Annotated in this window: 40 protein-coding genes; 18 read left to right on the top strand and 22 right to left on the bottom strand. The window is 74.2% G+C overall.

Going from position 1 to position 41906, the window contains the following annotated elements; all coding sequences use genetic code 11:
* The 9 genes from infB to MNZ39_RS12590 all read left to right on the top strand — a co-directional run.
* On the top strand, positions 1-2226 hold a 2226-nt coding region (gene infB, locus MNZ39_RS12630; protein WP_242338959.1), incomplete at its 5' end, for a translation initiation factor IF-2.
* 187 nt (positions 2227-2413) lie between these two features.
* The gene (locus MNZ39_RS12625) at positions 2414-2845 is read left to right on the top strand and encodes a DUF503 domain-containing protein (protein WP_242338957.1); all 432 of its coding nucleotides are present in this window, start codon (positions 2414-2416) and stop codon (positions 2843-2845) included.
* Complete coding sequence (gene rbfA, locus MNZ39_RS12620) at positions 2842-3210, top strand: 30S ribosome-binding factor RbfA (protein ID WP_242338955.1); 369 nt, start codon at positions 2842-2844, stop codon at positions 3208-3210. The genes MNZ39_RS12625 and rbfA overlap by 4 nt, the downstream gene beginning before the upstream one ends.
* On the top strand, positions 3207-4175 hold the full coding sequence (gene truB / locus MNZ39_RS12615; protein WP_242338953.1) for a tRNA pseudouridine(55) synthase TruB: 969 nt from the start codon (positions 3207-3209) through the stop codon (positions 4173-4175). Before rbfA ends, truB begins: the two co-directional genes overlap by 4 nt.
* A 112-nt stretch (positions 4176-4287) precedes the next feature.
* Complete coding sequence (rpsO, locus tag MNZ39_RS12610; protein WP_242338951.1) at positions 4288-4557, top strand: 30S ribosomal protein S15; 270 nt, start codon at positions 4288-4290, stop codon at positions 4555-4557.
* 264 nt (positions 4558-4821) lie between these two features.
* Entirely contained in the window at positions 4822-6990 is a 2169-nt protein-coding gene (gene pnp / locus MNZ39_RS12605; RefSeq protein WP_242338949.1) for a polyribonucleotide nucleotidyltransferase, read from the top strand.
* Between the two features lie 58 nt (positions 6991-7048).
* Positions 7049-7492, top strand: coding sequence for a dUTP diphosphatase (gene dut / locus MNZ39_RS12600; RefSeq protein ID WP_242338947.1), 444 nt, complete (start codon positions 7049-7051; stop codon positions 7490-7492).
* Between the two features lie 15 nt (positions 7493-7507).
* Positions 7508-8827 (top strand): adenylosuccinate lyase, encoded by a 1320-nt coding sequence (gene purB / locus MNZ39_RS12595; RefSeq protein WP_242338945.1) that lies wholly within the window; start codon positions 7508-7510, stop codon positions 8825-8827.
* 9 nt (positions 8828-8836) lie between these two features.
* The gene (locus tag MNZ39_RS12590; RefSeq protein WP_242338942.1) at positions 8837-9361 is read left to right on the top strand and encodes a hypothetical protein; all 525 of its coding nucleotides are present in this window, start codon (positions 8837-8839) and stop codon (positions 9359-9361) included.
* Between the two features lie 335 nt (positions 9362-9696).
* Here MNZ39_RS12590 and MNZ39_RS12585 read toward each other — a convergent pair whose 3' ends face one another.
* From MNZ39_RS12585 to MNZ39_RS12575, 3 genes are all read right to left on the bottom strand, one after another.
* The gene (locus MNZ39_RS12585) at positions 9697-10902 is read right to left on the bottom strand and encodes an HNH endonuclease (protein ID WP_242338939.1); all 1206 of its coding nucleotides are present in this window, start codon (positions 10900-10902) and stop codon (positions 9697-9699) included.
* 649 nt (positions 10903-11551) lie between these two features.
* Positions 11552-12310 carry an alpha/beta fold hydrolase gene (locus MNZ39_RS12580; protein ID WP_242338938.1) on the bottom strand — a complete coding sequence of 253 codons (759 nt, stop codon included), beginning with the start codon at positions 12308-12310 and terminating at the stop codon, positions 11552-11554.
* 34 nt (positions 12311-12344) lie between these two features.
* On the bottom strand, positions 12345-13307 hold the full coding sequence (locus MNZ39_RS12575) for a phosphoribosylaminoimidazolesuccinocarboxamide synthase (protein WP_242338936.1): 963 nt from the start codon (positions 13305-13307) through the stop codon (positions 12345-12347).
* A 53-nt stretch (positions 13308-13360) separates the two neighbouring features.
* On the opposite strand from MNZ39_RS12575, the gene MNZ39_RS12570 reads away from it, so the two are divergent.
* A complete protein-coding gene (locus MNZ39_RS12570; protein WP_242338934.1) occupies positions 13361-14104 on the top strand; it encodes an RNA methyltransferase in 744 nt (247 codons plus the stop codon).
* A 13-nt stretch (positions 14105-14117) separates the two neighbouring features.
* On the opposite strand, the gene MNZ39_RS12565 is transcribed toward MNZ39_RS12570, so the two are convergent.
* The 12 genes from MNZ39_RS12565 to MNZ39_RS12505 all read right to left on the bottom strand — a co-directional run bounded on the left by MNZ39_RS12565 (position 14118) and on the right by MNZ39_RS12505 (position 23804).
* The gene (locus MNZ39_RS12565) at positions 14118-14405 is read right to left on the bottom strand and encodes a hypothetical protein (RefSeq protein ID WP_242338932.1); all 288 of its coding nucleotides are present in this window, start codon (positions 14403-14405) and stop codon (positions 14118-14120) included.
* Between the two features lie 39 nt (positions 14406-14444).
* Positions 14445-15560, bottom strand: coding sequence for a S1C family serine protease (locus tag MNZ39_RS12560; RefSeq protein ID WP_242338930.1), 1116 nt, complete (start codon positions 15558-15560; stop codon positions 14445-14447).
* 121 nt (positions 15561-15681) lie between these two features.
* On the bottom strand, positions 15682-15999 hold the full coding sequence (locus tag MNZ39_RS12555; RefSeq protein ID WP_242338928.1) for a hypothetical protein: 318 nt from the start codon (positions 15997-15999) through the stop codon (positions 15682-15684).
* Positions 16000-16168: 169 nt separating this feature from the next.
* On the bottom strand, positions 16169-16798 hold the full coding sequence (locus tag MNZ39_RS12550) for an HAD family hydrolase (protein ID WP_242338926.1): 630 nt from the start codon (positions 16796-16798) through the stop codon (positions 16169-16171).
* Entirely contained in the window at positions 16795-18315 is a 1521-nt protein-coding gene (locus MNZ39_RS24700) for an OmpA family protein (protein WP_277957019.1), read from the bottom strand. Before MNZ39_RS24700 ends, MNZ39_RS12550 begins: the two co-directional genes overlap by 4 nt.
* A 115-nt stretch (positions 18316-18430) precedes the next feature.
* Positions 18431-19375, bottom strand: a complete 945-nt coding sequence (locus tag MNZ39_RS12535; RefSeq protein WP_242338923.1) for an HD-GYP domain-containing protein — start codon at positions 19373-19375, stop codon at positions 18431-18433.
* A complete protein-coding gene (locus MNZ39_RS12530; protein WP_242338921.1) occupies positions 19372-19731 on the bottom strand; it encodes a response regulator transcription factor in 360 nt (119 codons plus the stop codon). Before MNZ39_RS12530 ends, MNZ39_RS12535 begins: the two co-directional genes overlap by 4 nt.
* 28 nt (positions 19732-19759) lie before the next feature.
* Positions 19760-20413, bottom strand: a complete 654-nt coding sequence (gene moaD / locus MNZ39_RS12525) for a molybdopterin converting factor subunit 1 (RefSeq protein WP_242338919.1) — start codon at positions 20411-20413, stop codon at positions 19760-19762.
* A gap of 121 nt (positions 20414-20534) precedes the next feature.
* Entirely contained in the window at positions 20535-21578 is a 1044-nt protein-coding gene (locus tag MNZ39_RS12520) for an RIP metalloprotease (protein WP_242338917.1), read from the bottom strand.
* On the bottom strand, positions 21575-22129 hold the full coding sequence (gene amrA, locus MNZ39_RS12515) for an AmmeMemoRadiSam system protein A (RefSeq protein WP_242338915.1): 555 nt from the start codon (positions 22127-22129) through the stop codon (positions 21575-21577). The genes MNZ39_RS12520 and amrA overlap by 4 nt, the downstream gene beginning before the upstream one ends.
* Entirely contained in the window at positions 22126-22548 is a 423-nt protein-coding gene (locus MNZ39_RS12510; protein ID WP_242338914.1) for an NUDIX hydrolase, read from the bottom strand. The genes amrA and MNZ39_RS12510 overlap by 4 nt, the downstream gene beginning before the upstream one ends.
* A gap of 59 nt (positions 22549-22607) precedes the next feature.
* Entirely contained in the window at positions 22608-23804 is a 1197-nt protein-coding gene (locus tag MNZ39_RS12505; RefSeq protein ID WP_242338912.1) for a hypothetical protein, read from the bottom strand.
* Between the two features lie 186 nt (positions 23805-23990).
* On the opposite strand from MNZ39_RS12505, the gene MNZ39_RS12500 reads away from it, so the two are divergent.
* Positions 23991-24260 carry a hypothetical protein gene (locus MNZ39_RS12500; RefSeq protein WP_242338910.1) on the top strand — a complete coding sequence of 90 codons (270 nt, stop codon included), beginning with the start codon at positions 23991-23993 and terminating at the stop codon, positions 24258-24260.
* A gap of 108 nt (positions 24261-24368) precedes the next feature.
* Here MNZ39_RS12500 and MNZ39_RS12495 read toward each other — a convergent pair whose 3' ends face one another.
* Positions 24369-26429: an AsmA family protein gene (locus MNZ39_RS12495; protein ID WP_242338908.1), complete on the bottom strand. Its 2061-nt coding sequence runs from the start codon at positions 26427-26429 to the stop codon at positions 24369-24371.
* Positions 26430-26531: 102 nt separating this feature from the next.
* Between MNZ39_RS12495 and MNZ39_RS12490 the strand changes: the two genes are divergently transcribed.
* A complete protein-coding gene (locus tag MNZ39_RS12490) occupies positions 26532-28142 on the top strand; it encodes a phospholipase D-like domain-containing protein (protein WP_242338906.1) in 1611 nt (536 codons plus the stop codon).
* A gap of 5 nt (positions 28143-28147) precedes the next feature.
* Here MNZ39_RS12490 and MNZ39_RS12485 read toward each other — a convergent pair whose 3' ends face one another.
* The 5 genes from MNZ39_RS12485 to uvrA all read right to left on the bottom strand — a co-directional run bounded on the left by MNZ39_RS12485 (position 28148) and on the right by uvrA (position 35940).
* Positions 28148-28558 carry a VOC family protein gene (locus tag MNZ39_RS12485; protein ID WP_242338904.1) on the bottom strand — a complete coding sequence of 137 codons (411 nt, stop codon included), beginning with the start codon at positions 28556-28558 and terminating at the stop codon, positions 28148-28150.
* Between the two features lie 37 nt (positions 28559-28595).
* On the bottom strand, positions 28596-30533 hold the full coding sequence (pepF, locus tag MNZ39_RS12480; protein ID WP_242338902.1) for an oligoendopeptidase F: 1938 nt from the start codon (positions 30531-30533) through the stop codon (positions 28596-28598).
* 163 nt (positions 30534-30696) lie between these two features.
* Positions 30697-32301 (bottom strand): hypothetical protein, encoded by a 1605-nt coding sequence (locus MNZ39_RS12475; protein ID WP_242338900.1) that lies wholly within the window; start codon positions 32299-32301, stop codon positions 30697-30699.
* Between the two features lie 11 nt (positions 32302-32312).
* Positions 32313-32708 carry a hypothetical protein gene (locus MNZ39_RS12470; RefSeq protein WP_242338898.1) on the bottom strand — a complete coding sequence of 132 codons (396 nt, stop codon included), beginning with the start codon at positions 32706-32708 and terminating at the stop codon, positions 32313-32315.
* Positions 32709-33024: 316 nt separating this feature from the next.
* Positions 33025-35940, bottom strand: coding sequence for an excinuclease ABC subunit UvrA (gene uvrA, locus MNZ39_RS12465; protein ID WP_242338896.1), 2916 nt, complete (start codon positions 35938-35940; stop codon positions 33025-33027).
* A gap of 275 nt (positions 35941-36215) precedes the next feature.
* On the opposite strand from uvrA, the gene MNZ39_RS12460 reads away from it, so the two are divergent.
* From MNZ39_RS12460 to cutA, 5 genes are all read left to right on the top strand, one after another.
* Positions 36216-37112: a DMT family transporter gene (locus MNZ39_RS12460; RefSeq protein ID WP_242338895.1), complete on the top strand. Its 897-nt coding sequence runs from the start codon at positions 36216-36218 to the stop codon at positions 37110-37112.
* Entirely contained in the window at positions 37109-38059 is a 951-nt protein-coding gene (locus MNZ39_RS12455; RefSeq protein ID WP_242338892.1) for a DMT family transporter, read from the top strand. Before MNZ39_RS12460 ends, MNZ39_RS12455 begins: the two co-directional genes overlap by 4 nt.
* Positions 38060-38209: 150 nt before the next feature.
* The gene (locus tag MNZ39_RS12450) at positions 38210-38764 is read left to right on the top strand and encodes a chalcone isomerase family protein (RefSeq protein WP_242338889.1); all 555 of its coding nucleotides are present in this window, start codon (positions 38210-38212) and stop codon (positions 38762-38764) included.
* 65 nt (positions 38765-38829) lie between these two features.
* A complete protein-coding gene (locus tag MNZ39_RS12445) occupies positions 38830-39975 on the top strand; it encodes an acyl-CoA dehydrogenase family protein (protein WP_242338887.1) in 1146 nt (381 codons plus the stop codon).
* Positions 39976-39995: 20 nt separating this feature from the next.
* Positions 39996-40328: a divalent-cation tolerance protein CutA gene (gene cutA / locus MNZ39_RS12440; RefSeq protein ID WP_242338885.1), complete on the top strand. Its 333-nt coding sequence runs from the start codon at positions 39996-39998 to the stop codon at positions 40326-40328.
* A gap of 28 nt (positions 40329-40356) precedes the next feature.
* Here cutA and MNZ39_RS12435 read toward each other — a convergent pair whose 3' ends face one another.
* Positions 40357-40701, bottom strand: a complete 345-nt coding sequence (locus tag MNZ39_RS12435) for a hypothetical protein (protein ID WP_242338883.1) — start codon at positions 40699-40701, stop codon at positions 40357-40359.
* A 38-nt stretch (positions 40702-40739) separates the two neighbouring features.
* On the opposite strand from MNZ39_RS12435, the gene MNZ39_RS12430 reads away from it, so the two are divergent.
* The coding region (locus tag MNZ39_RS12430; RefSeq protein WP_242338881.1) for a serine/threonine-protein kinase at positions 40740-41906 on the top strand (1167 nt) is incomplete at its 3' end.

The following is a 41906-nucleotide window of genomic DNA, read 5'->3' as shown; positions in this document are numbered from 1 at the left end:
GCCGGCGCGCCGGGACAGCCCGGCGCCCCCATGGCGGCCGCGCCTCGCGGCGCTCCCGGCCAGCCCTCCCAGCCGGCGAGGCCGCCGGTCGATCCGCGCACGCTGCGCCCCACCTCCACGCAGGCGGTCGTCATCTCGCGGCCGCTCGTGCCGGTGCGGCGCGTGACGCCGCCGACGGGCGCGCGCCAGCAGTTCCCCGCGGCGCCGGGCCCGCGCGCGCTCGGCGAGGTCCGCGAGCTCAAGGTCGTCCCCGGCTCGCTCGGGCGCGAGCGCGAGTTCATCGACGTCTCCCGCGACAAGCGCCGCGGCCGGACCCCGGGACGCCCGGTGTCCGAGGAGCAGGCGAAGAGCCTCTCCGGCAAGGAGCTGCTCCAGGCCGCCATCACCGACCGCGCGTACATCCCGATCCGCGGCAAGAAGAAGAAGCCTACGAAGAAGGGGGCGAAGACGCAGATCACCGAGCGCGCCGAGCACAAGAAGGTCATCCGGGTCGAGGAGTCCATCTCGGTCTCGGAGCTGTCCCAGGCCATGGGCGTGAAGGCGTCCGACCTCATCCGCAAGCTGATGCAGGGCGGCACCATGGCGACCATCAACCAGCAGATCGACGCGGACACCGCGGCGTTCCTCGCCTCGGAGTTCGGGTTCACCCTCGAGAAGAAGGGCTTCGAGGTCGAGGAGTACATCCCCGAGATCGAGGTGGACGAGTCGAAGCTCGTCATCCGCCCGCCGATCGTGACCGTCATGGGCCACGTCGACCACGGCAAGACCTCGCTCCTCGACGCCATCCGCCAGGCGGACGTCGCCGCGGGCGAGGCGGGCGGGATCACCCAGCACATCGGCGCCTACTCGGTGCAGACGCCGCAGGGGCCGATCACCTTCCTCGACACCCCCGGTCACGAGGCGTTCACGGCGATGCGCCAGCGCGGCGCGCAGGTCACCGACCTCGTCGTCCTCGTCGTGGCCGCGGACGACGGCGTGATGCCGCAGACCATCGAGTCGATCAAGGCCGCCAAGGCCGCCGGGGTGACGATCCTCGTCGCCATCAACAAGATCGACAAGCCGGGCGCGTCGCCCGAGCGCGTCATGCAGCAGCTCACCGAGTACGAGCTCGTGGCCGAGCAGTGGGGCGGCACGACCATCATGCTGCCCGTCTCCGCCCGCACGAAGCAGGGCATCCCGGAGCTGCTCGAGTACATCGCGCTGCAGTCCGAGGTGCTCGAGCTCAAGGCCAACCCGGAGAAGCTCGCCTCGGGCCGCGTCATCGAGGCGAAGCTCGAGAAGGGCCGCGGCCCGGTCGCGACCGTGCTCGTCGAGGAGGGCACCCTCCGCGTCGGCGACGCGCTCGTCACCGGCATCCACTACGGCCGCGTCCGCGCGATGATGAACGAGCGCGGCGAGCAGGTGAAGGAGGTCCCGCCGGGCTATCCGGTCGAGGTCCTCGGCCTCTCCGGCGTGCCGATCGCGGGCGACGAGTTCGACGTCGTCGAGGACGAGAAGGCGGCGAAGGAGGTCGCGACTCACCGCGCCGAGAAGCAGCGCCAGAAGGAGCTCGGCACGACCCGCAAGGCGACGCTCGAGGATCTCTTCGCCAAGGCGAAGACGAGCGGCGCGAAGGTCCTGAACGTCGTCATCAAGGCGGACGTGCAGGGCTCCTCCGAGGCCGTGTCGCAGGCGCTCCAGAAGGCCGCCACGAAGAAGGTCGGGGTGAAGGTCCTCGACGCCGGCGTGGGCGCGATCACCGAGTCCGACGTCCTCACGGCGGCGGCCGGCACCGGCATCATCGTCGGGTTCAACACCAAGCCCGAGACGAAGGTCGAGCAGATCGCCAGCCAGCAGGGCGTGAAGATCCTCCTCTTCGACATCATCTACGAGGCGGTGGACAAGATCCGCGAGGAGATGGCCAACCTCCTCGAGCCCATCATCCGCGAGAAGCCGCTCGGCAAGGCGGAGGTGCGGGCGGTCTTCAACATCCCGAAGATCGGCGCCATCGCCGGCTCGGCGGTGACGGAGGGCGTCATCAAGCGGGCGGCGCACGTGCGGGTGCTCCGCGATCGGAAGGTCGTCCACACCGGCAAGATCGGGTCCCTGAAGCGCCTCAAGGACGACGTGCGCGAGGTGCAGTCCGGCTTCGAGTGCGGCATCGGGGTCGAGGGCTTCGGAGACGTGAAGCCGGGCGACATCATCGAGGCGTACGAGCTGGAGGAGATCCGCCCGTCGCTGGATTAGCCCGGGACCTCGGCGCTCGCGGCGGACTGGCCCTCCGTGGCCGGTCCGCCGGCCGTGCCCGACGCAGAGGCCCGAGCCGAGGTCGGGCGCGCGAGGAGCGAGCAGCGCAGCCGTACTGCTTCCGTACGGCGAGCAGCACAGCGACGAGCCCGCCCGAGATCGGCCGGGATCCTGCGTCGGAGCTCACATGTTCGTCGGAGTGTTGAGGCTCACCCTGCACCTCCCCGCGCCGGGGTCGCTCAAGTCGAAGCGGCACCTGGTGCGGTCCGCCATCGACCGGGTGAAGGCGAAGTTCAACGTCTCGATCGCCGAGGTGGGCGAGAACGACCTCTGGCAGCGCAGCGTCATCGGCGTGACCGCCGTGGGGAACGACCACGGGTTCGTCAACGAGACGCTCGACAAGGTCGCCAACTTCGTCGCGTCGATGCACGGCGGCCAGATCCAGCTCACCGCGCGCGACCTCGAGATCGTCGCGTACGGCGATCACCTCGGCCAGGACGGCGGCCGGACGCTGGCCGACGTCGAGGCGGAGCGCGAGGCGGAGGACGAGCAGGACGAGGGCTGGGTCGGCGACGACGCCGAGGGCGGGGAAGAGGACGAGGACGAGGAGACCCGATGAGCACGCACAGCCGGCCCGCACGCGTCGCCGAGGAGTTCCGTCACGGGCTCGCGGACGTGATCGCGCGCGGCCTCAAGGACCCGCGCGTCACGGGGTTCATCACCGTGACCGGCGCGAAGATGTCGCCCGACCTCAGGGAGGTCACGGCCTACGTGTCGATCCACGCCGAGGAGACGGAGCGGGCCCGCACGCTGGAGGGGCTCCAGGCGGCCGCGCCGTACCTGCAGCGCGAGGTCTCGCGCGGCCTCCGGCTCCGGCACACGCCGCACCTCCGGTTCGTCTACGACGAGTCGGTCGCGCGCGGCGATCGCATCGAGCGGCTCCTCAAGGAAGCGCGGGACAAGGACTCGCAGCGCGAGCCGTGAGCCGCTCCGGCGTCCTCGTCGTCGACAAGCCGGCTGGGCCGACCAGCTTCGACGTCGTGCAGCGCGTGCGGCGGCTCCTGGGGGCGGCGCGGGCCGGGCACGCCGGCACGCTCGATCCGGCCGCCACCGGCGTCCTCGCGGTGTGCGTCGGGGACGCGGTGAAGCTCCAGCAGTACCTCGCCGACGCCGACAAGGCCTACGAGGCGACGGTCGCGTTCGGCGCCGCGACGGAGACGGAGGACGCGGAGGGGCGGGTGATCGAGACGGGCGATCCGTCCGGGCTCGACGCGGACCGGATCCGCGCGGCGCTCGCGCGCTTCGTCGGCGAGATCGAGCAGGTCCCGCCCATGTACTCCGCCGTCCGCGTCCGCGGCCGCCGGCTCCACGAGGCCGCCCGCGCGGGCGAGTCGGTCGAGCGGGTGCCGCGGCGGGTCCGGGTGGACGCGCTCGAGCTCCTCGCGCTCGACGCGCCGGGCGAGCCGGGCGAGCCGGAGACCCCGCCGGCCGAGGGCGGGCCCGGGCCGCGGGTCCGCCTCGCCCGCCTCGCCGTGCGCTGCGGGAAGGGCACCTACGTGCGGACGCTCGCGGCGGATCTGGGGAGGGCGCTCGGCGTGCCCGCCCACCTCGCCGCGCTCCGCCGCACCGAGGCGAGCGCCTTTCGCGTCGAGGAGGGGATCGCCCTCGCGGAGGCGGAGGCCCTCGGGCGCGACGCGCTCGCCTCGAGGATCATCCCCATGGGGGACGCGCTGCGGGTGGTCCCGCCGGTCGCCGTCGACTGGCACGAGGCGCGTGACCTCGTCCACGGCCGCGCCCTGGAGCGCGACGCGCCCGCCCCGCTCGTCCGCGCCCTGGCGCCGGACGGGCGGCTCGTCGCCATCTGCTCGCTCGGGGAGCGGGGGCTCAGGCCTCAGCGCGTCTTCCTCGGCCCCGGGGACCTCGGCGCGGCCCGCGCCGAGGAACGTTGACTCGTCCGGGCGGATGGCTTAAGACCCCGCTTTCACACGAACGCCCACTGTGGCCCGAGGCGCGCGCCTTCGCCCTCGCTGCGGTGGAGCGAACCCACGAAAGGAAGTCCCTATGGCGCTGGTGCAGGAGCGGAAGCAGGAGCTGGTGACGAAGTACAAGCGGCACGAGAAGGACACCGGCTCGCCCGAGGTTCAGGTGGCCCTCCTCACGGAGCGGATCGCCTACCTCACCGAGCACTTCAAGACGCACAAGAAGGATCACCACAGCCGCCGCGGCCTGCTGAAGCTCGTCGGGCAGCGCCGGCGCCTGCTCGACTACCTCCGCACGATCGACCAGGGTCGCTACAAGACGCTGATCGAGCAGCTCGGCATTCGCAAGTAGGCAGTGGAACCGAAGCGCCTCGGCAATCTCGCCGGGGCGCTCGCGCTTTCCGGCGACGGAGGCGCGGAGCAGGGCAACGCGCCCGCACGGGCCGGGGCCGCGACGAGACCGCGAGGTCGCTTCCGTTTCCGACTGGGCCGCCTCTCCACGGAGGGGCGGCGGAGTGAGGAACAGAGGCACCTCCCGATCCCGGCGGCGGCAGCGGCGCGCGCGGGACAACGCGGCGACGGACGCCAGGCGTCCTCGCGCGCAAGGAAGGTGCACATGAATCCGATCCAGAAGACCGCCCGCGTGGGCGACCGCGAGATCCTGCTCGAGACGGGCAAGGTCGCGAAGCAGGCGCACGGCGCCGTGTGGGTCCGCATGGGCGACTCGATCGTGCTCGTCACGGTCGTCTCCGCCGCGGAGAAGAAGGAGGGCATCGACTTCTTCCCCCTCACCGTCGACTACCAGGAGAAGCTCTTCGCCGCGGGGCGCATCCCCGGCAGCTTCTTCCGCCGCGAAGGGCGCCTGACGGAGAAGGAGACCCTCACCTCCCGCGTCGTCGACCGCTCCTGCCGGCCCCTGTTCCCCGAGGGCTACGGCAACGAGACGCAGATCATCGCGACGGTCATCTCGTTCGACCAGGAGAACGACACCGACGTCCTCGCGCTCACCGGCGCGTCCGCGGCGCTGCAGGTCTCCGACGTCCCGTTCAACGGCCCCATCGCCGGCGTCCGCGTCGGCCGCGTCGCCGGCCAGCTCGTCGCGAACCCCACGCTCGCCCAGCGCGCCGAGGCGGACCTCGACATCCTCATGGCCGCCTCGCGCGACGCGATCGTGATGGTGGAGGGCGGTGCGAAGGAGGTCTCGGAGCAGGTGATGGTGGACGCGCTCCTCTTCGGCCAGGCGGCCGTGAAGGAGCTGCTCGAGGCGCAGGAGGCCCTCGCGAAGGCGGCCGGCGACAAGCCGAAGCGCGCGTTCGAGCCGCCGAAGAGCGACGCCGCGCTGAAGGAGAAGGTCAAGGCGCTCACCTGGGAGAAGGTGAAGGAGGCCTACGCGCGCGACGAGAAGCACGACCGCTACGGCCGGCTCTCCGAGATCAAGAAGGAGCTCCTCCAGGCCCTCAAGGACGAGGCGGCCGGCGACGCGCAGAAGCTCGCCGCCGTCACGACCCGCGAGAAGGAGATCAAGGGCTACTACGAGGACGTGAAGTACGAGTACATGCGGAAGATGATCACCGACGAGCGCCGTCGCATCGGCGGCCGCGGTGAGGCGGACATCCGCAAGATCTGGTCCGAGGTGGGGCTCCTCCCCCGCGTGCACGGCTCGGCGCTCTTCACGCGAGGTGAGACGCAGGCGCTCGTCGCGACCACCCTCGGCACCGCCGAGGACGAGCAGCGCGTGGAGATGCTCACCGGGATGCACTTCCGGAAGTTCATGCTGCACTACAACTTCCCGCCGTTCTCGGTCGGCGAGGCGAAGTTCCTGCGCGGCCCGGGCCGGCGCGAGATCGGTCACGGCGCCCTCGCCGAGCGCGCGCTGCGCCAGGTGATGCCGGCCGAGGACAAGTTCCCGTACACGGTCCGCATCGTCTCCGACATCATGGAGTCGAACGGCTCGTCCTCGATGGCCTCGGTCTGCGGCGGCTGCCTGTCGCTCATGGACGCGGGCGTGCCCATCAAGGCGCCGGTCGCCGGCATCGCGATGGGGCTCATCAAGGAGGGCGAGAAGATCGCCATCCTCTCGGACATCCTCGGCGACGAGGATCACCTCGGCGACATGGACTTCAAGGTCTGCGGCACCGCCGAGGGCATCACGTCGATCCAGATGGACATCAAGATCGGCGGCGTGACCCGCGAGATCCTCGAGCGCGCGCTGGCGCAGGCGGCCGACGGGCGCAAGCACATCCTCGGCGAGATGGCGAAGGCGCTCTCCAAGCCGCGCGAGTCGATCAGCGCCTACGCGCCGCGCATCACGACCATCAAGATCCGGCCGGAGCGCATCAAGGACATCATCGGCCCCGGCGGCAAGACCATCAAGGACATCACCGCCCGCACCGGCACCTCGATCAACATCGAGGACGACGGCTCGGTGTCGATCGCGAGCCCGAGCCAGGACAAGGTCGAGGCGGCGATCAAGATGATCCGCTCGCTCACGCAGGAGGCGGAGGTCGGCAAGACCTACCTCGGCACGGTCCGCAAGATCGCCGAGTTCGGCGCCTTCGTGGAGCTGTTCCCGGGCACCGACGGCCTCATCCACATCTCCGAGCTCTCGGACAAGCGGGTGAAGAGCGTCTCCGACGTCCTCTCCGAGGGCGAGGAGGTGCTCGTGAAGGTCATCTCCGTCGACCGGGCGGGGAAGATCCGGCTCTCGCGCAAGGAGGCGCTCGCGGAGGCCGCCGGCAAGAAGCCCGAGGGCGCCGCCGAGACCAAGGGCGAGCCCGCCAAGTAGGGCGTGACGTACCGCGCGCCGGGGCCCCTCGGGCCCCGCGCCCGCGGGGGAGAGGCCGATGCCGGTGACGGTGAAGGTGCGGCGCGTGGGCCAGCGCGGTCCGCCGCTCGAGCTGCCCCGCTACGAGACCGACGGCGCCGCGGGGCTCGACCTGCGCGCCGACGAGCCGGTCGCGCTCGCCCCCGGCGAGCGGCGGCTCGTCCCCACCGGCCTCGCCCTCGAGATCCCGCCCGGCCACGAGGGCCAGGTGCGCCCGCGCTCCGGGCTCGCCGTGCGCCACGGCGTGGGGATGGTGAACGCGCCGGGCACCATCGACTCCGACTATCGCGGCGAGGTGTGCGTCGTGCTCGTGAACCACGGGCAGGCGCCCGTCGCGTTCGCGCGCGGCGATCGCATCGCCCAGCTCGTCATCGCGCCCGTCGTCCGGGCCGAGCTCGTGGTGGCCGGGGAGCTCTCCGGCAGCGGGCGCGGCGACGGCGGCTTCGGCTCGACCGGCCAGTGATCCCGAGGTGACCCCATGATCCCGCGCTACACCCGGCCCGAGATGGGCCGCATCTGGACCTCCGAGCGGCGCTACCGCATCTGGCTCGACGTCGAGCTCGCCGCCTGCGAGGCGATGGTCCGCCTCGGCCAGGTCCCGCCCGAGGACTACGAGGCGCTGCGCCGCGCGTTCGAGGGCTTCGAGTTCACCGCGGCGGACGTGGCCCGCATCGAGGAGATCGAGCGGACCGTCAAGCACGACGTCATCGCCTTCCTCACCTTCGTCGAGGAGCGGGGCGGCCCCGCCGCGCGCCACCTGCACAAGGGGATGACCTCCTCCGACGTGCTCGACACGACGCTCGCGGTCCAGCTCCAGGAGGCGACCGGGCTCCTCCTCGCCGGCGTGGACCGGGTGATGGCGGCGGTGAAGCGGCGCGCCCACGAGCACGCGCGCACGCCGATGATGGGCCGCAGCCACGGCATCCACGCCGAGCCCGTCACCTTCGGCCTGAAGCTCGCCGGCTGGTACGACGCCTGGAGCCGCCGCCGCGAGGCGATCGCGCGCGCCGGCAGGACCGTGGCGGTGGGCAAGATCTCCGGCGCCGTCGGTACGTTCGCGAACGTCGATCCGCGCGTCGAGGCGTTCGTGATGGAGCGGCTCGGCCTCGCCGGCGGCGAGGGCGCGGCCACGCAGGTCGTGAACCGCGACCGCCACGCCGAGCTCTTCACCGCCCTCGCGGTGGCGGGCGGGACCCTCGAGCAGCACGCGACGGAGGTCCGCCACCTGCAGCGCACGGAGGTGCGCGAGGCGGAGGAGCCGTTCACGGCGGGCCAGAAGGGCTCGTCGGCGATGCCGCACAAGCGCAACCCCATCCTCTCCGAGAACCTCACCGGCATCGCGCGCCTGCTCCGCTCCTACGCGCTCGCCGCCCTCGAGGACGTCGCGCTCTGGCACGAGCGCGACATCAGCCACTCGTCCGTCGAGCGGGTGATCGCTCCCGACGCCACCATCGCCCTCGACTTCGCGCTGCACCGCTTCGCCGGGATGATCGAGAACCTGCGCGTGTACCCCGAGCGGATGAAGGAGAACCTGGAGCTCACGGGCGGCCTCTACGAGGCGCAGCGCGTGCTCCTCGCGCTCGTCGGCAAGGGCGTGGCGCGGCAGGAGGGCTACGTCTACGTCCAGCGCAACGCCATGAAGGTCTGGGAGGAGAAGGTCGACTTCCGGACCGCGCTGAAGCGGGATCCGGACGTGAAGCGGGTGCTCTCCGACGAGGAGATCGACGCGTGCTTCGCGCTCGAGTACCACCTGAAGCACGTGGACACGATCTTCCAGCGCGTGTTCGGCGCGCCGTAGCCCGCGGCGATGGTGCGGATCGAGCGGAGCGCCGGCGGGCTGGTCCTCGCGTCTCGCCTCGCGCGGCCGCGCGTGCTCGCCGTCCTCGCCGCCGCGTTCATCCTCGGCGCCGCCGGCCTGCGGGGCGCCGCCCCGCGGGCTGCCCTCGGGCTCGCGGCGGTCGCCGCGCTGGTGGTCCTGCTGGGCGGCCGCTCGGTGCGGGCGACCTTCGCGCGCGGGCGGGTGCGGGTGAGCGGCGCCCCGCCGCTGCGCCGGCAGGACCGCGGGCTCGCCGAGTTCACGGGCGTGCAGATCGAGACGGTCGGCGAGGCGCGCGCGCGCCGCGCGGAGCGGCTCGCGCACGGCTACCGGGAGCGCAGCGGCTCGGCCGCGCCCTCCTGGCTTGTGCCCGCGCCGGCTCCCGGCACGAACGACCACCTCCGCCGCCTCGTCCTCCTGGCGCGCGAGGGCGAGCCGCTGCCGGTGACGACCTGGCTCGCGCCCGAGGATGACCTCGAGCCCGCGCGCGCCGAGGTCGCCGCGCTGTTCATCTAGCGGGGGCTGCGCCCCCGCCCCGACGAGCAGAGCGCGTCGTGTGCAGCCGGCCACACGGGTGACACTCTAGCCCGGCGACATGGGTGACACTGTTCACCGGTCGGCCGAGCGGCGCACCGCGCGCTCCGGGTGGGCATCGACGGGTCGGCGCGCGCGCGCCGGGAACGCTCCGGGCGGAGCACTGCGGGTGGCAGAGCGGTGAGCGTCACCGGGGGGGGCGCAGGGGTTCGGAAGCCCGGAAGTGCCGAGCTGCGAGTCGACGGTCAGCCGCGTGCCCATGCGAACCGGCTCTCCGTTCTGCCCGGAGGTCCGGCCAGCTCCGTGGCGGCCGCGAATCACGACGCCCACATTCCGAGCTGCATGACGGGGCGCAGAGGCGCAACGTCAGCGCGCGCGGGCGGCGTCGGCCCGTCGCTCGCCTCGCGGCGGAAGCGATCCATGTGCTCGCGCCCGAAGGTGCTCTCTGCGTGAAGCAGGTTGTGAGCTCGGCAGGCGAGCCGAAGATTCTCGACCGTGGGCGGTCCCCCGAGGGCGGCGGGCTGGATGTGGTCGAGCTCGAGCTTCCAGCGGCTGTTGCAGCGGCAGCCGTCCGGGCCGACCCAGGCGCAGCGCCCCCCGTCGCGCTTCCACACGGCGCGGCGCACTATCGCCGGGATCGTGGACCTCGCCGCCGACGGCTTGACCGCGGCCATATTCGCCGCTGCCTCATTCGAGGCGGCCTGCTTCGCGCCCTTCGTCTTCCGCTCCGGCGCGACCGCGCCCTTCCGCTTGCCGTGCTTCTCGATGGCGCAGCGGATCGCCTCGCGGAGCACCGCCGCGAGGTCGCCGTCCGGGACCTTGTGCGACAGGAGCGACCGGAGCGTCTCGAGGTCCTCCTTGCAGGCACGGTCGAGGGTGACCCGGAGCGACCAGTGGGTCTCCGAGACGGCGAGGGTCTCGGCCCTTCGCTTCGGCTGCGCGAGGATCGGTGGGGTCGCTGGGAGCGGACCGGTGGTGGGTCCCGGATCGAGAGCCGGCTCCGCGGGGCCGTGCGCCGTCGCCATTTCGGCCCGCTCCGATCCCGAGAGGGGCAGCGCTGCGCTCGCCGCGGCGGGGGCGCGCTCGGCCAGCTTGCGGAGGCCTGCGCACGGAGCGGTGCGCGCCTGGATGGAGGCGACGAGGTGCTCGACCTCGGCCCGGGTCCTGAAGGCTGCGCGAGCGAGGAGGTCGTCCACGTTCTCCTCGGTGAGCACCTGGCCGAGGAGCGCCACGGTGGAAAGGCAAAGGCGCCCATCGCGCAGCGGAGCCTCGAGGACCGGGAAGCGGCGCAGCACGCGCATGGCCTGGATGCGCCGGCCTGCGGCGCCCTCCCGCAGGTGGAGCGCCTCCAGGCAGTAGCTCCAGAGAGACGCATGGCCGGCCTCGACGAAGGCGCGGCGCTGATCGAACTCGTCGAGGTGCAGGAGGAAGTCGACCTGGACGTTCCGTTCCTCTCCGGCGAGCTCGCGCAGGCGGATCGCGAGCGCGTTCGATTCGAGAGAAGCGGGGGCGAGCGCAGACATGGGGGTGCACCTCCAGTACATCCTTCGTAGCACGCGATTTCCGGAGCTCCGGAGACGCTCCAGGTCCGCGTCTGGCCGCCGTTCTCCGGCGCTCCCTCGTCAATGCCCCAAGGCGACCGGCGCGTGCTTCACGCGCGAGAATCGTGCGCGAGAGCGGCCTTTCCGCGCCGCCCGTATGCCCGAGGGCGATCGAGGCGAGAAGGCGTCAATGGGAAATGTTCACCCGCCGCATCTGGGACGTCTTGCCTCGTCGCGAGAAGAGCCGCGGCACCGGGCGGCACTACCGCTGGCGATAGTTGTCGCCCAAGGTGAATACGGTCGACCTCGAGCCGCGGAAACGCCTTCGAGAAGTCCGCGCGCACCCCGCGCGAAGTCACGCCGTCGCTGCGCCCGGTTCGACCACGACGAGACGCTCGCCTGCTCCGCCGCCTTCCCGCGTTCATCGGGGTCGAGCACGAGCGCGTGCGCCGACCCCGTCGATGCCCCGAATCCGTCATGCGCACGGAAGCCGTGGTCGAAACACCCGCCGCTCGTCCGGCGAGTACCCGCACTTGTGACGAATGATGAGGGCTTCGCCCCTCCCGCGCTTCGCGCGGGGCCCCTCCCGCGAAGGCCCGTTCGACTGTGCGACCACCCTCCCGTGCTGCGGCTAGGCTCTGCGACCCCGCCCCGGCGCGCGCGGGCGTGCCACGACGCGGGCGGCGAGCTCCTCGAGGTGCGCGAGGCAGGCGTGCGGGGCGCGCTGAAGGATCATGTGCGGCGCGTCGACCTCGACCACCTCCGCGTCCGGGCGCAGCGCGAGGAGCTCCTCGCCGACGTCGGTGCGGATGAGCCGGTCGCGCCTCGGCGAGAGCACGAGGATGGGCGCGTCGACCTGCAGGAGCGCGTCGCGCACGTCGACGCGGAGCGCCTCCATCGCGCGGAGCGCCATCACCTCGGGCGCCGTGCTCCCCACCGCCGCCTGCACCTCGCGGACGAGCGCGTCGGGCGCGTCCCAGCCGGTCATGAAGTGGCGGACGAGGAGGGCAGGCATCGGCAGGCCGAAGAGCCGGGCGCCGACGAGCCCGCGGATCGGGTGGAGGAGCGGGTGGAGCGGCCGGTGCAGGAACGTCGCGGCGAGCACGAGGCCGGCGAGGCCGCGCGGCCGCTCGGCCGCGAGCCGGATCGCGATGGGACCGGAGAACGACTCCGCCACCAGCAGGAACCGGCCGGGCGGAAGGGTCGCGCGGACGCGATCGACGAGCGCGTCGTAGCCGAGCGGCGCGCCGGGAGGGAAGGAGACCACCACCGGCGCGATGCGCCGCGGCGCGGCGGCGAGGAGGGGCGCGAAGAGCCGGCCGCTCCCGTCGATGCCCGGGAGGAGGAGGGCGGGCAGGACGGCGCGGGGGCGCCGCGCCTCGCTCGCCACGCGCGTCGTCCGGCCCCGGCTCAAGCGCGGCCGGCTAGCCGAGGTAGCCCTTCGCGCGGAGGTTGCGCTGGATCCGCTCCTCGACCGAGCCCACGTCCGACGCGAACGTCTCGCCGGTGAGCCGCTCGAAGACCTCGATGTACTTGCGCGCCAGCATCACCCGCACGTCGTCGGAGAGCGCCGGGGGCGTGCCGTGGCCGGAGAACCCGTGCTCCTTGATGAGCCACTGCCGGATGTTCTCCTTGTCGAGCATCTCCTGCTCGGCGCCCTTGGCGAAGCGATCCTCGTAGCCGTCGGCGACCCAGTAGCGCGAGCTGTCGGGCGTGTGGATCTCGTCGATGACGACGAGCTTCCCGTCGATGGTGCCCATCTCGTACTTGGTGTCCACGAGGATGAGGCCGCGGCTCCGCGCCCACTCCTGCCCGCGCTGGAAGAGCCGCTCCGCGACGGCGGTCGCCTCGCGCCAGAGGTCCTTCGAGACGAGGCCCTGCGCGAGGATCTCCTGCTCGCTGATGGGCTCGTCGTGCTTGCCGTACTCCGCCTTGGTGGAGGGCGTGATGATGGGCCGATCGAAGCGCTGGTCCTTGCGGAGCCCCTTCGGCCACTCGATCCCGTAGGCGCCCGCCTTGCCCGCCTGGTAGTCGCGCCAGAGCGAGCCCGTGATGTACCCGCGGATCACGATCTCGATGGGCAGCGGCTTCGCCCGCTTCACGACCATGACGCTCGGGTCGGGCAGGTCGACGACGTGCGTCGGCGCGAGGTCCTTCACCTTCTCGAACCAGAAGGCGGTGAGGCGGGAGAGCACCTCGCCCTTGAACGGGATCGTGCCGAGCACGTGGTCGAACGCGGAGATGCGATCGGTCGTGACCATCACGATCTCGTCGCCGCGGGCGTAGTTGTCGCGCACCTTGCCGCGGTACAGCTCGCCGAGCGCGGGCAGGTCGATCTGGCGGAGGGTGTGGGGGAGCTGAGCGCGGAGCTTGTCGTCCGGGATCATGGGCGGGATGTTATACGTCGCGCCCTCACATGGAACCGGGAAAAGTACGGATCGTGCTTCACCGCCCGCAGAGCGCCGACAACATCGGCGCCGTCGCCCGGGCGATGAAGAACTTCGGCCTGTCGCGCCTCGCGATCGTGGCGCCGCCGTCCTGGGCGGGGCGTCCCCGCAGCGGGGGACCGGGCACCGCCCGGGAGGACGTCCTCGCGCGCGCCCGGCGCCTCGCGCGGCATGCGTCCGACGTCCTCGAGGCCGCCGAGGTCCACGCGGACCTGCGTGGCGCGCTCGGCCCCGCCTCCTGGACCTGCGGCACCACCTCGCGCGCGGTGGAGGGGCGCCCCTTCCTCGATCCCGCGGCCCTCGCCGCGGAGGTCGCCCGGCGGAGCGTCCAGGGTGAGGTCGCGGTCGTGTTCGGGCAGGAGCGGCGCGGGCTCTCCGACGCGGAGCTCGAGCTCTGCCAGGCGGTCTGCTCGATCCCGACCTCGCCGGCGTACGACTCGATGAACCTCGCGCAGTCCGTGGCGGTGCTCGCCTACGAGATCGGCCGGCCGCGGCAGGTCCCCACGCCGCAACCGGCCGCGGCGGAGCCCGCGCGGCACGCCACGGTGGAGGCGCTGTGGGACCGGCTGAAGGCGCTCCTCGGCGCCGCGGGCTACCTGAACCCGCAGAACCCGGAGCACATCCTCGCGGACCTTCGCCGCCTGCTCGCGCGCGCGGAGCCCACGCAGCGCGAGGTGGAGCTTCTCGTCGCGGCGGTGCGCGCGCTCGAGCGGACGTTGCGCGAGCGCGCGCGGTGAAGGAGCCGCCGGGCTAGGCCGGGGCGGCCGCGGCCTGGTTCTTCTTGCGGCTCTTCTTCCAGGCCTCGAAGTGATCCTGGCAGAGCCCGTGCTCGACGACCTTCTTCTTGCAGTCGGGCTTCGAGCAGGTGTCGTAGCGTCCGGGCCGGCCCTCGAGCTCGCCGCGGCGGAACTGCTTGTAGTGGAAGAAGCAGAGGCCCTTCGCGCGGTAGGCGCGCTTGCAGCCCGCCACCGTGCAGGTCTTGGTGCCGCCGCCCTTCGCGCGAGGCGCGGCCTTCTTCGTCTTGGTCGTCTCGGCCATAGAGGGGCGCTAGATACCCGACCCGAGGTCGGATGGCAACTAGCGACCCTCGCCCGCGACGGCGGCCCGGGCCTGGGCGGCCTTCGCGCGCTCCTGCGCGGGGACCTCGGCGAGCGAGATCCGCAGCGAGCGCTCGGGCCCCTGGCCGCGGCGCGTCCTGACCTCGACCTCCCGGCCCACACCGGCCGTCGACACGTACCAGCGGAGCCTCGAGGGGGTGCGGACGTCGTGCCCCTGGAATCCGGTGATCACGTCGCCGACCTTCACGCCGGCGGCGGCGGCGGGCCCGCCGTTCGCGACCTCGGTCACCACCACGCCGCGGGTCTCGTCTCCGCGCGGGACCTCGCGGACCGCCACGCCGAGCCAGCTCCGCACCACGCGGCCGTGATCGCGCAGCTGGCCGATGATCTCCTTCGCCATGTTGATGGGCACGGCGAAGCCGATCCCCTGGCCGGTCGCGTTCACCGCCGTGGCGATGCCGATCACCTCGCCGCGCAGGTTCAGCACCGGGCCGCCCGAGTTGCCCGGGTTGATCGACGCGTCGGTCTGGATGAAGTCGTACGTGCCGGGACGGCCGAGCGGCGCGATGTCGGTCCGGCCGGTGTGGCTCACGATCCCGAGCGTCACGGTGTGGTCGAGCCCGAAGGGGCTGCCGATCACGAGCACCCACTCGGCCACGGCGACGTGGTCGGAGTCGCCGAGCGGGACGAACGCCAGCGGCCGCTTCACCTCGATCTTGAGGAGCGCGACGTCGGACTCCGCGTCGACGCCGACCACGCGGGCGGGCACGCGGGGCGTGTCCGAGCCGAAGTCGACCTCGACCCCCTCGGCGCCCTCGACCACATGGGCGTTCGTGACGACCCAGCCGTCGCGGTGGATGACGAAGCCGGAGCCGATCCCCTTGCGCGGGCCCTCGTTCAGCTTCTCGAACAGGTCGCGGAGCTCCTCGTCGTTCGCACCCGGCGGCGGCGCCTGCGTGGTCACCACCCCGACCACCGCGGGGATCGCCGCCTCGGCCAGCCTGGAGAGATCCGGGAGCCCCTGCGCGGCCTGCGGCACCACCTGCGGAGCCTTCGCCTCGGTGTACAGGGGGCGTGCGGCGTCGCCCGGTCCCGCCGCCACCCACGCCGCCGCCACGAGCGCCGCCCAGGACATGACCACCTCACACCCGCGAAGCGCGGGCTCCCGAACAAGGTGGGGACCGCGCCGGAGGCGGCGCAAGGAGGCGAAGCTGGGGGTCGTCCGCGCGTCCGGCGCGCGCGCCGCGGCGCGGCCGCTAGGGGTGGGCCCGGAGCTCGTCCTGGAGGACGCGATCCAGCGCGCGCCGGTCGGCCTCGGTGTGAGCCTCGCTGGGCCGCGTGCGGGACGGTCCCTGCGCGACGCGAGCCTGCGAGCGGGCGGTCGGCCGGCGGTCGGCCGGCGGCTTGGAGCCGAAGTGGCCGGCGAGCTCGTCCCAGCCGCGCTCCACGAAGACCGGGAAGCTCCCGGCGCGGTCCCAGCGTGCCGCGAGCGTGCGGCCGCCGACGGGCACCCAGAGCCACAGCGCCGCGAGCACGGCGCCTGCGAGGACCAGCTTCGCGAGGAGGCGGAGCATGCGAACCGGGTAGCACGGGGGCCAGCGGCGAGCGAGTTTTGGGCGAGCACCCGTGGGGGCGGCTCGCGCGGAGCCCGGTCGATGGGGTCGCGTCACGACGCGCGCGCTGGCGCCAGCGCAGGCCGCCCGCGTGCGCCGCGGCGGCGACGGGATCGAGAGGTCCTTCGCCTCAGCGCAGGTAGGGGGCGAGCTCGGCGGCGTCGTCCACGAGCACGGTCGCGCCCGCCAAGGCGAGCTCCGCGCGCGACCCGAGCCCCCAGGTCACCGCGACGACGGCCACGCCCGCGGCGAGCGCGGTCGCGACGTCCACGCGGCTGTCGCCGACGAACACGGTGTCGGCGGGCGCGGCCCCGACCTCGGCCATGATCTCGAGGGTCCCGGTGGGATCCGGCTTCCGGGGCGCCTCGTCGCCCCCGACGATGGCGACGAAGCGATCGGCGACGCCGAGCCCGGCGAGGATCTTGCGAGCCATCGCGCCCGGCTTGTTCGTGTGGACCGCGAGCGCGCGCCCGGCCGCGGACAGCGCGGCGTCGAGCCCGGGATAGAGCCGCGTCCGGTCGAGGCAGTGCGCCTCGTAGTGCTCGCGCCAGAGGACGAGCGCCGGCTCGAGGAGCTCGTCGTGCGGGGCGATCGCGCGGGCGAGGAGCAGGCGCGCCCCCTCGCCCACGAACCCGCGGATCTCGTCGCTCCTGCGGGCCGGCAGGCCGAGCGCGGCGAGCGCGTGGTTCACCGAGGCCGCGAGGTCGTCGATCGAGTCGACGAGCGTGCCGTCGAGATCCAGGATCGCGAGGCGGGTCAACGCGTCCCCGCACCGCCGTCGAGGATCGTGAACTCCACGCGCCGGTTCTTCGCACGCCCGAGCGCGGTCTTGTTGGAGGCGACCGGGTGGTCCTCGCCGTAGCCCGTCGGCTCGAGCCGCTCGCGCGCGACGCCCTTGCCGGCGAGGTAGCGCGCCACGGTGCGGGCGCGCCGTTCGGAGAGGTCCTTGTTGTACGCGTTCGAGCCCACGTCGTCGGTGTGGCCCTCGACGCGGACGCGGCGCAGCTCCGGGTGCGCCGCGAGGATCCCGCCGATCGCGTCGAGCACGGGGAACGACTGCGACCGCAGGGTGTCGCGCCCGGTGTCGAACTGGATCGCGTCCTTGAGCGAGAGCCGCTCGGTCTCGATCTCGACGAGCGGCTCCTGCTCGCCCACGGGGCAGCCGTCACGCGTCGCCGGGCCGGGCACGGTGGGGCAGCGGTCCTCGCGGTCCGGGATCTCGTCGCCGTCGCGATCGGGGCAGCCGTCGAGCTCGGCCGGGCCCGGCTCCGCGGGGCAGGCGTCGCGCGCGTCGGGGACGCCGTCGCGATCGCGATCCGGCTCGCCGGCGTCGCCCGTCCGCGCCGTGTCGAGGGCGAAGCGGATCCCGCCGAAGACGCGCCACGACTCGCGCCCGTAGCCGGCTGCGCCGAGGCCGGTGCCCCCGCCGAGCTCCACGGCGACGCGATCGGAGAGGAAGGCGCGGAGCCCCGTGCGCGCGGAGAGCGGGGCGCGGTGGCGATCCGTCGAGAGGTCGTTGCCGCGCGGCCAGCCGCCGCCCACCTCGGCGATCGCGCGCCACTGCCGCGCGGCGCCGGGAGCGGTGAGGTCGTAGGACCCGCCGAGGGACCAGGTCGGCCCGTCGTTCACCACGAGCTGCGCCCACTGGCCGCGCTCGCGGAGGACGTAGCCGACCTGGGCGTCGAGCCGCGCGCGGCCGAAGGCGCGGGTGAGCACCACGCCGGGCACGGCCATCGGCCCCTCGCCCGTGAAGGCGGTGCGGTCGCCTGTGGGCGCGCGCAGGTCGAGGAGCGCGGCGACGCCGATCCCGAGCGGCGCGCTCGCCGCCTCGAGCAGGGCGAGCTTCGCGACGAGCCGGACGTCGCCGAGCGCGCTCCGCGCGATGGGGGCGACGAGCGGCCCGGTCACCCCGCGGTCCTGGAGCAGCGAGAGATCCGATCGCTGGTAGAGCGCGACGGGCAGATCGAGGCCGAGCTCGAGCCGACCGAGCGACGCGGCGGCGAGCAGGTGCGCGGAGAGGCGCGAGGCGAGGGCGTCCTCGCGCGCGTCGCCGAGCTGGAGCGCGAGCAGCCCGTCGGTCCAGTCGAGGAGGAGAGCGGCGCCGATCCGCCCGCGCGGCGCGGTCGCCGCGGTCTCGAGCGTGAAGCCGCCGTCGAGCGACAGCGCCGGGCGCGTGGGGTCCGGGTCGAACCCGCGGGCAGTGGGGTCGTCGGCCGGGGCCGCCGGGACGGCAGCGAGGAGCGCTGCGAGCGCCAGGACAGGTCGGACGGTGCGCATCCGGCGAGCTTAGGCGAACCGTGCGAGGAGGCAAGCCGACGTCCGCCCACATGCGCGCCCGCAGAGCGCACAGCGCCCCCGGACCTCGCTCGCTCCGGCGCGCGGCGTCGTCGCCTCAGGCGGCGGACGGCGCGCGCGCGGCGGCGGCCCGGCGGCGCAGGACCGCGACGAGCGCGTCGTGCACGGCGGGGTCGATCTGCGTCCCGCGAAGCTCGGCGAGGAGCGGGAGCGCGTCTCCCTCCGCGAGCCCGGACTGGTACGGACGGGTCGTCGTGCAGGCGTCCCAGGTGTCGGCGGCGTTCACGATGCGGGCGACGAGCGGGATCTCCTCGCCGCGCAGGCGGTCCGGGTAGCCGTCGCCGTCCCAGCGCTCGTGGTGTCCGCGGATGGCGGGCACGGCGCTGCGCAGGAACTCGACGCCGGCCACGATCTCGGCGCCGGTCACGGGGTGGACCTCCACGAGCGCGCGCTCCTCGGGCGTGAGCGGCGAGCGCTTCGCGAGGATCGCGTCGGGCACGCCGATCTTGCCGATGTCGTGCAGGATCCCGCCGTACACGAGGGCGGCGACCGTCTCCCGCGGCAGGCCCAGCTCGCGGCCGATCTCGGCGGCGAGCTCGGCCACGCGCTCGGAGTGACCGCGCGTGTAGGGGTCCTTCGCGTCGATGGCGGAGGCGAGGCTCCGCAGGGTGTCGAGGTAGCCCGCCTCGAGGTCGTGGATGAGCCGGCGGTTCTCGGCGTCGTAGCGCGCGAGCTCCCGCGACATGTGGTTGAAGCCGAGGGCGAGGTCGCCGATCTCGTTGTGCGCGCGGACCGCGACCTCGCGCCCGAAGCGGCCGCGCGCGATCTCGAGCGCGCCGCGGACGCACTCGGCGATGGGCCGGGTGACGCTCCGCGCGACGAGGGCCGAGAGCACGGCCGCGACCACGAGGGCGCCGGCGGACGTGGCGACGCTCGCGGCGTCGAGCTGTGCGTGACCGCGGGCGAGGAGCCCCACGACGAGGGAGGCGGGCGCGGCGGCCGCGCACGCGACGAGGAGCAGGAGGGTGCGCTGGAGCCTCATGCGGTGGCCGTGGCGCGGGCGAGCGCCCGCGCCAGGCTCCGGCGGGAGACGGGCTTCTCGAGCACCACGGCCACCAGGTCGGCCCCCTCGAGCCCGCGCGCGCTGCCGTCCGTCACGGCGGTGAGGAGCACGGCCGGCGCCGCCACGCCCGCGGCCCGCATGGCGCGGAGCGCGTCGAGGCCGGAGAGGCGCGGCATGAGGAGGTCGAGCACGAGCACGTCCGGGCGCTCGCGCGCGGAGAGCGCCACCGCCTCCACGCCGTCCGTCGCGGCGACCACCGCGTGGCCGAGCTCGGCGAGGAGATCGGAGACGAGCGCGCGGATGAGCCCGTCGTCGTCGGCGATGAGGACCTTCACGGGCGGGGGAGGATAGCACGGGCGGGCATCACGGCCCGAGGCCCACCCACACCGACCCGTCGTCGTACACCTCGCGCTTCCAGATCGGCACGTCCTGCTTCAGCCGCTCGATGCAGGCCTCGCAGGCGCGGAACGCCGGCGTGCGGTGCGCGGCGGCGCAGGCGATGACCACCGCCGCCTCTCCCGGCGCGAGGGCCCCCACGCGGTGCACGATGGCGACCTCGACGCCGTGCGCGCGCGCCACCTCGGCGCCGATCTCCGCGAGCTTCCGCTCCGCCATGGGCGCGTACGCCTCGTACTCGAGCCGGACCACCCGCTTGCCGTGCGACTCGCCGCGCACCGCGCCGGTGAACGTGACGACGCCGCCGCGGCCCGGGCCCGAGACGGCGTCCACCACCTCGGCGAGCGTGAGCGGCCGGTCCACCACCTGGAAGCGCGGCGCGCCGCCCGAGACGGGGGGCACGATGGCGACCTCCGCCCCGTCGCGCAGCGGCGCGTCGTCCGGGGCGAACTCCTGGTCCACCGCGATCCGGCAGCGCGGCAGGATGCGGGCGAGGGCCGGGTGGGCGGCCTCGAGCGCCCGGCGCAGCTCCGCGACGGAGGCGGGCGCACGCTCGAGCGTCTCGCGGGAGGCGCCGGCCGCCTCGCGGGCGCCGGCGAAGTAGAGGATCTGGATCGCCATCGGGTCTAACCTAAAGCACGGTTCGCGGTCCGCGATCACCTTCGAGGCCGCGCGCCGCGCCGCCGGTCGGGGCCGCGCGCCGGCCGGCCGTCCCGGGCAAGAGCCCGGTCTAGGGCCGCCTTCACCGGCCGAGGAGCCGCGCCAGGTCGCCGAAGACGGTCACGGCGATGATGAGGACGAGGAGCGCCACGAAGCCGGCGAGGTGGACGTAGCTCTCGACCTTCTCGTTCACGCGCCGCCGCGTGATCATCTCCCACGCCAGGAACACCAGCCGGCCGCCGTCGAGCGCGGGGAGGGGCAGGAGGTTCAGGATCGCGAGGACGATCGAGATGGTCCAGACGAGGGCGAGGAAGGGCTCGGCGCCCTGCCGCGCGCCGCGGACGAGCTCCTGCGCGATGCCGACCGGCCCGGAGAGCTCCGCGCGCTGCTTGCCGGAGAACATGCTCCCGAACGCGGCGAGCTGCGCGCCCGCGGCGGCGTTCGTCCGGCGGAGGCCCTCCACGAGCGCGCCCGCGGGGCCGCGCCGCACCGCGACCTGCGCCTGCGCGAACCCGACGCGGCCCACGCCCCCGTCGTCGCGCGGCGTGATGGGCAGCGAGCGCCGCTCGCCGCCGCGCTCGAGCTCGAGCACGATCGGCTCGCCGGGGTGGCGCTGCAGCTCGGCCACGAGCGCGCGGAACGAGTCGACCGGGGCGCCCGCGACGGAGAGGATACGGTCGCCGGGCTCGAGGCCCGCCACGGCCGCCGGCATGCCCGGCATGAGCGCGCCGACGCGCGGCGCCGGGTCGGGGGCGCGGAGGCCGATGGTCGCGAGGAGCGCCGCCGCGACGACCACCGCCGTGACGTAGTTCGCCGCGGGGCCGGCGACGATGACGAGGAAGCGCCGCCAGGCGGCCTGGTTCGCGTAGGCGGTGGGGTCGTCCGGCGCGACGTCGTCGCCGGGTGACATCCCGGCGATGCGCACGTACCCGCCGAGCGGCAGGGCGGAGATGGCGAACTCCGTCTCGCCACGCCGGAACGACGCCACGACCGGCCCGAAGCCGACGCTGAAGCGCTCGACGCGCATGCCCGATCGGCGCGCGGCGAAGAAGTGCCCGGCCTCGTGCAGGATGATGAGGAGCGACACCGCCAGGACCGCGGCGGCGATGGCGAGGACGGTGCTCACGATTCCGCTCCCTCGCCGAACTCGTCGGCCTCGAACACCTCGACCTCCGTCTCGGGCTCCTGCCACGCGCGCGCGGGGAGCCCGGCCTTGAGACAGCAGCGGGAGAGGAACGTCTCCGCGTCCCAGCCCTGCTCGAGCGCCACCTTGGGCAGGAGCGCGCCGCGATGCCAGCCTCGCCGGACGAGGACCCCGTGCGTGCCCACCTTCACGGCCCGCCGGTCGTCGAGCCGGTGGGGCGGGGTGAGGACGGACACCGCCACGCGCAGCTCGGCGATCTCGTCGGGGCGCAGGGGCGGGAAGCGCGGGTCCTCCTTCGCGGCGGAGACCGCCATGCGCGCGACCGTCGCGGCGAGCGAGCCCTCCGGGCGGAACGTGCCGACGCACCCGCGCAGCGCGTCGCCGACGTGGAGGGTGACGAACGCGCCGCGCGCCTCGGCGAGCGATCCCGAGTCGGGGAGCGCGGGGGCCGGGGCGACGCCGAGGTGGCCGAGGATCGAGCCGCGGGCGATGCCGAGGAGCGCCGCGCGCTCCGTGGGGGAGAGCTCGCTCATGGACGCCGCCGCGCGCCGGTGAGCAGGTAGGTGCGCGCGTCGCGCAGGATCTCCGCGTGGTCGAAGGCGAGCGGAGCGGGGAGCGCGTCCCAGGGGAAGGCGCGCGCCTCCTCCGCGTCGTCGGCGCCGGCGGGGTCGCCCGAGGCGCGCCCGAGGAACACCGCGCTCACCGTGTGGCGGCGCGGATCGCGGCGCGGGTCGGAGTAGACGTAGAGGAGCTCCTCGAGCCGGACCTCGAGCCCGGTCTCCTCGCGAGCCTCGCGGATCGCCGCCGCCTCGAGCGTCTCGCCCACGTCCACGAAGCCGCCGGGCAGCGCCCAGCCGGGCGGCGGGAACTTGCGGCGGACGAGGACGACACGATCGCCGGGGAGGAGGACGACCACGTCCACCGTCGGCGAGGGGCTCTGGTGCTCCGGCATGGGCGAGACCTAGCGCGAGGGCGGGCGGGGGGTCAAATCGTGAAGGGCCAGGGCGGCGCTCACCGGGGCGTGACGATGAGGGGCGGCGCGCCGGGAGAGGGCGGGGCGCCTGCCGGCTCGCCGGGCCCCGGCGCGAGCGGGAACGCCTTCTCCACGAGGAGCCGCGCGAACGGCACCGCGTGCGGTGGCGCCCCCGCGACGAGCGCCCGGGCGGTCGCCGCGGCGGAGCGGGCGTGGGCGACGTCCCCCCGCGCCTCGAGGTGCTCGGCGACGGCGAGCAGGCGGCTCGCGTGCCGGCGGCGCCGCCCCTCGTCGAAGTAGGCGTCCACGGCGTCCGCCACCACGCGCGCCATCTGCTCGGCGCGCTGCCGGTCGTCGATGTACAGCGGCGACACGCCGACCTCGTCGAGCTTCGCGGCGACCTCGCGCAGGTAGCCCTCGTCGGCGAGCCAGCCGCGGAGGAGCGGCAGGTCGTGGAGCTTCGCCGAGGCGGCCACCGCCTCGCGCTCCTCCTCGTCGGCGAGGGGTGGGAACCGCGCCGCGGGGTCGGCGAGCGGCGCGGCCGGGCCGAGCTGCGCGAGCCACAGGTCCGCGCCCTCCGGCACGCGCTGCCCGCTCGCGTCGTTCAGCGCCCGCGCCGCGGCGACGAGAGAGCGGGCCCGCGCGCGGTCGATCTCGCCGACGCCCATGGCCGCGCCGCGCTCCACGAGCCCCTTCGCGAACGCCCGCCACTCCTTGCGTCCGAGGAGCCCGACCTGGAGCTCGACGAGCCCGCGCACGTCGGACACGACCGCCTGCGCGACCTCGATGCCCTTGCCCGGCACGTTCCGGGGGAGCCACACCGCGCGCTCTCCCTGCCCGTCGATCGCCGAGGCGTAGACGGGCAGCGGCGGCTCGGCGGGCGCGGCGGGGGCCACCGCGGGGGCGCGCGGCGGCTCGGGCACCGCGACGCCTCGCGAGCGCAGGACGTGCAGGCTGCGCTTCGCCTCCTTCGCGACCTCCTTCCCCGAGTGACCGGCGAGCGCCGCGAGCACGTCGGCGCGCCCGGCGACGAGCGACGCGCGGCAGAGCGCCGCGGCGAGCGGAGGCGGCAGGGTCGCGATCTCCTCCGGCTTCGCGCGGGAGAGGCCGAGGAGGAGCCGCGAGGCGCGGCCGGCCTCCTCGCGCGGCACGCCGGCGAGCGTGGCGATCTCCTGGCTCTCCACGTTGGGATCCCGGAGGAGCGCGAGCAGCCGGTCGACGTCGAGGGTCGTCATCGAGGGCAATGTAGCGGCGGGTCCGGGGGCGATCCACCTCGTGTCCTGCCCCGGGCGAGTGCGCCGCGGGCGGCCGCGCCCTCCTGCCGCGATCGGCCTTCCGCGTTGACACCGCTCGGGAGGCCTCTCTACGCTGCATCCGGTTCGCGGCCGCCTGCGCGGTACGTCACCCACGGAGGTTCACACATGATGAAGACCCTGCTCGCGGCGATGGCCGCGCTCGCCCTCCTCGCGGCGCGACCTGCGTCGGCGTGCGACGGCGACTGCAAGAACTGCCCGCAGCATGCCCAGGCCGCCGCTGCCGGCGAGGGGAAGAAGGGCGCGGAGGCCGCGCCTGCCGCCCAGTGTCCCTGCGCCAAGGAGGGCAAGGCGTGCAAGTGCGGCGAGAAGTGCCAGTGCCCGCACTGTGCCGCCCACAAGGGCCCCCCGAAGAAGGCGGAAGAGAAGAAGAGCTAGCCCGGACGTCGCCGGATCCGAGGCCGACGGCCGCTCCGGAGACGGGGCGGCCGTCGCACGTCTCGAGCGCGGGTACGACGCCGTGTATCGCCGAGGGCGCGCGGGCCGTCACCGCTTCCCGCCGAATCCCTTCAAGAGCCCCTCGACCGCGTCGCGCCCGCGCTCCACCTGCTTGCGGGCGCCCTTCACCGCCTCGTGCGCCTCCCCTCGCGCGAGGTTCGCGACCGCTGTGTCCGCTCGCACCGAGACGCTGGGCGACTCGAGCGTGCCGCCGAGCGCGAGCGGGACCTCGAGCATCTGCGGCAGCGGCAGGCCGCCCGGGACGACGCGGGCGAGCGCCGCCTTCGGGACGGAGGACGTGCCCTCGAGCGCGAGCCGGCCGTCGAGGCCCACGCGACCGCCGAGCGCGAGCTTCCCGAACGGCGTGTCGACGGTCACGGGCGCCCTCGCCACGAGGAACCCGTCCTTCACGTCGAACTCGCCGGCGAGGTTCTTGAACTCGGTGCGCCCCTTCGCGCCGCTCACCTCGCGGGCCGCGCGGCCGCGGCCGAGCTGCTCGAGCCCCCGCGCCACGCCGCCGAGCACCGCGTCGCCGAGGTCGGTCGTGACGAGCGCGCCGTCCTTCACGGCGAGCGCGGCGAGGCCGGTGAGCGCCTGGCGCAGCTTCGCCCAGTCCGTCCCCTTGCCGACGACGTCGAGCGTGCCGTCCAGCTTGCCCGTCAGCGGCTGCGCGCCGGCGAACGCCTGCAGCGCGCCGCCCAGATCGAGCGCCGAGAGCTTCGCGGCGAGCCTCCAGGTCGGGACCTTCTCCCCGAGCGCGATGTGCGTGCCGGCCCCCGAGACCCGGCCGCCGAACACGGCCGCGTCGAGCTCCTCCACGGTGAGCACGCCCTTCACGAGGCTCACGCGGGCCTTCACGTTCTTCGCCTGGAGCCGGCCGCTCCTCACCTCGGCGAGGGCGACCGTTCCGCGGACGCTCGCGGCGCGGAGCCGCTCGCGCATCGCGGCGGGCACCAGGTCGCCGCCGCGCGGCGGCGCCGCCTCCGCCTTCTCCGGCAGGAGGCCCATCACCGCGTCGAGATCGAGCAGCGAGCCCGTCACGACGAACCAGGCCGCGAGCGGCGGCGTCGCGACGGAGGCGTGGCCGCCGAGGTCCACGCCGGGGCCGCGGAGCGTGAGCTCGGTGAGATCCACGCGCGAGGCGGCGGGCCGCGCCGGCGACCAGGTCGCGAGCGCGCGGAAGTGGCCCGACGCCGGCTGGCCACGGAGCCTCACGTCCTTCAGCGCGCCGGAGCCGTCCACCTTGTAGGCCCGCCCCTCGCCGGTGGTGACCTTCGCCTCGAGGGTCGCCGTGCCGCCGCGGACGAGCGCCCCGAGCTCTGCGGGGAGCAGCGCGCGGAACCGATCGAGCGGGAGCGCGCCGATCTGGAGCCCACCCGTGATGAGCGGCCAGTCCTCCGGCCGCCGGGGCACCCCGTCCGGCAGGTGGTCCACCGAGAGCTGCGCGTGGAGGTTCTGCTGCGCGCTCGCGAACGCCGCCGCGACGCGCACCTCGAACGGGAGGCCGGGGCCGACGCCCGTCGCCTCGAGATCGAGCTGCTCGAGCGCGACGCCCGCGTCGTCCCGGCCCGCGCTCCGGTCCACGAGCCGGATCGCCGCCCCCTCGATCCGCACGCGCTCCACCACGACGCGCGTCGCCGCCCCCGCGGCCTGCGCCGGCTCCGCGGCGGTCTCGGGCTTCCCTTCGCCGAGCCCCTCGTAGTTCCAGGTGCCGTCCTTCGCGCGGACGAGGTTCACGGTGGGTTTCACGAGCACGACCGAGCGGACCTCGACGTCCTTCCCGAGCGAGCGGAGGAGCGGCCACAGGCCGAGGTGCACGTCGAGCGACTCGGCGGCGACGAGCCCCGGCTCGCCCGCGCGGCCCGCCACGGTGAGGCCCCGCAGCGCGACGCGGGCCTCGGGGAGGAGGTGGAGCTTCGCGGTCGTGACGGCGACCTCCCGGCCGAGCGCCCGGGACGCCTGCGAGAGCACGAGATCCGCGACGCGCCTCGTGACCGCGGCGGAGTCCACGAGGAGGAGGAGCGCGGCGACGAGCAGGACGAGGAGCCCCGCCGCGGCGCCCGCGATGAGAAGGAGCCTGCGCGCGACGGGACGCCCGCCGGTCGCCATGGTGGAAACGTCGGCTCCCGCTGGCGGGACCGCAAGGGGCGCGGCGCGCGGCTGCCCGGGCGGGAGCGTGCAACGGCGGCTCCCGTGGGGAATGCTTGGGAGGTGACTCGTGCCCAGGGATCGGCCGTCCTCCCCACCGCCCGCGGCGCCGCGGGCGCTCCGGGCGGCCGCCGCGCCGGCCGCGCGACGCTCCGCTTCGTGGCCGAGCAGGCGTTCACGCGGGCCGCGGGGGCGCCGCTCGTGGGCGGCAACGCGGTGCGTCTCCTTCGCGACGCCGGGGAGAACTTCCCCGCGTGGCACGAGGCCATCGCGGCCGCGCGGGAGAGCGTGCTCTTCGAGGCGTACATCTTCGCGGACGACCGGGTCGGCCGGCGGTTCGCGGAGCTCCTCGCGGAGAAGGCGCGCGCCGGCGTGCGCGTGCGCGTCCTCCACGACTGGCTCGGCGGGATCGGCGAGGCCTCGTCGCGCTTCTGGCGCCGGCTCGCGGACGCGGGGGTCGAGGTCCGCACGTTCAACCCGCCGCGCCTCGACAGCCCCATCGGCTGGATGGGTCGCGATCACCGCAAGAGCATCGTCGTCGACGGGCGCGTCGGCTTCGTCACCGGGCTCTGCGTCGCGGAGCGCTGGGCGGGCGACCCGGCCCGCGGCGCGGAGCCGTGGCGCGACACCGGCGTGGAGGTGCGAGGGCCGGCCGTGGCGGATCTCGCCCGCGCGTTCGCGCAGGTCTGGGACGAGGCGGGAGCGCCGCTCCCGGACGAGGAGCTCCCGGACCCCGCTCACGTGGCCGCGGCGGGCGAGGTGGCGTTGCGCGTCGTCGCGAGCGAGCCCGCGACCGCCGGGCTGTACCGCCTCGACCAGCTCGTCGCGGCGATGGCGCGCCGCTCCCTCTGGATCACCGACGCGTACTTCGTGGGCACGGCGGCCTACGTGCAGGGGCTCCGCGCCGCCGCGCACGACGGCGTGGACGTGCGGCTCCTCGTGCCGGGCGACTCGGATCTCGGCCTCGTGAAGCGCCTCTCGGTCGCGGGCTACCGGCCGCTGCTCGAGGCGGGGGTGCGGATCTTCGAGTGGAACGGGGCGATGCTCCACGCGAAGACCGCCGTCGCGGACGGGCGCTGGGCGCGCGTGGGATCGTCGAACCTGAACCTCTCCTCCTGGCTCGCGAACTGGGAGCTCGACGTCGCGATCGAGGACGAGGGCTTCGCGCAGCGGATGGAGGACGCGTACGAGGAGGACCTCGGGCGCGCGACGGAGATCGTGCTCGACGCGCGCCGCCGCGTGCAGCCGGTCCGTCCCGTACCGCGCCTGCGCCGGCCGCGACCGCCGGGACGGCGGCGCCGCCGCGAGGGCTCGGCGGTCGCCGCGGCCGGCGCGCTCCGCATCGGCAACGCGGTGGGCGCCGCGCTCGGCGGCTATCGCGTGCTCGGCCCCACCGAGGCGCGCGTCCTCGCCGTCGCCGCGGGCGTGGTCCTCGCGCTCGGCGCGGTCGCCGTACTCTGGCCGCGCGTCATCGCGACGCCGCTCGCGGCCCTGGGCCTGTGGCTCGGGATCTCGCTCGCCGCGCGGGCGTGGCGGCTGCGGCGGCACGGGGCGGGCGTCCCCACCCCCGTGGAGCGCTCCGCCGAGGAGGCCGCCGTGGCCCGGCGCGCGCTCGCCGGGGAGGCCGACCCGGACCGCGCCCGCGAGGACGCGGGTCGCGACGCGCGCGCCTGAGCAGCTCAGCCGGTCGCGATGGCGTCGTAGCCCCGCCCGCTCAGCTGGAGCAGGCAGAGCCCGTGCCCGAACGGATCGGCGAGGAGCGCGAGCCGGCCCCACGCGTGCGCCTGCACCTCGCCCTCCTGGGTCGCGCCCGCGGCGAGCGCGCGGCGGAGCGCGGCGTCGAGGTCGGGCACGACCACGTCGAGGTGGACGGGGGTCCAGTGCCGCGCGAAGTCCCGCACCTGCGCGGACGCCGCGCTCGCCCGGCTCCCGGGCGCCTTCGCGAGGAGGTCGATCGGGCACGGGCCGCCCAGCATCTCGACGCCCCCCGCCCCGAAGCGGCGACCGGGGGAGAGCGAGAGCGCCTCCGAGTAGAACCGGACGGCGCGCTCGAGGTCGGGGACGTCGACGCAGATGCGGAGCTCGGTCATCCGGGACGTGTAGCGCGAGCGCCGGGCGCGCGCCCGCTCACCGCGCCGCCCGCGGGTGTCCGGCGCGCCCGAGGATCGCGTCCATCTCGTCCATCACGCGGTTCATCTCGTCCATGGCGGCGGCGAACGGCGCGGAGGTGGTCATGTCGACGCCCGCGTCCTTCAGGAGGTCGATCGCGTAGCGCGACCCGCCCGCGGAGAGCATCGCGAGGTAACGGTCGCGGGCCGCGGTCCCGCCCGTCACCGCCTCCTCGCGGATGGCCTTCGCGAGCGAGGTGGAGGCGACGAGGCTCGTCGCGTACTGGAACACGTAGAAGTCGTAGTTGAAGAAGTGGGGGACCGAGGCCCACTCGACGCCGTAGCGCGCGTCGACGCGGCAGAGGCCCTGGGCGTGCCCGTAGTACTTGCGGACCAGCTCGAGGTAGAGCGTCGAGAGCGCCTCCCCCGAGAGCGCCTCGCCCTTCTCGGCGCGCTTGTGCACGGCGAGCTCGAACTCCGCGAACATCGTCTGGCGGAAGAGGGTGGTGCGGAGCGTCTCGAGGTGCCGGCCGAGGAGGAAGAGCCGCGTCGCGTCGTCCTTCGTCCGGTCGAGGACCCGGTGCAGGAGCAGGTTCTCGTTGAGCGTCGAGGCGACCTCGGCGACGAAGGTCGGGTAGTCGTACTTGGGGAACGGCTGGGCCCTGGCGGCGAGGGCCGAGTGCATGGTGTGGCCGGACTCGTGCGCGAGGGTGGAGACGTCCTCCCACTGCCCGTTGAAGTTGAGGAGCTGGTACGGGTGGACCGCGTACACGCCCATCGAGTACGCGCCCGAGCGCTTCCCGGGGCGGGGGAGGAAGTCGGTCCAGCGGCCGTCGAGCGCGCTGCGCAGCGCCTCGACGTAGGGCGCGCCGAGCGGCGCCACCGCCTCGAGCGTGAGGGCGACGCCCTCGGCAGGCGTGTAGCGCCGCTCGACGTCCTTCACGAGCGGCGCGTAGAGGTCCTCGTAGCGCAGCTCCGAGAGGCCGAGCATGCGCTTGCGGAGCGCGAGGTAGCGGTGGAGCGTGGGGAGGCTCCGGTTCACGTCGGCGACGAGCTGGTGGTAGACCGCGGGCGGGATGTTCGCGGCGAAGAGCGCCGACTCGAGCGACGACCGGAAGCCGCGCACGTCCTTCTCGAAGCGGTGCCCCTTCACCTGCGCGTCCATCGCCGCGCCCAGGGTCCGCTCGTAGGTCTTCACCGCGTCGAAGAAGGCCCGGAACACCTTCTCGCGGTCCGCCGCCGACGGCGCCGTGCGCGCCCGCTGGTAGCCCGCGGGATCGAGGCGGACCTGCTCGCCCGTGGAGAGCTTCACCGTGGGCCAGGGAATGTCGGCGTTCGTCAGGACGCCGTGCACCGCGGGAGCCGCGCCCTCGAGCTCGCCCGCCTGCGCGACGATCCGCTCCTCCCGCGGCGAGAGGGTGTGGTCCTTCCAGCGGAGGAGGTCCGAGAGGAAGAAGTCGAACTGGGCGAGGCGCGGGTCCTCCTTCAGGAACGCCTTCACCTTCGCCGCGTCGACGGCGAGGAGCTCCGGGCGCACGAACGAGGCGGCCGCCTCGAGCTCGACGCCGAGCCGCTCCGCCTCCTGCCTCAGCTCCCGCGGGCGCGCCGCCTTGACGTCGCCGTCGCTCCTCAGCATCGCGTAGGCGAAGAGCCGCTCGTACCGCTCGCGGAGCTGCGCGAGGTCCGCGAGGCCGTCCGCGAGCGCCTTCGCGGAGGCGCCCAGGCGCCCCTCGTGCCGCCCCCGGAACCCCGCGACGTCCTTCCCGAGCGCGGCCTTCGCCTCGGACCAGGCGGCGTCGGAGGGGTAGAGCGCGGTGAGGTCCCAGCGGAGCGCCTCGGGGTCGCGCGTCTCGGCGGAGCGCGGCGACCGAGGGCCGGGAGGCGCGGTCTTCCGGGTGGCCGCGGCGGACGTCGGCGCGGCGGCGAGGAGGAAGAGCAGGGCGATGATGGGGCGCATGAGTCTCCCATTGCAGGGGGCAGGGCGGCTGCGCAACGGAGGGCGCGAGGGGCGCGATGTGACGACAGGTCGCGTCAGCGAAGAAAGGAGCTTCGTCTCAGGAGCGCGATTCTACGCCCCCACCCGCTGCACTTCTCGGGCGCCCGTACGGGCGCAGCGGCCGTCACGGACGTCCGTCCGGACGGAGGCGGATCACGAAGGCGTCGAGGCTCCCGGCATTCGGCGCGGCCACGTCACCGCTCGTGCTGCCCGCCACGTACGCGTCGCCCGCACCGTCGATCGCGATTGCCGATACGACGCTCCCGAAAGGACCGTGGCTGCGCGTCCACAGCTCCGAGCCTCCCGCCGAGAGGCGCACGATCATGATCGTCCCGGACGGCCCGGACGCGCCGACCCAGAAGCCCGCCGCCGGGTCGGCGGCCACCGCCGAGACGAGGGTGATGCCTTGCGCGGGTGCGGGCGTCCAGGTCCACCTCGGCGCGCCGGCCGGATCGAACGCGGCCACCCACGGCCGCGTGGTGCCGGTCGATCCCACGCCGTGCCCCGCGACGGCCGCGACGCCGTCCGCGCCCACCCCCACGCCCGTCGGCACGTCGAGGTCGCTCGTCGCCAGGGTGCGCATCCACTCGACGCCTCCGCTCGCGTCGAGCTTGGCGAGGAACACGTCCGACGTGGTGGGCACCGCGGGGTCCGTGGCCTGTCCGGCGACGTACGTGTTCCCCGCCGCGTCCACCGTGAGCGCCACCGGACGGTCCTCGAGCGGCGTCGCGAGGGCCACCTCCCAGACCACCTCACCGCCGGCCCCGTATTTCGTGACGAGCGCGTCGCCCTGCCAGTCGAGCGAGGCGGCGATGACGATGCCGCCGGGCCCCCCCGTGACGAGGGAGTAGACGACGCCAGGCGACCGCTCCCAGACGACCGTGCCGTCGCGCGCGACCTTGCGCACGAAGGCGCCCGACGTGCCGTCCAGGTCCCACCCCGCGTACGTCACGCTGCCCGCTCCGCCGGCGGCCGCTGCGACGATGTTCGTGCCCGGCGCCGACCACGGTCGAACGGGGAGGACCGAGCCGTCGCGCGTGACGGTCGCGACGAAGCTCTCGAAGAGACCGGGCCACGGCGCGAGGAGAAGGTCGAAGCTGTGGCCGATGAGGTGCAACTCCCCTTCGCGATCGAGCGCGATCCCGTGGGCCGTGTCCTGCCCCTCCCACCCGAGCTGCCGCGCGCCGCTCCATGACGGCAGCGCCGGAGCGTCAGGGCCGCAGCGAAACCGGGCCCGGCACTCCGTCTGGCCACGATCGAACCTCACCAGCACGCGCGCGCCGGCGCTCGTCTCGGTGCGGCACGTCGCGTCGCCGCCCGGCTCGCCCCCCAGCGCGACGCACGCCGCCCGCGAAGCGACCGGCACCACGACGAGCTCCTCCGCGCTGCGTCCGACCGGCAGGGTGAGTCCGGCCAGGAGCCGCGAGCCGAACGTCCAGGAGGATGGGCCCGCCCGCACGGCGGGGTCGCCGTCGAGCCCGGTCACCACCGAGGGCGCGTCGGCGACGTTCGTCACCGCGACGCGGAACACGAGGAGCGCTGGATAGGCGTCGACGTCGAGGACGGTCGCCGCGGGCGCGATCATGAGGGGCCGGCCATCCATGCCGATCGCCGGCTTCCCGTGCAACGGTGCGGCGAGGCCCACGCCGAGCTCGCACGTGAGGTCGTGCGCCGCGGCGGACCCGGCGAGCAAGAGCGACGCGATCGCCAACGTCCACCCTCGAGCCATCTCCGCCTCCCTCAGAAGTGCAGCGACGCCTGCGGGACGAGCAGGAGCGCCCCGGTAGAGGGGTCGCGCTGGAGCGACCGCGCGAGATCGAGCTGGATGACGAGGCGGCACCGTCCGGCGTCGACCTCGTCCGCGTCGAACGTGAAGGAGAGCGGGGCGGCGCACACGTCCAGCTCGCCGGACAGGGCCCCGCCGGCCACGCGCGCCGACTCGATCGCGAGGGTGGCCGTGACCGGGCCCGACGCCGGGAGCGGCACGTCCCCGACCCGGAAGCCGTCGCCTGCTGCGAGATCGAACGCGGCGGCGGGCGCCCCCGCCGCGCGGACGCCCACGCGGAACGACGCCACGAGCCCCGTGTGCGCCGCGGCGATCCACAGCGAGGCCGCGCCGCCGCAGCGCGCGGCCACCGCCGGCGGCTCGAGCGGGGGGATGCCGCCGCCCGACGGAGCGCCGCCCCCACCCGGAGCGCCATCCCCAGCGGGGGATCCTGGCGCGGGCGCCGCGCCCCGATCCTGCCCCGTCCCACACGCCGCCAGCAGCGCGGCGATCGCCGCACCCCACGCCCTCGACCTCATCGCAGCCCCCACCCGCGACGCGCCGGTGCATCGCCCCTGGGTGAAGGTCGCCATCCGGGAACCCGGGCGCCAACGTCACGCGCGGGGGGCACTCCATCACGCAGGCGACCGGGCTCGTCGTCCCTAGGGACCTGGAGGCCTTCGGGCCCTACGCCCCCACCCGCTGCACGCCCCTCGCCGCGCTCTGCCCCGGCGCGCGACGTGCGCGCTGGCGGTGCGCCTCGAGCACCTTCCCGAGGTACTGCCCGGTGTAGCTCTCCTTCACCCCGGCGACCTCCTCGGGCGTGCCCTCGGCGATGACGAGGCCGCCGTCGGCGCCGCCCTCAGGGCCGATGTCGATGATCCAGTCGGCGCACTTGATGACGTCGAGGTTGTGCTCGATGACGACCACCGTGTTGCCGGCGTCGACCAGCCGGTCCAGCACGGCGAGGAGCTTCTTCACGTCCTCGAAGTGGAGTCCGGTGGTGGGCTCGTCGAGGATGTAGAGCGTCTTGCCCGTGCCGACGCGGGCGAGCTCGCGCGAGAGCTTGATCCGCTGCGCCTCGCCGCCGGAGAGGGTGGGGGAGGGCTGGCCGAGCTTGAGGTAGCCGAGGCCGACGTCCTCGAGCGTGGTGAGGATGCGCGCGATCTCGCGGTGGTGCTCGAAGAGCGACTTCGCCTCGGTGATGGAGAGATCGAGCACCTCGGCGATGTTCTTGCCCTTGAAGGTGACCCGGAGGGTCGCCTCGTTGAAGCGCTTGCCGCCGCACACCTCGCACGGCACGAGCACGTCGGCGAGGAAGTGCATCTCGACGAGCTTCATGCCGTCGCCCTGGCACGCCTCGCAGCGTCCGCCCTTCACGTTGAAGCTGAAGCGGCCGGGCTGGTACCCGAACGCGCGCGCCTCGGGCGTCTGCGCGAACACCTCGCGGATGGCGTCGAACACCTTCGTGTAGGTCGCCGGGTTCGAGCGCGGGGTGCGGCCGATCGGCTGCTGGTTGATGTCGATGACCTTGTCGATGTGCTCCCAGCCGGTCAGCGCCTGGTGCTTCCCCGGGACCTCGCGCGTGCCGTACAGGTGGCGCATCAGCGCGGGGCGGAGGATCGCGTTCACGAGCGTGGACTTGCCCGCGCCGGAGACGCCCGTGACCGCGGTGAAGCGGCCGAGCGGGAACGAGGCGGTGAGGTCCTTCAGGTTGTTCTCGGTGGCCCCGGAGATGGTGATCGCGCCCTTGTCCTCGCTGCGGCGCCGCTCGGGGACGTAGATCTCCTTGCGCCCGGAGAGGTACGCGCCGGTGAGCGAGTCGGGATCGCGCTTCACCTCCGCCGGCGTCCCCGCGCTCACGATCTCGCCGCCGTGCGCGCCGGCGCCCGGGCCGAAGTCCACGAGCCAGTCCGCCTCCTCCATCGTCTCCTCGTCGTGCTCGACGACGATGACCGAGTTGCCGACGTCGCGGAGCCGCTTGAGGGTCGCGAGGAGCTTGCCGTTGTCGCGCTGGTGCAGCCCGATCGACGGCTCGTCGAGGATGTAGATGACGCCGGTGAGCTCGGAGCCCATCTGCGAGGCCAGGCGGATGCGCTGGCTCTCGCCGCCCGAGAGCGACGGGCCGGGGCGGTCGAGCGTGAGGTAGCTGAGGCCCACGTCCAGCAGGAACTTGAGCCGGTTCTTGATCTCCTTCAGGAGCTCGTCGGCGATCTTCGCCTCGCTCCCCTTGAGATCGAGCGAGCCGAGCCACGCGTGCGCGTCCTGGATCGTGAGCCGGGAGAGATCGACGATGCCCTTGCCGCGGATGCGCACCGCGCGGCTCTCGGGCTTGAGCCGCTCGCCGCCGCAGGTGTGGCAGGGCTTGTCCGAGAAGTAGCGCATGTAGTGGCGGCGCATCGCCTCGGAGCCCGTCGCCTTGAGCCGGCGGTAGAGCTGGTTCACGACGCCCTCGAACTCGATGCGCCAGGAGCGCCCGCCATTCGACGCACCCTCGGTGCCGTAGAGGATGACGTCGCGGTGGAGCTTCGGCAGCTTCGCCCAGGGCAGGTCGAGGTCGATCTTGAGCGAGCGCGCGAGGTGCTCGACGAACTCGAAGGTCCAGCCTTCGCCGCGCTCCATGCCGCTCGCCCAGGGCTCGACCGCGCCCTGGCGGATCGTGAGCGAGGGGTCCGGGATGATGAGGTCCGCGTCCATCTCGGCCCGCGTCCCGAGCCCCTGGCAGTCGGGGCACGAGCCGAGCGGCGAGTTGAACGAGAAGTTCTGCGGCGCGAGCTCGCCGAAGCTGAGCCCGCAGGCGTGGCAGGCGTTGAGCTCGGAGAAGAAGCGATCGTGCTTCTTGTACTCCTCGGGATCCCCCGCCCCGACCCGCTGCTCCTTGTCCGCGTCGGCGACGACGAGGGTGCCCTTCCCCTCGCGGAGCGCGGTCTCGATCGAGTCGGTGAGGCGGGAGCGGATCCCCTCCTTCACCACCAGGCGATCCACCACGAGCTCGATGTCGTGCTTCAGCTTCTTGTCGAGGACGAGCCGGTCGGTGAGCTGGTGGATCATCCCGTCGACGCGCACGCGCGCGAAGCCGCGCTTGGCGAGGTCGGCGAGGAGGTCCCTGTACTCGCCCTTGCGGTTCTGGACGAGCGGGGCGAGCACGAGGATGCGGGCGCCCTCCGGGTACTGGACGATCGCCTCGACGATCTGCTGGGCCGTCTGCTTGCCGACGGGCCGGCCGCACGAGGGGCAGTGCTGGAGGCCGATCGAGGCGTACAGCACGCGCAGGTAGTCGTGGACCTCGGTGATGGTCCCGACCGTGGAGCGCGGGTTGTTCGAGGCCGCCTTCTGCTCGATGGAGATCGTGGGCGAGAGCCCGCGGATGGTGTCGTACTTGGGCTTCTCCATCTGCCCGAGGAACTGGCGCGCGTACGACGAGAGGGACTCGACGTAGCGGCGCTGCCCCTCGGCGTAGAGGGTGTCGAACGCGAGCGAGGACTTCCCGGACCCCGAGACGCCGGTGAACACCACCAGCTTCTTCTTCGGGATCTCGAGAGCGACCGACTTGAGGTTGTGCTCGCGCGCGCCCTTGACTGAGATGAATTCGGGCTCGCTCATGTGGCGCGTTGTCTAACGGAACGTGGCTCTTTTGGCCAGCCGCGTTGTCCCCCGGCGAGGCGTCGTGGACCCGACCCGGCGACGCGGCCGGAGCGGCGGACGGGCGCCGCCTTCCCCCGCCGGGACGATGGTGATAGACGCGGATTCCCGTGAGTTCCGCTCCCCCGCAGCCCTCGCGCTCGCCCGGCGCCGCGCCCCTCGCGCCCGCCACGGCCGGGCCTGCGACCGGGCCCACGGCCGGTGCGCTCTACCCCGTGCGTCCGGGGGAGCGGGCGATGGCCCGCGCGCGGCTGCTCCTCTTCGGCGCGGGGGTCTTCTTCGGGCTGTCCGCCGTGCTCGCGCGCGTCGCGACGCAGGCGGGGATGAACGGCGGGCAGGTCACCTTCGCCCGCTTCGTCCTCGGGATGGCGTTCGTCGGCGGGATCTTCGTCGCGCGTCCGGGCACGTTCCGCCCGCGCCGCAAGGCGCTGCTCGTCTCGCGCGGCTTCTTCGGCGGCATCGCCGCGCTCCTCTACTTCCTCTCCATCGAGCGGATCCCCGCGGGCGAGGCGACCCTCCTCAACAACACCTTCCCGATCTGGGCGGTGCTCCTCTCGCTCTTCGTCCTGAACGAGCGCCCGACCATCCACCTCGGCGTCGGCCTCGCGCTCGCGAGCGCGGGCGTGTTCCTCGTCCTCGGCGGCGGCGGGGTGAGCCTCGGGCTCGGGGTGGGCGAGATCCTGGGCATCGTCTCCGCGGTGTGCGGCGGCGCGGCGGTGACCTCCATCCGCGCGCTCCGGACGACGGACAACGCACCGACCATCTTCTTCGCGTTCGCCGTCGGAGGCGCCGCGGCCTCGCTGCCGTACGCGTTCGCGCCGTGGCCGAGCGCGCCGCTCGCCTGGCTCGCCCTGGCGGGCGTGGGCGTCGTGGCGTTCCTCGCGCAGCTCTTCATGACCGAGGCGTACGGCGCGCTGTCCGTGCCGGAGGCGGCGCTCTGGCAGCAGCTCACGCCCATCGCGAGCTACCTCTGGGCGCTCACCATCGGCGAGCGGATCGGCGGCTGGACGCTCGTGGGCGTGCTGCTCGGGGTGGCCGGGATCGTCTACGGGTCCGTGCTCGGCCACCGGCCTCGCGAGGCGCGCTCGCCGGAGGCGGCGCTCGCCGCCGGGCTCCCCGCGGAGGAGCCATGAGCGAGGGGGGCGGGCGGCGGCCGGGGGCCCCGGCCTCGCCCTCCCGCGGCGCCGGCACGAAGTTCCGCGCGCGCCTGCTCCTCCTCGGCTCCGCCGCCTCGTTCGGGCTCATGGCCGTCCTCGCGCGGCTGCTCTCCACGCGCGGGGAGACGTTCAGCGCAGGGCAGCTCACCGTCGTGCGGTTCGTGGTCGGCGCGGCGGTGTCGCTCGTGGCGTTCCGCGTCCGGCCCGGGCTCTACCGGCCGCACAACCGGCGGCTCCTGTGGACGCGCGGCGTGTCGGGCGGCATCGTCGTCGTCCTCTACTTCCTCGCCCTCCAGCGCATCCCCGCGGGCGAGGCGGGGATGCTCTACAACCTCTTCCCGGTCATCGCGACGGTGCTCTCGATCCGCACGTTCGGGGAGCGGCCGACGATCCACCTCCTCCTCGCGCTCCTCCTCGCCACCTTCGGGGTCGCCCTCGTGCTCGGGAACGGCTCCCTCCGGCTCGGGCTCGGCGCGGGCGAGGCGCTCGCCGTCGGGGCGGCGGTGTTCGCCGCGCTCTCCGCGGTGGTCATCCGCGCCATGCGCGCGACCGACAACGCCGCGACGATCTTCTTCTACTTCTCCCTGGGCGGGCTCCCCGTCGCGCTCCCCTTCGCGCTCGGGCCGTGGCCCACCGCGCCGGGGCCGTGGGCCATCGCCGCCGTGATGGGGCTCGCCGCGTACTCCGCGCAGGTGCTCATGACGGAGGCCTACGGCGCGCTCAGCGTCGGGGAGGCGGCCGTCTGGCTCCAGCTCACGCCGCTCGCGCAGTACCTGCTCGCGGCGGTGCTGCTCGGGGAGCGGGTGTCCGCGGCGGGCGGCCTCGGCATGCTCGTCGGCGTCGCCGGCGTGGCGTATGGCACGGTGCTCGGACACCGGCCGCGCAGCGCGGTGTCGCCGCCGCGTCCGGGCGTTCCGCGCTGAGCGCCCGCCATCGCCGGGCCAGTTCAGGGCCCTCCCGGCGACGCGGCGCGGCATGGGCAGCCCGAAGCGCGCCGCCCCGCCCGGGTCCGGCGGTCGGAGGGTGAACCCGGGTACAACGGGGGACCACCCGCCACGACACGGAGAGTCACGATGAAGAAGCTCGCCGCCGCCGCCCTCGCGCTCGCCGTCGCGCTCCCCGCCCACGCGAAGAAGGTCGCCGGCGTGGACTTCCCCGAGACCATCGAGGTCGCGGGCAAGGCGCTCAAGCTGAACGGCGCCGGGCTGCGCAAGAAGTTCATCATCAAGGTCTACGCGGGGGGCCTCTACCTCACCGAGCCCTCGCGCGACGCGGACGCCGTCATCGCCGCCGACGCTCCGAAGCGCGTCCGCATGGTGTTCCTGCGCGACGTGACGAAGAGCCAGATCATGGACGCGTACCGCGACGGCTTCCGCGCCAACTCGGGCGGCCCGAACCTCGACGCGCTCCTCCAGCAGCTGAAGACGATCGAGCCGGCGATCCCGAACATGCGCGAGGGCGGGGAGATGTTCGTGACCTACGTCCCCGGCCAGGGGACGATCGTCGGGGCGGCGGGCGGGAAGCCCGTGACCGTTCCGGGCAAGGACTTCGCCGACGCGATGTTCCGCAACTGGCTCGGGCGCGAGCCCGCCGACGGAGATCTGAAGAAGAGCATGCTGGGCCGGTAGCGGCTGCTGGGCGCGGCCCTCCTGCGCCCTGGCGGGGCCGCGCGGGCTCCGGTATGCGAAGGCGCATGCCCGGGCTCGATCCGTTCACCGAGGACCACCAGGCGTTCCGGCGCACCGTCCGCGAGTTCTGCGAGCGCGAGCTCGCGCCGCACGCGCGCGCCTGGGACGCGGCCGCCGAGTTCCCGCGCGCCCTCTTCCGCACCTTCGGGGAGCTGGGCTTCTTCGGGATCCGCCACCCGCCGGAGTGGGGCGGGTCCGGGCTCGACTGGTGGTACGTCGTCGCGTACGCCGAGGAGCTCGTCCGCTGCCGCAACGCGGGGCTCGCCATGGCCATGCTGGTCCACGGCGAGATGGCCATCCCCGTGATCGCCGATCTCGGCACGGACGAGCAGAAGCGCGAGTTCCTCGCGCCCGCGATCCGCGGCGAGCGCATCGCGGCGCTCGCGATCTCCGAGCCGGACGCGGGCTCCGACGTGGCGGCCCTCCGGACGACCGCGCGGCGCGACGGCGACGACCTCGTCGTGAACGGCGCCAAGACGTGGATCACGAACGGCGCGCGGGCGGACTTCCTCACGCTGGCGGTCCGCACCGGCGGGCCGGGCCACGAGGGCCTGTCGCTCCTCCTCTTCCCGACCGACACGCCCGGGTTCCAGGTCTCGCGCACGCTCGAGAAGGTGGGGAACCCGTCCTCCGACACGGCGCTCCTCTTCTTCGAGGACTGCCGGGTCCCGGCGCGCTGGCTGCTCGGCGAGGAGAACCAGGGCTTCTACCACGTGATGGCGAACTTCCAGGGCGAGCGGCTCGTCGCCGCGGTGCAGGCGGTGGCCGGGATGCAGCTCATGGTGGAGGACGCGCTGCGCTACGCCGGCGAGCGCAGCGCCTTCGGCCGCCCGCTCGCGCGCATGCAGGTGTGGCGGCACAAGCTCGCCGAGCACCTCACGGCCATCGAGGCGGCGCGCTGGCTCACCTACCGCGCCTGCGATCTCCTCCAGCGCGGCGAGCCGGCGGTGAAGGAGATCTCCATGGCGAAGCTCTTCGCCTGCGACCTCGCCCAGCGCGTCGCCTACGACTGCATGCAGCTCCACGGCGGCATGGGGTACGTGCTCGAGACCGACGTCGCGCGCGCCTGGCGCGACGTCCGCGTGATGACCATCGCCGGCGGCACCTCCGAGATCATGAAGGAGATCATCTCCCGCGCCGCCGGGATGTAGCGCGGCGAGGAGGCAACGCCATGCCCGACGCCCTCGTGGTCCTCGTCACCGCGCCGTCCGCCGAGAAGGCCGCGGAGCTCGCGCGCGCCCTCGTCGAGGAGCGGCTCGCCGCCTGCGGCAACGTCGTCCCGGCCATCCGCTCGATCTACCGCTGGGAGGGGAAGGTGCAGGACGAGGCCGAGGCGCTCCTCGTGCTCAAGACCACGCGCGGACGCTTCGAGGCGCTGCGGGAGCGCGTGCTCGCCCTGCACCCCTACGACGTGCCGGAGGTGCTCGCCCTGCCCGTGGAGGCGGGGAGCGCGCCGTACCTCGCCTGGCTCGCCGGGGCGACGCGCGAGACGGGTGAGACGTGAGCGAGGTCGCCGGGGGACGCCACGCGCCTCACTTCTTCCGGAAGAGCGCCTCGAGCGCGTCCCGCGGATTCTCCTCCGCCGGCGCCGGGGCCTCTCCGAACAGCGCCCCGAGCTGATCGCGCGCGGCCCGCGAGCTCTTGCGGCGGCGCGAGGCGCCGTCGCCGAGCTGGAACAGGTCGCAGGCGTTCGAGGCGATCTTGTCGATGATGTGCTCGGCGTGGGGCTCGCGGCACTCGTGCGCGGAGCCCTCGTCGTAGTGGCGGCAGTCGATGCAGCAGTGGAGGTCGGCGTCGCACTCGGGGCAGGTGGTCCGACGTCCCACCGGGCCGTCGATCCGGAGCGTCGCCCCGCACGCGTGGCAGCTCGTCGGCATGCGGTTATCATAAGCCCCCGGGGGGGACGGGCGCATCGATGCAGAAGCCCATCCCGTATGGCCGCTACGTCCTGCTCGATCGCATCGCGATCGGCGGCATGGCCGAGGTGTACGTGGCGCTCCGGCGCGACGACGCCTCCGCGCGGCTGTACGCCCTGAAGCGCATCCTCCCGACGCTCGCGGAGGACGGCGAGTTCATCCAGATGTTCCTCGACGAGGCGCGGCTCGTCGTCCAGCTGGACCACCCCGGCGTCGTGCCCATCCACGAGCTCGGGAAGCACGGCGAGGGGTACTACATCGCGATGGAGTACGTGCCCGGGCGCGACCTTCGCGCGCTCGTGCAGCGCACCCGGGCGCGAGGCGGGCTGCCCGTGCCCCTCGCGGCCTACCTCGGCTGGCGCGTGGCGGACGCCCTCGATCACGCCCACCGCAAGCGCGACGCGCGCGGCACGCCGCTCCAGATCGTCCACCGGGACGTGTCGCCCGCGAACGTGCTGCTCGGCTTCGACGGCTCGGTGCGGGTCATCGACTTCGGCATCGCCCAGGCGGCGCTCCGGACGCGCCGCGACGCCGCCCTCCGCGGCAAGTTCGGCTACATGAGCCCGGAGATGGCCTCGGGCGGGCCGGTCGACCGGCGCTCCGACGTCTTCGCCCTCGGGGTCGTCCTGCACGAGCTCCTCACCGGCGCGCGGCTCTTCACCGGCCCCTCGGAGCTCGCGGTCCTCGAGAAGGTCCGCCGCGCGGAGGTGCCGGCGCCCTCGCGGGTGAACCCGGCCGTGCCGCGGGGGCTCGACGCCGTCGTGCTCCGGGCCCTGGCGCGCGATCCGGCGGAGCGCTTCGGCTGGGCGAGCGAGCTCCGCGACGCGCTCGTGCCCTGGACGCACGCGGGCTCGCCCGCCGGCGATCCCCCCGCGCTGGCGCGCTTCATGGCGCTCGCCTTCCCCGACGAGCTCCGGCGTGAGCTCGACCGCGTCGAGGAGCTCCGCCGGACCGATCGCGCGCCCGCCGAGGAGGTCTCCCCGCCCGAGAAGACCCAGGTCATCGCGCTCAGGCTCGACGAGCTCCCCGCGTCCCCGGTGGTGGACGAGCCTGGCGCCCGGCCCGCGCGGCGGGGCAGGCGCGTCTCGCGCGCGGCCGCGGCGATCGGCGCCGCCGCGGGCCTCGCCTTCGCCGCCTCGCTCGTGCTCGCCGCGACCTCGCCCTCG

This window comes from Anaeromyxobacter sp. SG66, from assembly GCF_022690805.1.
In the GTDB taxonomy this organism is placed as follows: Bacteria; Myxococcota; Myxococcia; order Myxococcales; family Anaeromyxobacteraceae; genus Anaeromyxobacter; species Anaeromyxobacter soli.
Note: the sequence above shows the minus strand (reverse complement) of the source record. Positions and strands in the feature narration are given on the sequence as shown.

Excerpts from the sequence above, each read along its gene's own strand:
- moaD (WP_242338919.1), bottom strand. The coding sequence starts at position 20,413 with ATGGCGATCCAGATCCTCTACTTCGCCGGCGCCCGCGAGGCGGCCGGC.
- MNZ39_RS12485 (WP_242338904.1), bottom strand. The coding sequence starts at position 28,558 with ATGACCGAGCTCCGCATCTGCGTCGACGTCCCCGACCTCGAGCGCGCC.
- uvrA (WP_242338896.1), bottom strand. The coding sequence starts at position 35,940 with ATGAGCGAGCCCGAATTCATCTCAGTCAAGGGCGCGCGCGAGCACAAC.
- MNZ39_RS12625 (WP_242338957.1), top strand. The coding sequence starts at position 2,414 with ATGTTCGTCGGAGTGTTGAGGCTCACCCTGCACCTCCCCGCGCCGGGG.
- MNZ39_RS12505 (WP_242338912.1), bottom strand. The coding sequence starts at position 23,804 with ATGACGACCCTCGACGTCGACCGGCTGCTCGCGCTCCTCCGGGATCCC.
- MNZ39_RS12585 (WP_242338939.1), bottom strand. The coding sequence starts at position 10,902 with ATGTCTGCGCTCGCCCCCGCTTCTCTCGAATCGAACGCGCTCGCGATC.
- rpsO (WP_242338951.1), top strand. The coding sequence starts at position 4,288 with ATGGCGCTGGTGCAGGAGCGGAAGCAGGAGCTGGTGACGAAGTACAAG.
- MNZ39_RS24700 (WP_277957019.1), bottom strand. The coding sequence starts at position 18,315 with ATGCGCACCGTCCGACCTGTCCTGGCGCTCGCAGCGCTCCTCGCTGCC.
- amrA (WP_242338915.1), bottom strand. The coding sequence starts at position 22,129 with ATGAGCGAGCTCTCCCCCACGGAGCGCGCGGCGCTCCTCGGCATCGCC.
- cutA (WP_242338885.1), top strand. The coding sequence starts at position 39,996 with ATGCCCGACGCCCTCGTGGTCCTCGTCACCGCGCCGTCCGCCGAGAAG.
- MNZ39_RS12510 (WP_242338914.1), bottom strand. The coding sequence starts at position 22,548 with ATGCCGGAGCACCAGAGCCCCTCGCCGACGGTGGACGTGGTCGTCCTC.
- purB (WP_242338945.1), top strand. The coding sequence starts at position 7,508 with ATGATCCCGCGCTACACCCGGCCCGAGATGGGCCGCATCTGGACCTCC.
- MNZ39_RS12500 (WP_242338910.1), top strand. The coding sequence starts at position 23,991 with ATGATGAAGACCCTGCTCGCGGCGATGGCCGCGCTCGCCCTCCTCGCG.
- pnp (WP_242338949.1), top strand. The coding sequence starts at position 4,822 with ATGAATCCGATCCAGAAGACCGCCCGCGTGGGCGACCGCGAGATCCTG.
- rbfA (WP_242338955.1), top strand. The coding sequence starts at position 2,842 with ATGAGCACGCACAGCCGGCCCGCACGCGTCGCCGAGGAGTTCCGTCAC.
- MNZ39_RS12555 (WP_242338928.1), bottom strand. The coding sequence starts at position 15,999 with ATGCTCCGCCTCCTCGCGAAGCTGGTCCTCGCAGGCGCCGTGCTCGCG.
- MNZ39_RS12475 (WP_242338900.1), bottom strand. The coding sequence starts at position 32,301 with ATGGCTCGAGGGTGGACGTTGGCGATCGCGTCGCTCTTGCTCGCCGGG.
- pepF (WP_242338902.1), bottom strand. The coding sequence starts at position 30,533 with ATGCGCCCCATCATCGCCCTGCTCTTCCTCCTCGCCGCCGCGCCGACG.
- MNZ39_RS12455 (WP_242338892.1), top strand. The coding sequence starts at position 37,109 with ATGAGCGAGGGGGGCGGGCGGCGGCCGGGGGCCCCGGCCTCGCCCTCC.
- MNZ39_RS12495 (WP_242338908.1), bottom strand. The coding sequence starts at position 26,429 with ATGGCGACCGGCGGGCGTCCCGTCGCGCGCAGGCTCCTTCTCATCGCG.
- MNZ39_RS12445 (WP_242338887.1), top strand. The coding sequence starts at position 38,830 with ATGCCCGGGCTCGATCCGTTCACCGAGGACCACCAGGCGTTCCGGCGC.
- MNZ39_RS12575 (WP_242338936.1), bottom strand. The coding sequence starts at position 13,307 with ATGATCCCGGACGACAAGCTCCGCGCTCAGCTCCCCCACACCCTCCGC.
- dut (WP_242338947.1), top strand. The coding sequence starts at position 7,049 with ATGCCGGTGACGGTGAAGGTGCGGCGCGTGGGCCAGCGCGGTCCGCCG.
- MNZ39_RS12435 (WP_242338883.1), bottom strand. The coding sequence starts at position 40,701 with ATGCCGACGAGCTGCCACGCGTGCGGGGCGACGCTCCGGATCGACGGC.
- MNZ39_RS12560 (WP_242338930.1), bottom strand. The coding sequence starts at position 15,560 with ATGTCCTGGGCGGCGCTCGTGGCGGCGGCGTGGGTGGCGGCGGGACCG.
- MNZ39_RS12535 (WP_242338923.1), bottom strand. The coding sequence starts at position 19,375 with ATGAGGCTCCAGCGCACCCTCCTGCTCCTCGTCGCGTGCGCGGCCGCC.
- MNZ39_RS12565 (WP_242338932.1), bottom strand. The coding sequence starts at position 14,405 with ATGGCCGAGACGACCAAGACGAAGAAGGCCGCGCCTCGCGCGAAGGGC.
- MNZ39_RS12590 (WP_242338942.1), top strand. The coding sequence starts at position 8,837 with ATGGTGCGGATCGAGCGGAGCGCCGGCGGGCTGGTCCTCGCGTCTCGC.
- MNZ39_RS12460 (WP_242338895.1), top strand. The coding sequence starts at position 36,216 with ATGGCCCGCGCGCGGCTGCTCCTCTTCGGCGCGGGGGTCTTCTTCGGG.
- MNZ39_RS12450 (WP_242338889.1), top strand. The coding sequence starts at position 38,210 with ATGAAGAAGCTCGCCGCCGCCGCCCTCGCGCTCGCCGTCGCGCTCCCC.